At 50.9% G+C, this 57671-nt stretch carries 56 protein-coding genes and 4 pseudogenes (2 of these 60 running past the window's edge); 46 read left to right on the top strand and 14 right to left on the bottom strand.

From position 1 onward, the window contains the following. The 3 genes from ACRQV7_RS12960 to ACRQV7_RS12950 form a co-directional block, all read right to left on the bottom strand. A protein-coding gene (locus ACRQV7_RS12960; protein ID WP_444658457.1) for a recombinase family protein crosses the window boundary here: on the bottom strand, window positions 1–222 show its start. The gene continues 1683 nt to the left of window position 1, outside the view; 222 of the gene's 1905 nt are visible here — the first part of the coding sequence; its start codon is at window positions 220–222; its stop codon lies beyond the left edge, outside the window. Further along, window positions 215–823: a recombinase family protein gene (locus ACRQV7_RS12955; RefSeq protein ID WP_444658456.1), complete on the bottom strand. Its 609-nt coding sequence runs from the start codon at window positions 821–823 to the stop codon at window positions 215–217. Before ACRQV7_RS12955 ends, ACRQV7_RS12960 begins: the two co-directional genes overlap by 8 nt. 147 nt (window positions 824–970) lie before the next feature. Further along, window positions 971–1327, bottom strand: a complete 357-nt coding sequence (locus ACRQV7_RS12950) for a helix-turn-helix domain-containing protein (RefSeq protein ID WP_444658455.1) — start codon at window positions 1325–1327, stop codon at window positions 971–973. Window positions 1328–1472: 145 nt separating this feature from the next. On the opposite strand from ACRQV7_RS12950, the gene ACRQV7_RS12945 reads away from it, so the two are divergent. From ACRQV7_RS12945 to ACRQV7_RS12915, 7 genes are all read left to right on the top strand, one after another. Next, window positions 1473–1835: a helix-turn-helix domain-containing protein gene (locus ACRQV7_RS12945; RefSeq protein ID WP_444658454.1), complete on the top strand. Its 363-nt coding sequence runs from the start codon at window positions 1473–1475 to the stop codon at window positions 1833–1835. A 178-nt stretch (window positions 1836–2013) separates the two neighbouring features. Then, window positions 2014–2730, top strand: coding sequence for a metallophosphoesterase (locus ACRQV7_RS12940; RefSeq protein WP_444658453.1), 717 nt, complete (start codon window positions 2014–2016; stop codon window positions 2728–2730). Next, on the top strand, window positions 2727–3632 hold the full coding sequence (locus tag ACRQV7_RS12935; RefSeq protein ID WP_444658452.1) for a hypothetical protein: 906 nt from the start codon (window positions 2727–2729) through the stop codon (window positions 3630–3632). The genes ACRQV7_RS12940 and ACRQV7_RS12935 overlap by 4 nt, the downstream gene beginning before the upstream one ends. 58 nt (window positions 3633–3690) lie before the next feature. Then, window positions 3691–3903 (top strand): hypothetical protein, encoded by a 213-nt coding sequence (locus ACRQV7_RS12930; RefSeq protein ID WP_444658451.1) that lies wholly within the window; start codon window positions 3691–3693, stop codon window positions 3901–3903. Continuing rightward, the gene (locus ACRQV7_RS12925; protein ID WP_444660282.1) at window positions 3900–4703 is read left to right on the top strand and encodes a metallophosphoesterase; all 804 of its coding nucleotides are present in this window, start codon (window positions 3900–3902) and stop codon (window positions 4701–4703) included. Before ACRQV7_RS12930 ends, ACRQV7_RS12925 begins: the two co-directional genes overlap by 4 nt. Before the next feature lie 10 nt (window positions 4704–4713). Continuing rightward, window positions 4714–5025: a hypothetical protein gene (locus tag ACRQV7_RS12920; RefSeq protein WP_444658450.1), complete on the top strand. Its 312-nt coding sequence runs from the start codon at window positions 4714–4716 to the stop codon at window positions 5023–5025. 120 nt (window positions 5026–5145) lie between these two features. Continuing rightward, complete coding sequence (locus ACRQV7_RS12915; RefSeq protein WP_444658449.1) at window positions 5146–5781, top strand: hypothetical protein; 636 nt, start codon at window positions 5146–5148, stop codon at window positions 5779–5781. 357 nt (window positions 5782–6138) lie between these two features. On the opposite strand, the gene ACRQV7_RS12910 is transcribed toward ACRQV7_RS12915, so the two are convergent. Continuing rightward, window positions 6139–6507: a helix-turn-helix domain-containing protein gene (locus ACRQV7_RS12910; RefSeq protein WP_444658448.1), complete on the bottom strand. Its 369-nt coding sequence runs from the start codon at window positions 6505–6507 to the stop codon at window positions 6139–6141. A 113-nt stretch (window positions 6508–6620) separates the two neighbouring features. On the opposite strand from ACRQV7_RS12910, the gene ACRQV7_RS12905 reads away from it, so the two are divergent. From ACRQV7_RS12905 to ACRQV7_RS12890, 4 genes are all read left to right on the top strand, one after another. Then, entirely contained in the window at window positions 6621–6995 is a 375-nt protein-coding gene (locus ACRQV7_RS12905) for a hypothetical protein (RefSeq protein WP_444658447.1), read from the top strand. Window positions 6996–7413: 418 nt separating this feature from the next. Further along, a complete protein-coding gene (locus ACRQV7_RS12900; protein WP_444658446.1) occupies window positions 7414–8325 on the top strand; it encodes an ABC-three component system protein in 912 nt (303 codons plus the stop codon). Then, window positions 8322–8570: an ABC-three component system middle component 6 gene (locus ACRQV7_RS12895; protein ID WP_444658445.1), complete on the top strand. Its 249-nt coding sequence runs from the start codon at window positions 8322–8324 to the stop codon at window positions 8568–8570. The genes ACRQV7_RS12900 and ACRQV7_RS12895 overlap by 4 nt, the downstream gene beginning before the upstream one ends. Further along, on the top strand, window positions 8567–10327 hold the full coding sequence (locus ACRQV7_RS12890; RefSeq protein WP_444658444.1) for an ABC-three component system protein: 1761 nt from the start codon (window positions 8567–8569) through the stop codon (window positions 10325–10327). The genes ACRQV7_RS12895 and ACRQV7_RS12890 overlap by 4 nt, the downstream gene beginning before the upstream one ends. A gap of 243 nt (window positions 10328–10570) precedes the next feature. Here ACRQV7_RS12890 and ACRQV7_RS12885 read toward each other — a convergent pair whose 3' ends face one another. Both ACRQV7_RS12885 and ACRQV7_RS12880 read right to left on the bottom strand, forming a co-directional pair. Next, on the bottom strand, window positions 10571–12004 hold the full coding sequence (locus ACRQV7_RS12885; protein ID WP_444658443.1) for a recombinase family protein: 1434 nt from the start codon (window positions 12002–12004) through the stop codon (window positions 10571–10573). Between the two features lie 206 nt (window positions 12005–12210). Then, window positions 12211–12729, bottom strand: a complete 519-nt coding sequence (locus ACRQV7_RS12880; protein WP_444658442.1) for a helix-turn-helix domain-containing protein — start codon at window positions 12727–12729, stop codon at window positions 12211–12213. A gap of 142 nt (window positions 12730–12871) precedes the next feature. Here ACRQV7_RS12880 and ACRQV7_RS12875 point away from each other — a divergent pair, with 142 nt between their 5' ends. The 9 genes and pseudogenes from ACRQV7_RS12875 (at window position 12872) to ACRQV7_RS12835 (ending at window position 20545) form a co-directional block, all read left to right on the top strand. Next, on the top strand, window positions 12872–13072 hold the full coding sequence (locus ACRQV7_RS12875) for a helix-turn-helix transcriptional regulator (protein ID WP_444658441.1): 201 nt from the start codon (window positions 12872–12874) through the stop codon (window positions 13070–13072). Between the two features lie 118 nt (window positions 13073–13190). Next, a pseudogene (locus tag ACRQV7_RS12870) lies at window positions 13191–13990 on the top strand (sigma 54-interacting transcriptional regulator); the annotation flags it as partial. Then, on the top strand, window positions 13988–14212 hold the full coding sequence (locus ACRQV7_RS12865; protein ID WP_444660281.1) for a hypothetical protein: 225 nt from the start codon (window positions 13988–13990) through the stop codon (window positions 14210–14212). The pseudogene ACRQV7_RS12870 and the gene ACRQV7_RS12865, both read left to right, overlap by 3 nt. Then, window positions 14206–14454, top strand: coding sequence for a helix-turn-helix domain-containing protein (locus ACRQV7_RS12860; RefSeq protein WP_444658440.1), 249 nt, complete (start codon window positions 14206–14208; stop codon window positions 14452–14454). Before ACRQV7_RS12865 ends, ACRQV7_RS12860 begins: the two co-directional genes overlap by 7 nt. A 385-nt stretch (window positions 14455–14839) precedes the next feature. Then, on the top strand, window positions 14840–15976 hold the full coding sequence (locus ACRQV7_RS12855) for an ROK family transcriptional regulator (RefSeq protein ID WP_444658439.1): 1137 nt from the start codon (window positions 14840–14842) through the stop codon (window positions 15974–15976). 183 nt (window positions 15977–16159) lie between these two features. Then, window positions 16160–17341 (top strand): substrate-binding domain-containing protein, encoded by a 1182-nt coding sequence (locus tag ACRQV7_RS12850; protein ID WP_275713639.1) that lies wholly within the window; start codon window positions 16160–16162, stop codon window positions 17339–17341. Between the two features lie 92 nt (window positions 17342–17433). Beyond that, window positions 17434–18999 (top strand): sugar ABC transporter ATP-binding protein, encoded by a 1566-nt coding sequence (locus ACRQV7_RS12845; protein WP_275713640.1) that lies wholly within the window; start codon window positions 17434–17436, stop codon window positions 18997–18999. An 11-nt stretch (window positions 19000–19010) separates the two neighbouring features. Beyond that, window positions 19011–20183 carry a sugar ABC transporter permease gene (locus ACRQV7_RS12840; protein WP_444658438.1) on the top strand — a complete coding sequence of 391 codons (1173 nt, stop codon included), beginning with the start codon at window positions 19011–19013 and terminating at the stop codon, window positions 20181–20183. Between the two features lie 47 nt (window positions 20184–20230). Then, complete coding sequence (locus tag ACRQV7_RS12835; RefSeq protein WP_444658437.1) at window positions 20231–20545, top strand: hypothetical protein; 315 nt, start codon at window positions 20231–20233, stop codon at window positions 20543–20545. Between the two features lie 5 nt (window positions 20546–20550). On the opposite strand, the gene ACRQV7_RS12830 is transcribed toward ACRQV7_RS12835, so the two are convergent. Continuing rightward, on the bottom strand, window positions 20551–21660 hold the full coding sequence (locus ACRQV7_RS12830; protein ID WP_275713643.1) for an ROK family transcriptional regulator: 1110 nt from the start codon (window positions 21658–21660) through the stop codon (window positions 20551–20553). 371 nt (window positions 21661–22031) lie between these two features. On the opposite strand from ACRQV7_RS12830, the gene ACRQV7_RS12825 reads away from it, so the two are divergent. The 6 genes and pseudogenes from ACRQV7_RS12825 (at window position 22032) to ACRQV7_RS12800 (ending at window position 27705) form a co-directional block, all read left to right on the top strand. After that, window positions 22032–22658 carry a DUF4867 family protein gene (locus ACRQV7_RS12825; protein WP_444660279.1) on the top strand — a complete coding sequence of 209 codons (627 nt, stop codon included), beginning with the start codon at window positions 22032–22034 and terminating at the stop codon, window positions 22656–22658. A 21-nt stretch (window positions 22659–22679) separates the two neighbouring features. Further along, the gene (gene xylB, locus ACRQV7_RS12820) at window positions 22680–24185 is read left to right on the top strand and encodes a xylulokinase (protein WP_444658436.1); all 1506 of its coding nucleotides are present in this window, start codon (window positions 22680–22682) and stop codon (window positions 24183–24185) included. A 22-nt stretch (window positions 24186–24207) separates the two neighbouring features. After that, window positions 24208–25695 (top strand): L-fucose/L-arabinose isomerase family protein, encoded by a 1488-nt coding sequence (locus ACRQV7_RS12815; protein ID WP_444658435.1) that lies wholly within the window; start codon window positions 24208–24210, stop codon window positions 25693–25695. Between the two features lie 739 nt (window positions 25696–26434). Beyond that, window positions 26435–26890: pseudogene (nifH, locus tag ACRQV7_RS12810) on the top strand (nitrogenase reductase); the annotation flags it as partial. A 34-nt stretch (window positions 26891–26924) separates the two neighbouring features. Next, window positions 26925–27092: pseudogene (locus tag ACRQV7_RS12805) on the top strand (P-II family nitrogen regulator); the annotation flags it as partial. Further along, complete coding sequence (locus tag ACRQV7_RS12800) at window positions 27070–27705, top strand: sulfate/molybdate ABC transporter ATP-binding protein (protein ID WP_444658434.1); 636 nt, start codon at window positions 27070–27072, stop codon at window positions 27703–27705. The pseudogene ACRQV7_RS12805 and the gene ACRQV7_RS12800, both read left to right, overlap by 23 nt. Before the next feature lie 102 nt (window positions 27706–27807). Here ACRQV7_RS12800 and ACRQV7_RS12795 read toward each other — a convergent pair whose 3' ends face one another. After that, a complete protein-coding gene (locus ACRQV7_RS12795; protein WP_444658433.1) occupies window positions 27808–28683 on the bottom strand; it encodes a LysR family transcriptional regulator in 876 nt (291 codons plus the stop codon). A 318-nt stretch (window positions 28684–29001) separates the two neighbouring features. On the opposite strand from ACRQV7_RS12795, the gene prdC reads away from it, so the two are divergent. Then, entirely contained in the window at window positions 29002–30342 is a 1341-nt protein-coding gene (gene prdC, locus ACRQV7_RS12790) for a proline reductase-associated electron transfer protein PrdC (protein ID WP_329493582.1), read from the top strand. After that, window positions 30333–30641: a hypothetical protein gene (locus ACRQV7_RS12785; RefSeq protein ID WP_444658432.1), complete on the top strand. Its 309-nt coding sequence runs from the start codon at window positions 30333–30335 to the stop codon at window positions 30639–30641. Before prdC ends, ACRQV7_RS12785 begins: the two co-directional genes overlap by 10 nt. Before the next feature lie 13 nt (window positions 30642–30654). Here ACRQV7_RS12785 and ACRQV7_RS12780 read toward each other — a convergent pair whose 3' ends face one another. Both ACRQV7_RS12780 and ACRQV7_RS12775 read right to left on the bottom strand, forming a co-directional pair. Continuing rightward, window positions 30655–31497: an IS3 family transposase gene (locus ACRQV7_RS12780; RefSeq protein WP_444658431.1), complete on the bottom strand. Its 843-nt coding sequence runs from the start codon at window positions 31495–31497 to the stop codon at window positions 30655–30657. Continuing rightward, entirely contained in the window at window positions 31494–31862 is a 369-nt protein-coding gene (locus ACRQV7_RS12775) for a helix-turn-helix domain-containing protein (protein ID WP_444657875.1), read from the bottom strand. Before ACRQV7_RS12775 ends, ACRQV7_RS12780 begins: the two co-directional genes overlap by 4 nt. A gap of 32 nt (window positions 31863–31894) precedes the next feature. Here ACRQV7_RS12775 and prdA point away from each other — a divergent pair, with 32 nt between their 5' ends. The 12 genes and pseudogenes from prdA (at window position 31895) to ACRQV7_RS12715 (ending at window position 49042) form a co-directional block, all read left to right on the top strand. Further along, window positions 31895–33397 (top strand): D-proline reductase (dithiol) proprotein PrdA, encoded by a 1503-nt coding sequence (gene prdA / locus ACRQV7_RS12770; protein ID WP_444660278.1) that lies wholly within the window; start codon window positions 31895–31897, stop codon window positions 33395–33397. 30 nt (window positions 33398–33427) lie between these two features. Then, on the top strand, window positions 33428–33655 hold the full coding sequence (locus tag ACRQV7_RS12765) for a CBO2463/CBO2479 domain-containing protein (RefSeq protein ID WP_444658430.1): 228 nt from the start codon (window positions 33428–33430) through the stop codon (window positions 33653–33655). A 13-nt stretch (window positions 33656–33668) separates the two neighbouring features. Beyond that, a complete protein-coding gene (gene prdB, locus ACRQV7_RS12760) occupies window positions 33669–34397 on the top strand; it encodes a D-proline reductase (dithiol) protein PrdB (RefSeq protein ID WP_444658429.1) in 729 nt (242 codons plus the stop codon). Window positions 34398–34415: 18 nt separating this feature from the next. Beyond that, on the top strand, window positions 34416–35297 hold the full coding sequence (locus tag ACRQV7_RS12755) for a DMT family transporter (protein WP_275713651.1): 882 nt from the start codon (window positions 34416–34418) through the stop codon (window positions 35295–35297). Window positions 35298–35435: 138 nt separating this feature from the next. Beyond that, window positions 35436–36317, top strand: coding sequence for an ABC transporter substrate-binding protein (locus ACRQV7_RS12750; RefSeq protein ID WP_275713652.1), 882 nt, complete (start codon window positions 35436–35438; stop codon window positions 36315–36317). Window positions 36318–36463: 146 nt separating this feature from the next. Next, a complete protein-coding gene (locus ACRQV7_RS12745; protein ID WP_275713653.1) occupies window positions 36464–37132 on the top strand; it encodes an amino acid ABC transporter permease in 669 nt (222 codons plus the stop codon). A 13-nt stretch (window positions 37133–37145) separates the two neighbouring features. Continuing rightward, complete coding sequence (locus ACRQV7_RS12740) at window positions 37146–37886, top strand: amino acid ABC transporter ATP-binding protein (RefSeq protein WP_444658428.1); 741 nt, start codon at window positions 37146–37148, stop codon at window positions 37884–37886. Window positions 37887–37954: 68 nt separating this feature from the next. Further along, the gene (locus tag ACRQV7_RS12735; protein WP_444658427.1) at window positions 37955–38548 is read left to right on the top strand and encodes a cytidylate kinase-like family protein; all 594 of its coding nucleotides are present in this window, start codon (window positions 37955–37957) and stop codon (window positions 38546–38548) included. A 36-nt stretch (window positions 38549–38584) separates the two neighbouring features. Then, a pseudogene (locus ACRQV7_RS12730) lies at window positions 38585–39604 on the top strand (proline racemase family protein); the annotation flags it as partial. A gap of 6 nt (window positions 39605–39610) precedes the next feature. After that, window positions 39611–40192, top strand: coding sequence for a TetR/AcrR family transcriptional regulator (locus ACRQV7_RS12725; protein WP_275713667.1), 582 nt, complete (start codon window positions 39611–39613; stop codon window positions 40190–40192). 259 nt (window positions 40193–40451) lie between these two features. Beyond that, window positions 40452–46574, top strand: a complete 6123-nt coding sequence (locus ACRQV7_RS12720; protein WP_444658426.1) for a glucoamylase family protein — start codon at window positions 40452–40454, stop codon at window positions 46572–46574. A 35-nt stretch (window positions 46575–46609) separates the two neighbouring features. After that, window positions 46610–49042, top strand: a complete 2433-nt coding sequence (locus ACRQV7_RS12715; protein ID WP_444658425.1) for a GH36-type glycosyl hydrolase domain-containing protein — start codon at window positions 46610–46612, stop codon at window positions 49040–49042. Window positions 49043–49173: 131 nt separating this feature from the next. On the opposite strand, the gene ACRQV7_RS12710 is transcribed toward ACRQV7_RS12715, so the two are convergent. From ACRQV7_RS12710 to ACRQV7_RS12700, 3 genes are all read right to left on the bottom strand, one after another. Beyond that, window positions 49174–49620: a Fur family transcriptional regulator gene (locus tag ACRQV7_RS12710; RefSeq protein WP_444658424.1), complete on the bottom strand. Its 447-nt coding sequence runs from the start codon at window positions 49618–49620 to the stop codon at window positions 49174–49176. A 243-nt stretch (window positions 49621–49863) separates the two neighbouring features. Continuing rightward, complete coding sequence (gene rpmG, locus ACRQV7_RS12705; protein ID WP_444660276.1) at window positions 49864–49920, bottom strand: 50S ribosomal protein L33; 57 nt, start codon at window positions 49918–49920, stop codon at window positions 49864–49866. Continuing rightward, window positions 49917–50891, bottom strand: coding sequence for a metal ABC transporter solute-binding protein, Zn/Mn family (locus ACRQV7_RS12700; RefSeq protein ID WP_444658423.1), 975 nt, complete (start codon window positions 50889–50891; stop codon window positions 49917–49919). Before ACRQV7_RS12700 ends, rpmG begins: the two co-directional genes overlap by 4 nt. Before the next feature lie 148 nt (window positions 50892–51039). Here ACRQV7_RS12700 and ACRQV7_RS12695 point away from each other — a divergent pair, with 148 nt between their 5' ends. From ACRQV7_RS12695 to pflB, 5 genes are all read left to right on the top strand, one after another. Continuing rightward, the gene (locus tag ACRQV7_RS12695; RefSeq protein ID WP_444658422.1) at window positions 51040–51723 is read left to right on the top strand and encodes a metal ABC transporter ATP-binding protein; all 684 of its coding nucleotides are present in this window, start codon (window positions 51040–51042) and stop codon (window positions 51721–51723) included. After that, window positions 51710–52519, top strand: coding sequence for a metal ABC transporter permease (locus ACRQV7_RS12690; RefSeq protein WP_275717970.1), 810 nt, complete (start codon window positions 51710–51712; stop codon window positions 52517–52519). The genes ACRQV7_RS12695 and ACRQV7_RS12690 overlap by 14 nt, the downstream gene beginning before the upstream one ends. 74 nt (window positions 52520–52593) lie before the next feature. Further along, complete coding sequence (locus tag ACRQV7_RS12685; protein WP_444658421.1) at window positions 52594–53340, top strand: Crp/Fnr family transcriptional regulator; 747 nt, start codon at window positions 52594–52596, stop codon at window positions 53338–53340. A gap of 290 nt (window positions 53341–53630) precedes the next feature. Next, a complete protein-coding gene (pflA, locus tag ACRQV7_RS12680; protein ID WP_275717972.1) occupies window positions 53631–54410 on the top strand; it encodes a pyruvate formate-lyase-activating protein in 780 nt (259 codons plus the stop codon). A gap of 108 nt (window positions 54411–54518) precedes the next feature. Beyond that, on the top strand, window positions 54519–56765 hold the full coding sequence (gene pflB, locus ACRQV7_RS12675) for a formate C-acetyltransferase (protein ID WP_444658420.1): 2247 nt from the start codon (window positions 54519–54521) through the stop codon (window positions 56763–56765). 3 nt (window positions 56766–56768) lie between these two features. On the opposite strand, the gene ACRQV7_RS12670 is transcribed toward pflB, so the two are convergent. Then, window positions 56769–57215, bottom strand: coding sequence for a hypothetical protein (locus ACRQV7_RS12670; protein WP_444658419.1), 447 nt, complete (start codon window positions 57213–57215; stop codon window positions 56769–56771). A 131-nt stretch (window positions 57216–57346) separates the two neighbouring features. Here ACRQV7_RS12670 and ACRQV7_RS12665 point away from each other — a divergent pair, with 131 nt between their 5' ends. Then, a protein-coding gene (locus ACRQV7_RS12665; protein ID WP_444658418.1) for a hypothetical protein crosses the window boundary here: on the top strand, window positions 57347–57671 show its 5' portion. The gene runs 905 nt beyond the window's last position; only the first 325 of its 1230 coding nucleotides appear in the window; it begins with the start codon at window positions 57347–57349; its stop codon lies off the right edge, out of view.

Below are 57671 nucleotides of genomic sequence, written 5' to 3'. Positions count from 1 at the left end.
ATAATACTTCTTTTGCAGTTCGTAGGACGAGGTCTGCTGGATGTTATCTGTCGAAACACGGGCATACACGGCGACACGCTGCGGAACATCATTGTCATAGTAATCGATCTGCTTCTTAGCCGGTATGAACTCGTAGTTGTTCGGATCAACCTCGGCATAAACCCTTCTGTGGACACGCGCCTTTTGCTCCGCTAATTTCTGTTTTTTGCTCTGATCAATCATGGAGTAAACCTCTCATATCGAGAGCATCGTCGGGCAGCAGTTGCCAATCAGGGACAGGGAGAAAAAACGGGTCTTTCAAATCCTCCTGATAGTATGAAGCCAGAGTGTAGATGTCCTCAGAAATAAAGTAGATGCCAACTGGTTTCTCGAGCGAGGCAAGTATCCTCGCGCAGAAGCTGAGTTCCGTTTGCTTCTTGGAAACATTGCTCGCCTTTTGGGTAATAATGAGGTCGAGCTTTCCCTCGTAACAGTCCTGAAGGAGCCTCGACCATTCCTCGGCTGTTTCCATGTTCGGCGCGGTTCCACCCTCATCCACATAGAAACCGACAAACTCCCAGTTAGGGCAGAGACCGATGGTATCCAGAAACTGCTGTTTGTGAAACGCGAGGTAGTCCTCGTGTTTTGTCTGGTTAAAATAGCGGATATAGACCGCAACCTTGAAGTGATGCTTCGGTAGGGGGCGTTCATGCTTAATGCTCTTAAGCCATGCACGATGCTCTGCGATTTGCGTCTGCTGCTCGGCCTCTTTTTCGAATACGAAGTCAAAAGACGGCATGACTTCGAGATCAGCGTCATCGGCTCGTTTTATCAGATCAGACATAGAATCCCTCCGGAACATAGTGTTTTCTTGAAAATTATATAAACTGGAGGCTAAGAAAGAAATAAACCAGAAGTCAAGATGTTGACCTCTGGTTTAGATTTGAAATAAAAAAACGGATTGGATCACTCCAACCCGCTTTGATAGATGTTATTCTTCTTCTTTTTTACACATGGTCTGCTTCAGTTCCCGAACGATTTTCAAGATGGAATCCATCTGCGATGGAGTACAGTCATTAAGGATCTCCGAAAACTCGCTCTCATAGAGGCTCGTTACGCCCGGCACATTCGGTCGGAGCAATGAATCGGCGGACACCTGCAAGGCTTCAGCAATCCGAATGAACGAGGTGAGCATCATATTGCTTTTCCCAAGCTCTATGTCGCTGATATGCGGCAAGGAAATGTTGGACTTCACCGCCAGCTCCGCTTGGCTCATACCGTTCTTAATCCGAGCCTCTCTGATCCGTGAGCCGATCACCTGACTCTCTGTTGTATCGCGCCCTGCCATCGCCTCACCCCTCTCGACTTAATCCACAGACTATTTTATAATCTGAATTATATCAACTGCGGGCTAAATTGATATAAAGAGAGGATTATCATATAGCCTTGACATTATAATGGAACCGACATTTTTTATTTTGGAGGTTCTTATTATGAGTCTAAACTATCGCGCCATCGGGCACAGGATCATGATTATCAGAAAGCGACACCACATATCCCAGCTGGACTTTTCGGAGCTGATAGACAAATCTCCCACTTATGTCAGCTACATAGAAAACGGGAAAAAGAGCATGAGCCTCGACACCTTCGTACAAATTGCAAACGCGCTGGACATCCCGGCGGACATTCTCCTTGCTGAGCAGCTCACCGGCTCCGTCATGGCTGCCAGTCAAGAGATCACGATGCTCCTGACAGATTGCAGCGATTATGAAAGGATGGTCATCACCGACACGGTAAAAGCAATGAAAACATCGCTGCGCGACCACAAATCCATCCTGACACGCACGGATCGATAAGAATTTTAGCGCACCTCGCGGAGAAAACAATCGACCGGGAGTCATGGTTTTGACTGCTGGTTTATTTTTGCGCAGTTTCATAGTGAATATGTTTTTGGAAAAGTGATTATGTTTTCTGTGTGTCCAAGATTTCGGGCAGATAGGCTGATATAATAGTCGCGGAAAGGTTGCGATCCAAATGGTTTACTTTACTGGGGACACTCACGGTTCGGCATTCGAGGTTGTGCGGTTCTGCAAGCGGTTCAATCTGACGGCTGCCGATACCGTCGTGATCCTCGGCGATGTAGGAGCGAACTTCTGCCTTGATGAGCGTGACATAGCGATGAAAACGGTGCTCCACCGCCTCAAGCCGACGATCCTCTGCATCCACGGAAATCATGAAATAAGACCGGCCAACATCCCGTCCTATATCACGAAGGACTGGAACGGCGGCACGGTCTGGTTTGAGGAGACATTTCCCAATATCCTGTTTGCACGGGACGGCGATATCTATACGCTGGAAGGGCTTGAATACCTCGTCATCGGCGGAGCATACAGCGTGGACAAGTTCTACCGGCTTTCACGCGGGTACGGTTGGTGGGAGGATGAACAGCCCTCCGACGAGATCAAAGCATATGTTGAGCAGCAAATTGCGGAGAAGCACTTTGATGTGATCCTCTCACATACCTGTCCTTTCAAGTATGAGCCGACAGAGGTATTCCTGCCCATGATCGACCAGAGCACCGTTGACGACAGTACCGAACACTGGCTTGACAATATTGAGGAAGCGGTCGAGTACAAGGCATGGTTCTGCGGACACTGGCACATTGATAAGCGCGTCGACAAAATGCACTTTCTGTATCACGGGTTTGAATCCGCTGAACAGTTCGATGCGGGAGGTGGATGCGGTTCATGAGGGACGGGTTCAAGAATCCTCTCTATACAGTAGAAATCCGAGTGTTCAAAGATCATCACCTCCGTTACATCGAAAGCAATGACGGGACTCTGTTCTCCGGACATCGCAGAACGAAAATACTGGCGCAGGATCTGCCTGAATGGTACATCTACGGACGGTACTACAAATGCTGGGGTTATATGTCCACCAAGGGCATTACCGATTTGCTGTATGTCCCGAATAAGTTCGTGAATCATTTTTTGAAGGACGACTGGCTGTACATCTCATATGGGGGCAAAATCACAGAAACTGTGCCGCCGGAAGACGGCTCCTACTACGACAGATACACAGGATACGACGAAACGGTATGGGGCCCGGAGATCATCGATATCTTGCAGGGGGCTCGGCTCTATTCGGACTACGACATATCAGGCATCATCCGGCAGATCAAGGAAAAGAAGGACTGGCTGATCCATGAATACCCGGATGAGTTTGGCCCGGAGCGATGGAGCTTCGATGTTGACAGGCGCTTTGCCGCGGCGTTAGAGAACGGCCACCTGCCAAAGTTCTACGCGCTGACGCTGAATGACTATTTCAGTCCGAGCTTCGTCTCCGGCACAAAGCGCTACTACGGCACGATGGATGAGATCAAAGCGTTTATCGATGCTCTGGACTATGAGAAGCACAAGTCCACCGTTGACACTTTCAGAGAGTTCACCGATGGCAACGCGATGGCAGTTCATAATGTGGCGTATATTGAACGCCCCCTGCTCGAGTCCGTGACAGTGATCACAAGCGCATTCCTGTATCTTATAGATGAGGAATGGGAGTTCAAAAACATATGGGGCTGCATATACAAGATGCGCGTAAAGAGCGCTTATAGTCCTATGCCCGATACGCTGGATCGAGTGTACCTACGATGACGATTTCGGCTGTATTATCAACAGCGCACTCCGCTACGCCATCGGGCGACACACCTATATGCCCTCTGTGGTCATGGATTTTGTCCGAAAGTACATCGGAGTGCTGGACACCAAGACCATCTCCGTCATGATCAAGGACATTGAGCGAGAAGCGGAATATGAAACTCTCGACAAGCGAATCGGTTGGCTTGCGCTGCGAGATGATCTGAAAGCTCACTATGAGACGATGCTCCGGAAAAGCATTGGCGGAAATGAGAACGAAAACGGATAAAGGAGGCATCTGTTCTGCAAAAAGTATTCTTTACAAGCGACCTGCACTTTGGGCATGAAAATGTGCTTCGCTTCGATAACCGACCATTTGCCTCCGTTGAGGAGATGGACGCAGAGCTTGTGCGCCGCTGGAATGCAAAGGTGGGCAAGGGCGATCTCGTATATGTCCTCGGAGACCTGATCTGGAAATCCAGAAACGGCGACGCACACAACCTGATAAAGAGCCTGAACGGTCAGATCATTCTCCTCAAAGGAAACCACGACCGCTTCCTTCATAACGCCCAGGCGAAAGCGGCTCTCGCGGGTATAAAGGACTATGACGATATCTGCGTGACCTTGGAGGACGGTTCCGCTCGCCGGTGCATTCTGAGTCACTACTTCATTCCATTGTACAACGGACACCGACATCAGGCGATCCACCTTCACGGCCACTCTCACTTCACCGATGAAGCAGATCTGGAGCGAAAGATGGCGAAGGAACTGAACGAGAGCGGCTTCAAGAATGAGATTTACAATGTCGGCTGTATGTACTGGAACTATGAGCCTGTGACGCTGGACGAGATCCTGCGCCAGAAAGCGCAAAGCGCGGAACCAGCGTATGAAACGGTTGAGTTCACGATTGACTCCGACTTGTACGAGCAAGCCGGGGAAATCCTCAAACGTTATGGTTTGACTCATGAGGAAGCGACCCTGCTCTTCTTCAAGGAAACCGTCCGGCTGGGCAGAATCCCCTTTGATTACACGCAGGAAGATCTGCTGGAGGCCAAGTGTCTCAGCGGTGAGGTGGATGATGGAGAATGAAGTGGCTTTATTGACCAAGAGAACCTTCTGTCAAGCGCTGCGGATGATCAGAGAACAGGACGCTATCAATGAAGAAGTCGCGGCAGCGCTGGACAAAGTCTCGGGCGGCGTTGACACATTCGGCTGTGATAATAAGTGGTTTGAAGCGCTGTTGATGGTTCTCAAAGAAGCGGTCAACGATCAATACGATTATATCGGTTGGTGGCTTTACGAGGCAACTGACGATTACAAGGTATGGGAAAACTATGATGACGGCAGAGAATGGTGCCTGAAAGAGCCGGAGGCACTCTATGACTACATCGTTACGGAGTGCCAAGACTGAACAATCGGCTCTGTACCGTACATTGTGGGTGGATAAAGAGTAAACTGGCGGTTCAATGACAACAGGCGCCCCCCGCGCTACAATACGATCAAAAAATATCAAACGATAGGAGTGAAAGATATGAACCTGAAAGAAGCGTTCCGATACCAGAACAAGCTGCAGGCTCTCATGGATGAGGCACAGAGTCTGCTCGGCAGGGACTCCAATGTGACCAAGGTGCAGAACACCTATCTTCGCAAGAAGGTCATGGCAGAGGCTGAGAATGAAACCACGATCGATGTTCCCCCCACTGAATACTGCGAGCAGATCACTGATGTGGTCGGATTTCTGCTGTATCTCCTTGATAAGCATGAGGCGCTTGCCAAGGGCATCCGCGCCGCCAAGAACGGTCTTCCCATCGATATGGACAGCGAGGTCAGCCTGAACAGCAGACGGCAGCACATCGCCGCCACTTTCCAGCATATGTCCGAGCTCAGAAGCTCCGAGGTGAACGTACCCAACGGCGGTGTGGGTTACCGCTTCAACACTGACGGCAATCAGGTCTCCTACAAATGCGATGTCAAGCGCGTGACCACGATCAACTTCGACCGGAATGTGATCCGGAAACATCTGGCGGAGATGAACCGTAAAGCCGACTCTGTCTCTGCGGAGCTGGATCGCTGCATGGTTAACGCTAAAGTGGACTTCGAGCCGCCTTTCGATGTCAACGACAGCTTCGCGGATGTGTTCGCCGCATACCTCGGGAAGCAGGAATAACCTGCTCCCGAGCGTCAGACCGACTGTTTTGGGTACGGCAGGATAAGGATGCGCCGAGATCGGTTCAGGTGCAGATGAACTATAACGCTGCATAATGCTTAAATCGCTCCATAACAGGAGCTTCAATAAAAGGATGAAAACTGATTCTTGTCAAATCAGATATACAATCAGGCATCCTACGTTTTGAGCTTCAACCGACGCTCCGTCACGCTTTCGCTTTCCGCGAATCCGTCTTCCCAACCTGCCAAACAAACATCTCCATAAATGGCATGAAAAGCCGATGAAATAACTTCTATTGCCTTCGGGCAACTCATTGTCGGGCAACTGCAGCCGCAGGTTGCGTCCTCGGACAACTCCTCAAGCCCAGGCGCTCGAATAAATGGTCGAAGCAATTTCGGACTTCTGCCGTATCCAAAACAGCCGGTCTACTATATAAATGGCTGAGCAGCAGGCATCAGCCTGCTGCTCAAGAACTATCATGTTCAGTTGTGGCCTTGCTGATACCAGGATCTCATCCATGGGCACATCCAGCAAAGCGCCAAGAGCGTACAGGTTATCAACGGACGGAAGGCTTTTGCCGCGCTGCCACTTGTAAATCGCTTGCGGCTCTTCAAAGCCAAAGAACGCTTGCAGATCCCGAACAGACAGACCGCGCTCCTGCCGGAGCCTGACGATGTTCTCGCCGGTCGCCACGGGATCAATGACGGGGTATTGATTCTGCTGCATAGCTTTCGCCTCCAAAATTGTAGTTTTCCGAAGGAAGTATTTCAGAATAGCGGAAACTCGTCGAAAAAGCAAGCCTTTTTTGGATTTGTAACATAATTGTTGAAGGAGCCGCCATGCAGGAAGAACTGAAAAACTATTTGAGCCTTGAACGCTTTTCTCTCAGGCATAAGTATTATGTATTTCTCGACGCTGGTGACTATCTTGCGGACGGCCTGTTCATCAAGCATCAGGTGACTGTTAAATTCATGCAGGAATATGGTCGGGATGACTCGCCGTACCGCACGATCTTCTGCCGCATCAATAAAAAGGACGAGAACGCATTCCATGAAGCCCTGAGAGAACTGCCGAACAAGATGCTCCTGTGCGGTTACCCCGACTACCCGGCACGGTGCCGAGACTTTATTGAGCAGGTCGTAAACCAGAAATCAAAGGAAAGGATGTGCTCACATGATTCGGATGACGCCTCTGCAAAAGCAGAGCAAGCGTGAGCAGAAGGAATACCATGCCAAGCAGCGCGGCAGTTGGAACGGTCTCTGCCCTGTGACGCGCACTGTTCCGAACGGAAAGGGATATGACAGAAACAGAGATAAACGATGCCTTATAGAGCGCGAGCTGATTGACAAGAAGCTTTATCAAAAAAAAGCTGGTAAAGCTTCGGAATGATTTAAAAGTGCATTATTCCGAAATGCTTTTGGAGAGGGCGATGCCTGACAGTGGGCACGACTCACAGGTTAAGTAAAGGAAAACCCAAATTCAAGTGGTCTTTTAAATAAACAATATGCATCGTGCACCATTTGGCTATCACGGAAACCAGTTATTTGCAGTTTTTTATTGAGAAACTTTACTCAATGATTTATAATCAAGTTGGGTTTTCGTATCCATTTTGAAAGTGTGGTGCAGATGTCTATGGATAGCATGGAACGTGCCTTTTATGATATGAAGTTTGACTTGTTGTTTCAATCTAAAACCGCAAATGAGTTCCAGTCATTCTTTAGTAAAATCATGAGTGCACGATATCCTGGGGATTTTGTTGCTACACGGCCCTGGGGTCAGTTGGGTGACCAAAAATGCGATGGCTATATTCTAAGTACAGGCACTTTCTATCAAGTTTATGCGCCAGAGGAATTGGATTATAAATCTACTACTGAGAAGATGAAAACGGACTTTGCTGGTGCACTTGATAAATGGGGTAAAAAAATTCAAACGTGGGTGTTCGTGCACAATGCCAAGGTTGGGGTGCCTCCGCATGTTTTGCAGCAGTTAACGACATTTCAAGCCGAGCACAAAGAAATTAAGTTTGCTCATTTAGGAAAAGACGAGTTGAAAGCGGCACTTTTTGAGACCGCCGAACAATATGTCCGTGATGTTCTTGGCGCTGTCCCTACATATTCAGATGTAAACAATCTGTCGATGGAATCAATAAAGAGAACACTTTTGGGCGTATCAATGACATCGGCGCCGTTGCCAGGTGAGGTTAAACCGGTTTCTCAAAAGAAGCTTGAAGCAAATGGACTTTCCAGCGCGACAAAACAGTTGTTTGAAGCGGGAATGATAAAGAGTAATCTGATTGAATTATTCTTTAAACAATGGCACGACCCAAGTCTCGAAGAAAAAACGGCATCTGAAATGAACAGAATTTATAAAGCTGCAGTTAACGATTGTGTCTCGCCTGATGATGTCTTTCAACGAATATTTACTACTATATGCGGCACAGATTATGGAAATCCAACAGCGATGATTTCTGCGCTTACCATTATGGCTTATTTTTTCCAGACATGTGATATCTTCGAGCAACCAAGAGAGGGGGACGCAATATGATATTGCCTACTAAGCATTTACGGAGCGAGTCCTCTCTTATTTATGTTGGAGGAATAATCCAAAATATACTTTCCTCAGGTTCCATGTCTGTAGATCAATTATGGCGTAGCACTAAAGCTTTATATGGTGAGTATACACAGGACTGCGATATTACATATGATTGGTTCGTATTAGCCCTGTCTATGCTGTATGAGATTGGAAACATCGCACTGGTTAATGACAGGATTGTTGGAGGTGCGTCATGATAAAGAGAGTCTTTTCGACGCATTCAAAATTTAAGGCACCTTCCTTTGACCCCGGAATGAATTTGCTGATAGTGGATAAAACTGAACAGTCTACTGTTAAACAGACACGAAATTCCGCTGGAAAATCCAGCTTAATTGAGATTATTAATTTTGTTTTTGGGGCTGACAATGATAAGGGGGCTTTCTATAATAAAGAGGCATTTGAAAGTGATTTGTTTAGTGTAGAGATGGAATATAGCGGGGTTACCTTCGTCGCATCAAGAGGTGCGGCAAAAAAGAATCGGATCTATTTTAACAAGAGAATCGATATCGACCTAAAGCTTGATATTGACTTAGAAGAAGACGCGGAAATAAAGCTCTTTTTCTCGAGCGTTAATGACTGGAAAAAGGTATTGGGCAGATATTTCTTTTCAATATCAACAGTGGACACAACTTCGAAGTACAACCCCTCATTTCGTTCTCTTTTTTCATATTTTGTCCGTAGAGAGCCGGCCGGGGGGATGTTGGAACCCAAGAAAAATGCTCGCCAGCAGCAGTCATATGATGAACAGATAAATTTATCTTTTCTGTTCGGGTTAGACTGGACACTATCCAGCGAGTTTCAAGTTATTAGGGATAAAGAAAAGGCATTAAAAGAACTGAAAAAATCGTTAAAACAAGGTTATTTAGATGCTGTTGTTGATGCGCCCGCAAATTTGAGATCGCAAATTGCTATCCTTGAAGGAAAGGTTTCTGAAATGCAGGCGAATCTTCGGACTTTCAACTTGCTGCCCGAGTATCGACAATATGAAAATGAACTTACAAAAATCGGAATAGAGCTCAGGACATGTATTGATAAAAACACAATTGAAAATGAGTTGTTAGATTCATTGGCGACTTCAATTGAAGAGGCATCCAGCCCAGACTACGATTCACTTCAACAACTATATCAAGAGTCCCTACAGGTTTTCCCTGATATAGTAAAAAAGCGGTTTGATGAAGTTCAGGCCTTTCATGATTCAGTTGTCAGAAACCGCAAGTTGTATCTGCAGTCTGAAATTGAGAGAGTAAAAGCAAATATATCTGCTCGCAATAGCAAAATAACTGATTTGACTCAACGCCAGACCTTTATAATGGACTTACTTCAAACACACGGAGCATTGGAACAATATAATAAACTTAACTCCGACTTGCTTAAAAAGCAGGCTGAGCTTGAAGATTTAAAAAAGCGGTTGAAAACTGCGACGGATATTGAAGATGCACAGCCGCGACTGGATATGGAGCGTGCAGCACTAACCTTAAAAATTGGGCAGAATATTCAAGAAAACTCTGTTTTTATAAATAAAGCAATACAGCGCTTCGAAAGTATATCTTCAACTTTATTTGAGCAGACAGGGCTGTTGACCGTAGAAAACACAGCTAATGGTATTGCAATTGACGTATCGAAACAAGGAGACAAAAGCAAGGGCATTAAGTCTATGCAAATCTATTGTTTCGATATGACACTGATCTCTTTACTCAGAGAACAAGGCTCAAATATTGATTTCCTTGTACACGATAGCCATTTGTTCGATCCAGTAGATTCAAGACAAGTCGCTCACGCACTGGTAACAGGTGCAGAATTTGCACGTAAATATAATTTCCAATATATTATTACAATGAACTCCGACCAGATACCATACGACTATTTGCCAAAGGATTTTGATATTGGTTCGATGATCGTTTCGCCACGTTTAACTGATAAAGACGACGGTGGCTTATTTGGGTTCCGCTTTTAACTTACAGCATTATATTTTTCTTATGGCCACGCGGTAAGAAAGATGGCCACTGTCTATTGGACCAACATTATGTAATTCTCCGCCAACGCCATTGTAAGTGAAGAGATTATCAAATCGATATCTTTTTCGCATGCACTAAAAATCAGCTATATTAAGAGAAGAGTTAAGGCCCGGACGGGATAAAGCAGCGAGTAGAAAATCCGCAAACCATTGAAAACAAAGATCTTTTGCCTATTATCTCAATTACCGCGACCCGCCATGATTACCTAAGACCGTTTTTAACGTACTTGTTACGCTGAAAACGGTCTTTTCTTTTATGTCTATGCGCTCAATCAGCAAGTGAACCGCTTTATCATCCGGGCTGGCTTTCAATGCGTTCAGCCATGCGGTGATCTGTTCCACAGTGAAGTCTTTCGGCGGCTCCGTGGTCTGCAGGGCGGCGATTTCCTCTTTCAGGCTCTGCATCTGTTTGCCAATATCTGCAATGATGTCAGCGGGCAGCGTGGCACCGGACAGGTTTTTCATGAGGGTATCATACTGCTTCTGCTTTTTCGCTATCCGTTTAGAAAGAACGGCCTTGAATTCGTCCATGCGGCCCTGTTCACCGTTCTGGTACTGACGCAGGGCGAGCATAATTTTTTGTTGATTCTCAGGGGAAAGCAGATCATGCAGATAGTCAGTAGCAGCCTTGTCCACTTCGTCCATGTGAATTACCGGCGCACCGCATTTCTTAGAGCAATAGAAATAGTGGTATTCGTGGCCTTTACGCCTTGACTTCATGCCGTGCATCTTTGCACCGCATTCGCAATATACAAGCCCGCTGCACAGGTACCCTGCTTTCGCGCCTGTCTGCTTCCGTTCTGACATAATCTTTTGCACCTCCATAAATTTCGCCTTGCTGATAATTATCGGCAAGGCGCTTTCTATTCTTATCGCGTTCGGTTTATCCCGCCGATCTGCGCGCCGTGCTTCCTCCTGCGGGCTATAAACATACACCCCGGTATATTTTTCATTCCGCAGCATTTCGTAAACCTGAGGGTATCTGATGGCCTTGCCGCGTTTCCCTTTAATACCCCGCGCTTCCATCTCCTGAAGAATTTCGGTGAATCCCTGGCGATTCATAGCGGCATCAAACAGCTTGCGTACATAGACCGCTTCCAACTCATTTATGACATATTGCTGATTTACCACGTCATAGCCAAACGGGGCCACACCGCCGTTGTGGAGCCCTTTTAGAGCCGTTTCCTTGTGGCCTTTCTTTACCTCTGAGGATAGATTATCCAGGTAGTATTCCGAAAGGCTCCACATGAGCGCGCGCATGATCTTCGCTTCGTTGCTGGTGCCAAAGTCTTGCGCTGCAGCGATCAACGAAACGCCTAAGCTGCTGAGCTTCTTTTCAAGGTTGACGTGTTCGCCAAGATTACGCGCTATGCGGTCGTATTTATGAATCAGAATGGTGTCAAAGGTTCCCTTCTCAGCGTCCCGGAGCATCTTCTGATACTGCTTCCGGCTGGCCGTTGCGGCGCCCTTACCGCTGATCGCTTCATCCGCATAGATATTCACGATCTGGAACCCCTTTGCGGCCGCGTAATCCCGACAGGCGCGCACCTGAGCCTCTATGCTATCTTCTGTTTGCTTGTCCGATGAGTATCGAGCATAAATTACCGCATTGCGCATAGGTCGCGCCTCCTTTCTGAGGGAACAGGTTCGATTTCAAATCGCACCTGTTAAACTTCTGGGCCGAAGTCTAATATTTTAGAAACCGACGGATTGGGGGAAAAATTCCCCTCAGTGAGGACGGGGAACTTTTGACCAGTCCAAAATTAGATTGGTTACAACGTGCTCAAATTTGAGCGGCTATTTCACTTTTTTGTGAAAAACCTTTATTTGCCCTCTGACGGCTTCTTTCCCTTCTGATAGTCTGGTATCTTAGCCAAGTCTTCTACTTGCTCCACAGCCTTCTTCTGACCTTTATCGTTGAGGCTGCTGAAATGTATTAAAAGGTCTTGTTGACGCTTGTCCTCATCAAGAGCGGAACTGCTGACGGGTCCTTTTAGATTCCACTGCGGCTTCCCATCCTTACCCAAGACCACATCGCCGCTTTTTATCAAGGCGGTTATTTCTGCCGGTTGCATTTCGCCAAGATGCCCTTTTTTACTTTCTAATATCATTTGCCTTGCGACTGCATTCTGAAGATCTTCTTGTGATTTAAAGCCCAGGAGTTCCAGTACAGAGACATTAAGTGCGGCAGATATTTTTTCTAAGATAGCCATTTTAGGCTCGCGCTGTCCTAATTCGTATCTACTTATAGCCGCCGCTGTTGTGTTCGTGGCTTTAGCAAGCTGGGCCATTGTAATTCCTTTATCGGTTCTAATCTTTCGTATCCGATCACCAAGATTCATCCGATCACACCTTCCTTTGTCAATATTATAAACACAAATTCACCGATTTGTCAAAATATTTTTAAAAATCTATTGACATTGTTCACCAATTCGGTTAATATGTGTATAGATTAACCGTAACGGTGAAAGGATGGTGAAAAACGTGCAGATCAACAATTCAAGGCTACAGCTTGCTATGGCAAAGCAAGGCTATAATGTTTCCACGCTTGCCGAGGCGTCAAAAATATCTCGGCAATCCCTTTCTTATATTTTGCATGGGAAGGATTGCCGGCCTGACACTGCGGCAAAAATCGCAGACGGGCTCAGAATCCCTATTGAAGACCTTATTGAAAGCAAGGTGTAAAGCATGGCAAATGACACACTACATATCCCCGTCAAGGCCGTAATGCTTCGGCACCCGGATGGAAGCTATAGCATAGACCCAATACATAGCGAATACCATCCTGATTGTCAATCGTGTAATGGAGGAACTGCTGGGGAAATCGGAATCGGAAATTGTCGGCAAGCAGTTGGACGATGAGCTTGCTGACATCGACATCAATGCCATAGAAAGCATATTGAAGGGAGAAAGGGATAATTATTCCACTTCGATTAGGATCCGAAGAAATCCTTTACTTCTTTGTGTTGCGCCGATCCGGTGCGACCAGGTAATTACCGGCGCGATCCTTTCCTGCAGCAAAATCAAAAATGTTTCGCAATTCATGGATAAAAATATACACAATATGTATCTGTCCGGACGGATCGCACAGCTTGATTTTGGCGCTTTAAGGACGCTGGAGCCCCAATTGAGGCAAAGCATTGAACTGGGAAAAAAATATGCGCTGTCAAAGAACCCTGTCCTCCTTCATGGGGAAGAAGGAACGGAAAAGGAGCTTTTTGCCCAGTGCATCCACAATCACAGCGCAAGAAGAATTTCCCGTTTTTGATGGTGAATTGCAGTTCCATGGGCAACAGAGAGCAATACGGTTATCTTTTTGGGAGTACTGCCAGTTCTGACGGCGGGGAGGGGGGCGCAAGCGGCATCCTTCAGAAATGCAATTTTGGCACGGTCTATATCGGCGAGATTGAACGGCTGGATTTTGCCAGTCAGTATGGGCTTTACAGGACAATATGTTATCAGGGACTCATGCCGGGCAATCTGAACGGTGAAAAGAGTTATGATGTCCGCATCATCGCGGGGACACATCGGGATCTTAGCCTGCTTGTAAAAAACGGGACGTTTAGAAAGGACCTGTATTACAGTCTCAATGCGCTTACGTTGAATATTCCACCGATCCGCGAAAGAAAAGAGGATATTGAAAAAATGGTAAAACAGTATCTGAAGCAATTCACGGAGAAATATCCCACACATCTCACACTGACGGACGAAGCGATGGCCGTCATTCTGGAATACGGATGGGAAGGAAACCTGATTCAGCTGGAAAATTTTTGTGAAAGACTTTTTATTACGACTTACAAAAAAATATCGATCAGGTTATGGTGACAGGTTTACTGGAGGAATTATATCCTGAAATAAAAGTTTCCAACGGAGAAAAGCACGTTATCGTGTACAAATATCCGGAAGTGTCCGACATTGTAGAGCTTTTGAAAAAATGCGGCGGAAACCACAAAGCGGTTGCCAGGGAGATGGGCATCAGTACCACAACACTGTGGAGAAAGATGAAAAAATACGGAATCGCCAACAATTACGAATACGAGCCACCAAATACGGAGGGAAGGCCTTAAGACCAATAATTTATAATTGCGCTTCATAGTAATCTATGGTAACTTGAACTTCGGATTGGCACTATATAAGCATAGGCATGCACCAGCAGCTGGTGATGTTTGTGCTTATTTTTTTATAATAAGAGGAATCATGGTCTGGTGTGCTTTTCATTGCATTTCGCATCCGTAACATAATCCACCGGTCACCCCCTTATTATGAGCATTCGGTTTAGCCGGTTGAAACCATACGGTTTAAAGGAAGTCTATCGTATGTCTTTTTCACCTCTCATTTTGTTCGTGTCCCTAAAGCGGCGGGATTTTACCGCGTTCAAATAATGATTGACAAATCAGGAAATAGATAGTGTAATATATAAAACACTTTTGCAAAAGATGGAGAGTAAATAGTATGAAAGATTTAAAAATGCCTGCTACCGAAAGACGCAGGCTGACGCGCAACAGTATTTACAATTTTATTTATGAATCCGAAACGCCGCCCTCCAAACAGGAAATCGCACAGCAGCTGAAGCTGAGCCTTCCGACCGTCCACCAGAATATCACAGAACTGCTGAACGCCGGATTAATTCGGGTGGGACAGATACAGAAATCCACGGGAGGCCGCCGCCCGGTTGGGTATTCCGTCGTCAGCAATCTCAAGTTTGCGGTGGGAATTTCAATCACTGCGGATAAACTGCGCTTTCTCGCGTCAGATTTAAAGCAGGAAGAACTGGCCTATCAGAAAATCGAGATGGGGTCGTTAAAAGGAGACGATATCGGCAGGCTGATCAGGGATGAACTGGAGATCTTTTTTGACAAGAATCGGCTGGACCGCAGCCAGCTGCTGGGTGTCGGAATCACGCTGCCGGCGGTTCTGGATGAAGAAAAGGACGAAGTGAAACTGTCGCCGACCCTGCGAATGCGTGATATCAGTCTTGGTACGATCCGGGAGCCGATCCCCTATCCGACCTACATTGAAAACGACGGGACCAGCGGCGGATTTGCCGAATGGTTTGAATCGCGAAATGCTGTGAGCAGCGATATTGCCTATCTTTATTTGGAAAACGGCGTCGGCGGGGCGGTTTTCATCAATGGGGCGCCGTATTTTGGGAAGAACAAAAGAAGCGGGGAGTTCGGCCATATGTGCGTGGAACCGGGCGGGCTTCCCTGCAACTGCGGAAAAAAAGGCTGTCTGGAGGCTTATTGTTCGGCGCTGCGGATTAGTGCGAAGCTTGGAATCACGGTTGAGGAATTTTTTGAAGATCTTGAAAAGGGAAATCCGGAATATCAGGCGCTTTGGCAGGACCTTCTGGAGCATCTGTCCGTCGGGATCAACAATATTCGCATGGCGCTGGACTGTGACGTGATTCTGGGGGGATTTCTTGCCCAATATCTGGAACCATATATGCCGGAACTAAGAAGAATGGTCTCGGAAAGAAATACGTTTGAGGACAATGCGGAATACGTCAGATTGTGCCGTTATCCGCGCAGAGCCGATATGATGGGCGTAGCCTGGCACTATATCAAAGAGTATATTGAGAACATCTGATTCGTGCTTAATGTATAAAAACAACAAAATAATATTGGACAGTATTTCTAAAAAGTAGAAAATAGACAAAATAGTATTGACTTCATTTGAAAAAAGCTTTATGATTTAAGCACTTAAGTAAATATCATTTATAAAAGATATTTACTTAACAAGTAATAGGTTATTTGTAAGGAGGAACGTATTATGAAAAAGTTTTTGGCAGCTGTATTGGCCTGTGCAATGGTTCTGACGATGGCGGCCTGCAGCAATGGTTCGGAAGGTGCAAGCACGCCTGCCGCGGCAAGCACCGAGGAAACTTCCGGCGGGGGAACAACGGGCGGCGGCAAGCTGATCGGCATTTCCATGCCCACGAAGTCTCTGGAGCGCTGGAACCGGGACGGTTCTTATCTGGAGCAGCAGTTTAAGGGTAAGGGCTGCGATGTAAAGCTTACTTATTCGGACAACAAAATTGACCAGCAGGTCAAGGATATTGAAAATCTGATTGCCGACAAAGTCAACCTTCTGGTTGTGGCGGCGATCGACGGCGAGTCACTTTCCAACGTTTTGAGCAGCGCAAAGAGCGCAAATATTCCTGTTATCTCCTATGACCGGCTGATTATGAACACAGACGCAATCGCCTACTACGTGTCGTTCGATAACTACAAGGTAGGCCAGCTGCAGGGCCAGTTCGTAATCGATCAGCTCGGTTTGAAGCAGGGCGACAAATCCAAGACCTATAACATCGAGTTCACCGCGGGTGATCCGGCCGACAACAACGCGACTTTCTTCTTTAACGGCGCGATGGACGCCTTGAAACCCTACATAGACGACGGCATTCTGAAGATCCCGTCCGGCCAGACGACGTTCCAGCAGGTTGCAACCGCGGCCTGGGATACCAAAAACGCGATGAACCGTATGCAGAACATTTTGGCTTCGTACTATTCGGACGGCAAAACGCAGCTGGATGTCGCCCTTTGCTCCAACGACTCCACGGCTCTCGGCGTTACCCAGGCGATCGAATCCGACTATAAGGGTAACAATACTCCGGTTATCACGGGGCAGGACGGCGATGAAGCAAACCTCGCGAACATTCTGGACGGCAAGCAGTCCATGACCGTTTATAAGGCGGTTGCAAACGAAGCGGTCGTTACGCTTGATCTCGGCATGGCAATCCTGAACGGGGATAAGCCGGACGGTCAGCTGATTCAGTCGGCGGGCTGGAAGTTCGACTGCTCTTACGACACGAAGTCTTATGATAATAAGAAGGGAATTGTTCCTTCCTTCCTGCTTGTGCCGACCGTCGTTACGAAAGACAATCTCCAGAAAGAACTGGTTGACACGGGATACTACACGATGGACGGTAAATATCCCAAAGCAAAGAAGTAATTGACGGCTGCTGCTTCGGACGGGGCCGATTTGGCCCCGTCCATCCTTTCATTGATCAAACATAAAAAATACTCGTTTCAGGGGGCATCAGCATGCCGGACAATATTCTATGGATGAAAAACATCACAAAACTGTATCCCGGTGTCAGAGCGCTTGACAATGTAAATCTGGAAGTACAGCGCGGGGAAATCCACGCGCTGGTCGGGGAAAACGGCGCCGGAAAATCAACCCTGATGAATGTTTTAAGCGGGACCATTCCCTACGGAGAGTATGAGGGTACGATTCTTTTCAATGAGGAAGAATGCCAGTTTAAACGCATTCACGACAGCGAAAAGCTGGGGATCGTCATTATTCATCAGGAGCTGGCTCTGATTCCGGAGCTTTCCATTGGCGAAAACATGTTTCTTGGAAATGAACGTAAGGGGAGTCTTGGCATCGATTGGCACGAAACCTATAACCAGGCGGAAAAACACTTAAAAGAAGTGGGGCTGCAGGAGAGGGCAACGACACTAATCAAGGACATTGGAACAGGGAAGCAGCAACTGGTCGAAATTGCAAAAGCGCTTTCGAAAAACGTAAAACTGTTGATTTTGGACGAACCGACCTCTTCTCTGAATGAAGAAGAATCGAAGATGCTTTTAGATATGCTGCTGCAATTTAAAAAGCAGGGTATGACTTCTATCCTTATTTCGCATAAATTGTCGGAGGTGGCCTACGTGGCCGACAGGATCACGGTTCTGCGGGACGGAGCGACGATCGAGACAATCGAAAATGAAAGTCATAACATTGACGAGAGCCGTATCATCAGGGGGATGGTTGGCCGCGAACTGACCAGCCGTTTTCCCTCCAGAGAACATAAGGTCAGTCCGGAAATCGGTATGGAAGTAAAAAACTGGAGCGTCTGCCACCCGGTTTACACAGAAAAATGCGTGGTAAACAATGTCAGTTTTCATGTACATAAGGGGGAAATTGTCGGCTTTTCCGGTCTGCAGGGCGCGGGGCGCACCGAACTGGCAAAGTCCCTGTTCGGGAAAAACTACGGCAGCAGTATTTCCGGACAGGAGTTTTTGAACGGGCAGGAGGTCCACCTGAAAACCGAAAAAGAAGCCATTGAGCACGGCCTCGCCTATGTGACCGAAGACCGTAAGACGAACGGACTGGTTCTGATCGACACGATCGCAAAGAACACTACGATGGCCCGGCTGCAGAAGATCTGTGACAACCGAGGGGTCATCGACGTCGGCATGGAAAACCATGTCGCTGAAAAATACAGAACAGCTCTGGACATCAAGACGCCGACCGTGCAGCAGCTTGTAGGGAATCTTTCGGGCGGCAATCAGCAGAAGGTCTTGCTTTCAAAGTGGATGTTTGCGGATCCGGATGTCCTGATTCTGGATGAGCCGACCCGTGGGATCGATGTGGGAGCGAAGTATGAAATTTATTGCATTATGAACGATATGGCCGTACAAGGGAAATCGGTCGTCATGATTTCATCCGAGCTGCCGGAACTTCTGGGAATGTGCGACAGAATCTACGTCATGAACGAAGGCTCCCTGGTAGCCGAGATGGAAAGCGCTGAAGCAACGCAGGAAAAGATCATGGCCGCGATTCTCCGCTCCGGCAAAAAAAGCGTCCCCGATGAACAAAAGGACGCATAGGAGGCAGAAGTATGAAAGCATCTACGAAAGCATCTACCCTGATTAAAAAATATACAATGGCCATCGCGTTGGTCGTAGTCTTTATTTTCTTCTCGGTCCTGACGAACGGCAGGCTGATGTATGCCCAAAATATCTCGAATCTGCTGCTGCAGAACGCCTATGTTCTGGTGATGGCATGCGGTATGCTGCTGTGTATCTTGACCGGCGGCAACGTTGACCTGTCGGTTGGCGCTACGCTCTGCCTGGTCGGCGCCGTTGCGGCGCAGCTGATGGGCCAGAATTCCATGGGTGCGCTGCCTACCATTCTTATTGCGCTGCTGATTGCCGCCGTGATCGGTATCTGGCAGGGATTCTGGATCGGCTATATTCACGTCCCGCCGTTTATCGCGACTCTGGCGGGCATGTTCCTGTTCCGGGGGCTTGGGCGCGTCGTCCTGGCATCCAAAACTGTCAATATTCAGAACACCGCGTTCCTCAACACGTTTATTTCTTATATTGACGTTCCTGGGCTGGACACCAAGTCCTTCCACCCGTCGGCGCTGATTACCGGGATAGCGGTTTCCGTTCTTCTGACCGTCCTGATGCTTGCCAACCGGGCCAAGAGGGCGAAAAAGAACTATGAAGTGGAGTCCACCGCGACGACTTTTATCAAGATCGGCGTGATAGACGCCCTGATTATTGCGTACTGCTGGAAGCTTGCAAACTATAAAGGCATCCCGGTTATGCTGCTCTGGATTCTGCTGGTGGTATTGATTTTCGCGTTTATTACGATCAAGACTGCCTTCGGCCGGTATTTTTACGCCGTGGGCGGGAATGAGAAAGCCGCGAAGCTGTCCGGCATTGATCCGAGGCGCGTATATTTCTGGGCGTACTTTCTCATGAGCGTGCTGGCCGGGTTCTCCGGACTGCTGGTAGCGGCCCGTATCGGCTCCGTAGACGGCAACATGGGGAATTCCTACGAAATGGACGCGATCGCTGCCTGTTTTATCGGCGGCGCGTCGGCCTACGGCGGCTCCGGCACCATTTCCGGCATTATGATCGGCGCCATTCTGCTCGGGGTTATGAATCAGGGCATGTCGATTTACGGACTGCCGGACGAGTGGCAGTATGTGGTCAAAGGAGCCGTGCTTCTGGCGGCCGTTATCTTTGACGTCGTTTCAAACCATAAGGTAGGAAAGCAGTAGACTGTACAGACCGATTGAATACATAAAAAAGAATGCGGGGCTGACCTATGCAGAATCAATCCGAAGAAATTCAGGGCAAGCGGAAGCATGCCAGAGTCAGGCTGACCCTGCGCGCGCTGGTTGTGCTTTATCTGCTGTATCTGACGAAAGGCATCGTCGAAGCGGCTGTCCAAAAAACAAGCACTCTCCCACTTTGGGTCACAGGACTTGTCAGCGCTGTTTTTCTTCTGGCTTCCGCGGCGTTCGGAGCCTACGCGTGGAGGGAATACAAACAATCGCTTGCCGATACGGCAAGCGATTGTAAAACAGAGTGTTCTGAAAAAGGGGGAACAGAAAATCCCGGCAATACGGACCGGAAATAAGCGGTTCAGTCGTTCAGAAACGAATCGATTTGCAGCAGTGCGGCGCCGATCGCGCTTGCCTTGTCGTTAAAGCGGCTGAAATGCAGATAATCCGGGGAAGTCCCGAAGGAATTAAGCGGAAGCAGCTTTTTAAACAGCAGGTCCGAGTGTTTTTCGAGGTACCGGTCAATTTCACCACCGATAATAATATCGGAGTCGAAGATCGTCCGGATATTATTGATTCCCGTAGCGAGGTAATCCAGATAGATTTCCCATTTCTGCCTGCAATATTGGTTGCCCATCTCAAGCGCCGCGAAGAAATCGTCGACATCTTCAAAATTCGGCTCCGTTAAAACCTTTGTGGAACAGTATGCTTCCAGACATCCCTTTTTTCCGCAGGAACAAACGAGGCCGTCCTGAACGATCGTCATGTGGCCGAATTCTCCGGAATGCCCGTTTACGCCGCCGTAAAGCTTGTTGTCAATGATAATTGCTCCGCCGACCCCTTTGTTGACGGAAAGAAAGACGGCGCTTTCCGTTCCATCCATTTTCCAGATTTCTGCAAGGCCGGCCAGACTTGCTTCATTGTTGACCATAACGGGGTATGGGATATACTTTTTCAGGCGGTCGATCGGAAGGTCTTTTACACGCAGCGTCGGGCTGTATTCCAAAATGTCGGATTTCGGGTTCATCAGTCCGGGGACCGCAATGCCGATTCCCAGAAGCTTGCCGCAGTCCACATGGTCTTCCTGCAGGAAAAGCTCTAAATTATCGGCCAGAGTTTTAAAATAAGCATCGTCGTTTTGAAACGTTTCGCGGATTTTTTTATAGAAAAGGACATTTTCCCCAAGATCGATCATTACAAAGCGGATATGGTTCTGGGTTACCTCTATTCCGCAGGAAAGTCTGGCGCCATACGCCAATGAGTTGACGAACGGCTTTCTTCCCCCGGAAGATTCCAGCGTTCCGGACTTCGTTACCAGACCGCGCCTTTCGAGGTCTTTTAAAATAAGGGAAACCGTGGGCATACTCAGCCCCAGAGTTTCCGCAATATTTTGTTTGGTTGCTCCGTTGTTGGAGTAAAGAAAGTTGATGATTCTGTTTTTATTTGCATCTCTTACCTGAAGATTATTCAATCCAATACACCCTTTAAGATTTCTATTTTTATGAAAATCATAACACGAATCAATTCCGGATTCCATATCCGGACCGATATTTTTACAAGTTTTCTTTAAGTTTTTAATTTTAGTTCTCATATGGGCGTTTCGGGCCGCTGTTCGGGCGTTAACCCGTGAAAGCCACCCGGCGGCAGCCTGCCGGTCAAAATCATGGCCGCGGTATCCGTTATTTTGCACATAGGAAAGCTGTTCTCAACATAAATTTACCTGCTCTTCATTTTTTATTTGCAAAAACATTCCGAGTATACCATGACTCTTTTTAAAAAGATATTTACGTAAGAAGCACCTTTAAAATTTTTCTAAGGATAGTGAAGACGATGAGTGAGACAATTGCGGTTCAATCGGTCCGGGAAAAAGCATTTCAGAAATACGGAAGAATTGTGACTGGATTCGATTGCGCCCAGCTTCTGAAAAAGTTGGCGGAAACGCCGAAACCGCCCGATTCCACGATTTACGCGGCTTCCGATCCGGAGCTTGAAAAGCTGGAAATATTCCGGGCGCTGCGGGACCGGGAATTCGGCGGTATGGAAATCGAGCTCGGCTATTGCAACGGCAGCAATGACCGGCTCAATGCCCTGGAATACCACCGCAGCTCCGAAATCAACATTGCGGGAACAGATCTGATTTTGCTGCTGGGTTTATTGCAGGATGTCGACGCCCTGACCTTTGAATACGATACCGCTCTTGTCGAAGCGTTTAAGGTTCCCGCCGGGACGGTGGTGGAGCTGTATGCCACTACCCTGCATTTCGCTCCCTGCAATGCGTCGGCGGAGGGGTTCCGCGACGCGATCGTCCTGCCGCGGGGGACCAATCTTCCGCTTCAGGCAAAACCGGAAACGGCGGGCGAAGATAGACTGCTGTTCGCGCGGAATAAGTGGCTGATCGCGCATCCGGAATCCGGTCTGCAGGCGGACGAAGCCTTCCCCGGTCTAAAGGGCCGGAATATTACGCTGTGACGGCGGAACGGAGGGAATCAGATGGATGGAAAATGTATGCTCGGGATAGACGTTGGGACTTCCGGGTGCAAAATTCTCGCGCTGGACGAATGCGGAACCATTCTGGGCTCCGTCGTGGAGGAATATCCCTGTTATGCACCGCAGGAAGGGTGGTCCGAACAGGACCCCGAGGACTGGTGGAAAGGCGTGGTGTCCGGACTCCGGAAAGCCGCGCCGCTTCTGAAAGGAAAAACAGTCGCTGCTGTGGGCCTGTCGGGTCAGATGCACGGGATGGTGGCGCTGGATCATAAAAACCGCGTAGTACGGCGGGCAATTCTCTGGAATGACCAGAGGACCGGCGCACAGTGCGAAGAAATCACCAAACTGGCCGGGGGGCCGGACGCGCTTCTGGCGGCGACCAATAACCAAATGCTGACGGGATACACGGGTGGAAAAATCCTCTGGATGAAGGAAAAGGAACCTGAAAATTACGGGAAGACCGTTCGCGCGATCAACCCGAAAGACTATATTCGCTTGAAGCTGACGGGGGAAATCAAGACGGACGTTTCCGACGCTTCCGGTACGGGCTTCTTCTGCGTACGCGAACGCGGATGGGCGGTCTCTTTGATCCGGAAAGTCGGCCTTGATCCCGATTTATTCCCGGAAGCGGTGGAATCCACCGCCGTTTCGGGATATGTGACAAAAGAAGCGGCGGAACTCACGGGGCTGCCGGAGGGGACCCCCATCGGGGGCGGCGGCGGAGACGCAGTCATTTCCACTACGGGTCTCGGGCTGGCGAAATCGGGCCGGATCGGCGTGACGGTCGGAACCTCCGGCGTTGTTGCCATGAGCCTTGGGTCCTTTCTGGAGAACCCGAGGGGGGTGCTTCAGGTGTTCTGCGGAAATGAACCGGGTTCGTTCAGCGCGATGGGCGTAACGCTCGCTGCGGCCGGTTCCTATCAGTGGTTCCGGAATGCGCTTGGGCAGTATGAAATGCAGAAAGCGGCGGCGGAAGGTAAAAGCGCGTTCGCGCTGCTTGACGCGGAAGCGGCTTGCGTTTCCCCGTGCTGTGAAGGAATGTTTTTCCTGCCGTATTTGTCCGGCGAGAGGGCGCCGCTGAATGACCCCGCCGCAAAAGGGGCGTTCCTCGGCGTGACTTCCCGCCACGGGAAAGGGCATTTTGCCAGAAGTGTTCTGGAAGGCGTTGCCTTTTCCCTGCGTCAGGTGTACGGGATGATCGGCGCTGAGGGTTCCAGTGAAATCGTCATTGCGGGCGGCGGAGCAGTCAGCCCGCTCTGGCGGCAGATTTTTGCGGACGTCTTTGGCCTTCCCGTGCGGACCGTATACGGCAGTGCGGAAGGCGGTTCGTTCGGGGCGGCTCTGGCGGCGGGCGTGACGGCAGGCGTCTGGGGCAGTCTGGAGGAAACCGTACCCTTGATCCGTCCGGAAAGCGTGACGATGCCGATTGCTGAAAATGTTCCTCTTTACGCGGAGCACTACGCAAAATATACAAAATTCTATGAAGCACTGAAATGGAGCTTCCATTAAATAGCAGAGAGGAGACATCAAAATGAATAATATTCCCGAGGTAAATCTGGGGATTATCGCCGTCAGCCGCGATTGCTTTATCATTTCTCTTTCCCAAAAGAGAAGAAAAGCGGTTGTCGACTCCTTCACGGAAAAATACGGCCCTGTTTACGAAGCGCAGACAACAGTGGAAAATGAACAGGATATGCTGAAAGCCGTCGCCGAAGTAAAAGCGGCCGGCTGCAACGCGCTGGTGGTGTTTTTGGGCAACTTCGGTCCGGAAACGCCCGAAACGCTGATTGCCAAATATTTTGACGGGCCGGTCATGTTTGTGGCGGCCGCGGAGGAGACGGGCAAAGATCTGATCAACGGCAGGGGCGACGCTTACTGCGGGATGCTCAACTGTTCTTACAACCTCGCGCTGCGCCATATTCCAGCCGTCATCCCCGAATATCCGGTCGGTACGGCGGAAGAGATAAGCGATATGATGGCCCGTTTTGTGCCGGTGGCCCGGGCGCTGATAGGAATCAATTCACTGAAGATCATCACTTTCGGCCCCCGTCCGCAGGACTTCTTCGCCTGCAACGCGCCGATTCAGCCTCTGTACGACCTCGGCGTCGAGGTTCAGGAAAATTCGGAACTGGACCTTCTGGTAGCCTATCGGGCACACAGGGAAGATCCCCGTATCCACGATGTTGCGGAAGATATGGCCAAAGAGCTGGGGGTCGATGGAAACCATTATCCTGATCTTCTGCCCCGCATGGCGCAGTTTGAGCTTACCCTGCTCGATTGGGCGAAAGACAACAGGGGGGCCAAAAAATATGTGGCCTTCGCAGACAAATGCTGGCCTGCCTTCCCGAAAGAATTCGGATTTGAGCCATGTTATGTCAACAGCCGCCTGACCTCCCGGGGAATCCCGGTGGCCTGTGAGGTGGATATTTACGGCGCTTTGAGCGAATACATCGGCGCTTGTGTGACAGGTGACGCCGTCACCTTGCTGGATATCAACAACAGCGTGCCGCGCGACCTTTACGAAGATGAGATCGCCGGAAAGTACCCCTATACGTTGAAAGATACCTTTATGGGCTTCCACTGCGGGAATACGCCGTTCTGCAAGCTGTCAAAGGGCGCGGCGGTGAAATACCAGCTGATCCAGAACCGTCTGCTGGAAAACGGCGGGAAGCCCGATTTTACCCGCGGAACACTGGAGGGCGACATCGCACCCGGAAAGATCACTTTCTTCCGGCTGCAGGGTTCTGCACAGGGAAACCTGTCCGCATATATCGCGCAGGGAGAGGTGCTTGAGGTCGCGACCCGTTCCTTTGGCGGGATAGGAATCATTGCAATTCCGGAAATGGGCCGTTTCTACCGTCACGTCCTGATTGAAAAGCATTATCCCCATCATGGCGCTGTGGCGTTTGCCCATGCGGGAAGCCGCCTGTTCACGATATTTCGTACGCTGGGCATCACGGATATTTCCTTTAATCAGCCTAAAGCCATGCTGTACGGGACGGAAAATCCGTTTGTGTAAAGTAAAAGAGCTTTTTTGTTAAATCTCCTCCCATATTCCATTTTTATCAGAAGCCCCCACGCACGGCGCGGGGGCTTCTGATTTGCGACAAGCAAAGAATCTCGTTGCGGATATTCAAAACGACATTAATATCTCAAAATGCTTGCGATATGTTTCAATTTCATTCTTGATTTTTAGATGATCATCCAAATTAGTGTATAAAGTCGCGCAACCGCAAGATTATGAAATAATTTTACTTACTGCGTGGCTGCGCTTGCAAATTTCAGTCACATACAGCAAACCTGTTCCCTCATTTGCGACTTGACGCCTCGTCTTGCACGATTTTTCGACGACTGACAGTTTTTGATATTCTTATGGCAGCTCCAAAATATGGAGTTGCCGTTTTTCTTAGTCTACCAGTTCTAACTTTGTTTCCAGAACCTGACACCCCTGGATTTCATACCAGGTTTGCGGCCTTAGCAATAATGTACCAAGGCATGGGAGCTAAACTTATTAACATTGACCAACAAATACCGAAGCAAGCTATAACGACAGAGAGACCAGAACACATAGGTCCTGGTCTCTCTGTCTTGTACCCGTCTATTATAGCTTAAAGATAGCGACTTTGTTAAAATCATTCATTCAAACGACCCCCAAAGCCAATAGCAGAGCCAGCAGCTGATGAATAAAAAAACCTTGCTGACTCACCTTGGGACTTATCAAAGATTTAGCGCAGTGTGTCCCGCGCTGCAGACGGGGAGTGCTGGGCGACGTTGTATGCGGCGGATTCGCAATGCCGATCCGCGAAGGGAAAGCACAGGAAATCTATATTGTGGCCAGCGGTGAGATGATGGCTTTGTACGCAACGAACAATATCTCAAAGGGCATCAAAAAATACGCCAGCACGGGCGGAGTCCGTCTGGGAGGTATCATCTGCAACAGCCGCAAGGTGGATGGAGAAGCCGATCTGGTGGAAGCCTTTGCCAAAGAACTCGGTTCCCAAATGATTTATTTTGTTCCCCGTGACAACATGGTACAGAGGGCCGAGATCCATAAAAAAACAGTTATTGAATTTGATCCCGCCTGCAATCAGGCGGACGAATACCGTAATCTCGCCAAAAAAATTGATGGGAACGATATGTTTGTTATTCCAAAACCGCTGTCTCAGGAAAGATTGGAAAGCATCCTGATGGATCACGGAATTATGGATCTGTAACAGATTACTTTATACATCAAGGGGGACTTGTACCATGTTGTTAGTAAGAGCGATTATCAGACCCGAAAAAACCGGGATTGTCTTATCCGAACTGCTGTCGGCCGGTTTCCCCGCAGTGACCAAAATGGACGTTTACGGGCGCGGCAAACAAAAGGGAATTACCGTCGGAGAAATTCATTATGATGAAATCCCCAAAGAAATGCATCGCCGGAGTGGAAGCACCCGACAGCGGCAGAATTGTTTTAGACGGCCGCGTGCTGTTCGATTCAAAAGAAAAAATCAACCTGTCGCCGCAAAAACGCGGGACAGGTTACCTGTTTCAGCACTATGCACTGTTTCCCAACATGACGATCGAAGAAAATATCGCCGCCGGAATCCAACTTCCGCACAGGGAAAAAGGCCGGATTGTAAAGGATAAAATAAAAGCGTTTTATTTGGAAGGGCTTGAAAAGCGGTATCCTTCACAAATCTCCGGCGGTCAGCAGCAGCGCGTCGCGCTTGCGCGAATTCTTGCTTCACAGCCGAACATTCTGATGCTTGACGAACCGCTTTCGGCTCTGGACAGCTATTTGCGCTGGCAGATGGAACAGAAAATCAGCAGCGTTTTGGAAAAGTTTGAAGGGACCACTCTGTTTGTTTCCCACAGCCGCGACGAAGTTTACCGGATATGCAACAAAATAGCAGTAATGTCCGACGGCCGTCTGGAAAAATGGGATCTTTTCAATCATTCCCGATCCCTCGCCGCAGCGCTTCTGACCGGATGCAAAAAATCAAGAAAGGAGATCGTATTATCAGCTGTATACAGGTGCGTTTGAGCTCGAATAAATAGCGGGGAATATGGGGACAGCAGAATCGGAAATTAACTGTGGGTTTGCCGGACACGCTCTTCGTTGATAGTAAGATGTCGGGTTCTCCTTTCATCCGCCCGTTCTTAGCTGTTGCTTCGCAAAATCGGCGAACTTTCGGGCGGCCGGCGGCAGTTCCGCGTAGGAACGCATGGCGATGCCGAGTTCACGGCAGAAAAAGGGTTTCAGCGGCAGCGCCGTGATCCGCTCCGTATAATCCGTCAGGATCAGTTCGGACAGGATGCTGATTCCGAGATGATGAATGACCATAGAGATGATCGCACGGTCGTCCATAGAGGAGTATTTCATGTCCGGATGTACCTTGCGGGTTTCCAGGGCACGGTGTATATCGTAGTCCGTCCCCACAGCCGAAATGATAAACGATTTTCCCTCAAATTCCTCCATGGGAAAGGCACCGCGCGATGCGAGAGGATAATCTTTTGGCAAAACCGCCATAAGCGGGTCGCTGGCGAGCGGGATCCAGTCCAGCCCACAGGGGCGCGGCAGGCTCAAAAACCCGAGATCGACAATATTTTCCTGGATCCACTGCAGAATGTCATCGGCTCCGCCCTCCTTTAATATGATATCAATATGCGGATACCGCTCTTTGAACTGATGCAGAAGGGGCGGAAGCCAGTGGACGGATATGCTGGCATACGTCGCGATGGTCAGCTCTCCCGCTTCCAGCCCCTGGATCGCATGGATGGTCTGCTCCAGCTTTTCGGTTTCGGAAAGAACATTGCGGATCAGCGGGAGCAAAAGCTCCGCGTTGGGCGTGGGGGTCACTCCCCGCTTGGAACGCACAAACAGGGGGAAACCGAGCTCCGCCTCCAGCCCTTTCAGGATATGGCTGACGCCGGACTGCGAATAGCCGAGACGCTCCGCGCTTTTCGTAAAACTCCTCGTCTCCGCCACATCCTCAAACAGCTTGTATTTACTGATAACCATCCCGCACGGCAATCTCATAAAAACAGAGATTCTGCCCCGGCGGTTCTCCGAAATGTCCGCGATGCCTTTGCCGGCGCAGGCCCATTCTTATGCCGGATTGCCAAATCCCCCCTTTTTTCCCCAGTATAGGGGGAAATGACGCCTGTGTCAATGCAATACATGAAAATAACTAATGGATGACATTCAAAATGTGAGCTTTACTAATCGATAAAGCACATGTATAATACAGACATAATCTGTTCAGGATTTTTTATCATACGTGTCAAGGGCGACAGAACGCGAAAGCGTCTGCCGCCCTTTTTGATTTTTTAACAGGGAATGAGTGCAGTGACTGCGGAATATCGTTTTTATCTGAAACAGAATATCGGCGCCCGGTCGGAGCCGGTCGTCCGGCAGGGCGGCCATGTGGAGCGCGGCGAACGGATCGCCGCAAAACCGGAGGGCCTCGGCGCTGCCCTTCACAGCAGCGTGACCGGGACCGTCGTGCTCGTGACGGAGGATGAGATCGTCATCCGGGATACGGGCACCGACTTTTCTTCCTACAGAAGGCTTACGGGAAAAAACCCGTGGGAAAGGGTGGAGGAAGCCGGGATCGTCGGGCTGGGCGGGGCCGGGTTCCCGACCGCCGAAAAGCTGCGGAGCCGGCTCGGCGTGAACGCGACGGTCATTATAAACGCGGCGGAATGTGAGCCGATCCTGTGCCACAATATCGCGCGGATCGAAGAAGAGGCGGGCAGCCTGCTGGACGCGCTGCAGATCGTCATGGACCTGGTGAAGGCTTCTGACGGGATCGTAGCGATCAAGCGCAGGCATACGAAGGCGGTCGCCGCGCTGCGCGCCGCGGACCGCGGCGGCAGATACCGTATCGCGCCGCTGGAGGATCTGTATCCGATGGGAGAAGAAAGAGCCGTGGTCCGCGAAACCATGGGAATCCTGCTCCCCCCCGACTCGCTTCCTTCTGAAGCGAACGCCGTGGTAATCAACGCGGAAACGGCGCTGCGTATCCGCGAGGCGGTCGTCCTGCAAAAGCCGATGATCGACAAGGACATGACCGTGGCCGGAAAACTCAGGGAAAACGCCGGAGTGAAGGTTTTGAGGGACGTTCCCGTCGGCAGGAGGATTTCCGGCGTGTTTGAGCTGGCAGGCGGCCTTGGGAACGAATACGGCGAGCTGATCATGGGCGGTCCGTTTACCGGAAGCCGCACGGCGCCGGCGGAGGCGGTCCGCAAGACGACCGGGGGCCTGATCGCGACGGAATGTTTTCCCAAAGGGCCGGAAAAAATCGGGCTTCTCGTGTGCGCCTGCGGCGCGGACGAGAGCAGGATGCGTGAAATTGCGCGCGGCCTGGAAAGCGGCGTCTGCGGCGTGGCCTACTGCAAACAGGCGGTCAAGGTCAAAAACGCGTATAAATGCGAGAATCCGGGACATTGCCCCGGTCAGATACAAAAGGTGATGGAGCTGAAAAAGAAGGGGGCACAGGCGCTGCTGATCGGCAACTGCACGGATTGTTCCAATACCGTGATGGCCTGCGCGCCGAAGCTGAACCTGAAAGTATACCATACCACCGATCAGGCGCTGCGTGCGGTCAATCATCCGCTGGTACGCAGAATGCATCCGGATGAAAAATGGAAAGAAGAGGAGCGAAGCCAATGTCTATGACGACTGAAACGCTGAAAGCCAATTTGAAGGAACCGGCCATTTTCTGCTGCAGACGCCGCAAGGGGACTGTAATCAGTGCTGCGGATCTGGAAGATCCCAGCCTGTTTGACGACATGGCCGAAGCGGGGCTGCTGACGCTGAGCGGCGATGCGCTGACCGTAGAGGAGGCCCTGGGTGCCACGCTGCTTGCGGACTGCGAAGCCCTGACCCCGATCCTGCCGTCCATGGTGGAGGGCGCGCGCAAAACCGAAAAGGAAAAAGCGGAGCGGCCCGCCCCTGAATTGACCCCAAAAAGTTAGACAAATATTTTAATTAGGCAGCCGAGAGGGCTTGTTGTCTGTGAAGAGCAGGCGGCAGGCCCCTTAGCTTTGCCTTGGAGCGGCGGTAGTTATAATAGTCAATATAATCGACGAGTTCAGTTTTAAAATGCTCCATGGACTCAAAAGTCTGTAAATATAGCAGTTCGCTCTTGAGCAGACCGAAAAAGTTCTCAATCACGGCATTGTCCAGGCAGTTGCCTTTTCGGCTCATACTCTGCCGGACGCCTTTCTTTTTGAGCATACGTTGGTATTGCTTGTGCTGGTATTGCCAGCCCTGGTCGGAATGCAGGATCAGGTTTGTCCCGTCTGGAATTCTTGCAAAAGCCTTGTCCAGCATTTCTGTCACCATGGAGAGCGCTGGTTTGTCCGAGATTGAGTAACCTACAACATCACGGCTACACAGGTCAAGAATTGGTGACAAATAGAGCTTCTGCCCAAACAGACTAAATTCTGTGACATCGGTCACCCACTTCTGGTTTGGCTTTTCCGCCTCGAAGTTTCGTTCCAGCAGATTTGACGCAACCTTGCCAACCGCGCCCTTGTAAGAGTGGTACTTCTTCATCCGTACACGGCAGACAAGGCCAAGCTGCTTCATCAGCCGCTGCACCGTCTTGTGGTTTAGTGGGAAACCGCGGCGGCGCAGCTCTGCGGTAATACGCCGGTAGCCATAGCGCCCTTTGTTCTCGTGGTAAATTGCGGCAATGCCCTCTTTGGCGTTGCCGTATTTATCTGCCTTTGCCAGCCGTTTCTCATGGTAGTAGTAAGTCGAGCGCGCAAGCTGAGCCACTTCCAACAGAATTTCCAATGAATAACTTTGCCTCAGTCCTCGAATCACCAGCGTTTTTTGCGCGCTTTTCGCTCGTCTTCCAAAACCAAGGCTTGCAAGTTTTTTAGGTACGCCACCTCTGCACGCAGTCGCTGATTCTCTGCGATCAGATCTTCTTCCATCTGCTTGTCCAGTTTTGGTGGTCGGCCTTTCTGGGTTCCGCTGGCGGCACTGGCTCGGCCTCGACGCTCGACATACAACCCTGCCGGTCCCTCTTCAAGATAAATTCGTTCCCATTTCTTGATTCGTTCTGCTCCGCCAATTTCAAATATGCGCATTGCTTCACGATAGCTTAATCCGTCCTTTCGGACTGTTTCTACTACCAGCTGCTTAAATTTACCAGTATACTTCTTGAGTGGTATTCCTTTGGGCATAAAAACTGCACCCCTTCCGTTAGTTTCAGTATATCATACTGTCTAACTTTTGGGGTGCAGTTCACCCCGCGGAAGCCGGAGAGCCGGGAGGAGCACCATCTGCGAAAGGAGCGTCGGGTATGATGCATATCGAAATCAAAAGTCTGGAAGGGTTGTCCCTTGACCTGCCGTGGCCCGGCCTTTTTCCGCCGGCTGCCGTGCCGGTCAATGCGCCCGCCGCGGTTCCGGCTGTTGCGCCGGCTGCCGTGCAGGGGGAAGACAAAACGCTGCGGACGCTGACAAAAAAATACTTTCAGGCGACCGACGTGGTCATCGGGGAAAAGACCTCGTTTGAAAACAGCGTCCTGACGCTGGACCGGGGACTGCTGGAAAAGGCGGTCCAAGCGGATCCTCTCGTAAAAGAGATCAAAATGGACGTGATCAAGCCCGCCGGCCGCCATATTTACACCGACACGATCATGGACGTATGCCCGATCGCCGCCAAGGTGAGCGGTACGCTCGGCGAAGGAGTCACCCATGTGATGGAGGGCGCCGTTTTCATGCTGACCGGCGTGGACGAGGACGGCACTCAGGTGCACGAATTCGGCTCTTCGGAAGGGTATCTGGATGAAAAGATGGCGTTCGGTAACCCCGGCTGCGCGGACGGGAACGATATCATCATCCGCGTGGAAACTATCATTCAGCGCCATACCGGGATGGAACGCCGCGGGCCGCTGGCGGCGCATAAATGTGAGGACGTTATTATTCAGGCGGCGCGCGACGTGTTAAAAACGGCAAATCAGGCCCCGCTGCGCGACGAAATCTGCCGCGACGTAAAAAAATACGGCAGACCGCGCGTGGTTCTGGTAAAGGAAATCATGGGCCAGGGCGCAATGCACGATAATATCCTCTGCCCGAACGAGCCGTGCGGCGTGACGGGCGGACAGAAAAACGTGGATCTCGGGAACGTCCCGGTCATGCTTTCTCCCAACGAGGTGCTGGACGGCGGCATTCACGCGCTGACTTGCATCGGCCCGTCCACCAAGGAAATGACGCGCCACTATTTCCGTGAGCCGCTGGTCAGTGCGCTGGCGGCGGATGAGGAACTGAATCTTCTCGGCGTCGTCTTTGTGGGAAGCCCTCAGGTGAATGACGAAAAAACCTTTGTGTCCGAACGGCTGGGCGCGTGGATGGAAGCGCTCGGAGCCGAAGGCGCCATCGTTACAACCGAAGGCTTCGGCAACAACCACATCGATTTTATTTCCCATATCGGGCAGATCGGCAAACGCGGCATCCCCGTCGTCGGCGTTTCCTTCTGTGCCTACCAGGGCCAGCTGGTGGTCGGCAACCAATACGCGGACGCGATGATCGAGCTCAACAAGGATCAAAAGGGATTTGAGAACGAGGTCGCCGGCTGTTCGGAAATCTGCCCGAAGGACGCGCTGCGCGCCGTCCAGATGCTGAAAAACAAGATGATGGGCGTCGAAATCAAGCCGGCTCCCAAAAAATGGTCACAGCAGGTCGTCGACGGCAACAATCTTCTTCTGGGCCTGTAAAACAGTCTGCGAAGAAATAGGAGGCCGCCGATGCAATACGAACTGAACCCGATCCTGATGGAGGGAAAAGTGGTGGAGGTCAACGATACGGCCGTCAAGGTCGATATTCAGGGAAGGCTGGGAGTCATCACGGTCTCGAAGCGCTGGGTCCTGACGGATTTTCCGCTGCGGCCCGGCCTGAAGGTGGAATTTTATTTCAGCTATCTGCAGGTGACCGAACCAAAGCAGGCGCCGAACGCGCCTGAAACGAAATTTTGAACGGAGGTAAGCCATGAAACTGACGGTAGTAGAAGGGATGCAGTCTGAAATCTTTGTGCCGGTCACGCCGAGTCCGGTCTGGTCGGAACTGAAGAAGCCGCTGAACGAATGCAGGGTGGCGTTTATCACGGCGGGCGGCATCCACCAGAAAACCCAGACGCCCTATGACACTTCCGGGGATTACACCTATCGCGTGATTCCGTCCGATATCCCCACTTCCGAGCTGATGGTCACCCACGGGGGATTCGACAACTCGGATATCAACAAGGACGTGAACGCCATGTTTCCGCTGGACCGCCTGCGGGAGCTGGTCGCGGAAGGCTTTATCGGAAGCCTTGCCGGTGAAATGTACGGCTTCATGGGCGGCGGCGGAAACGTCGATAAATTCCGCACGGAAACCGGCCCGGAAATCGCGGCCAAACTGAAAGCGCAGGGGGTCGATATCGTGCTTTGCACCGGCGGATGCGGCACGTGTCACCGTTCGGCGACGATCGTCACCAGATGCTGCGAGGCGGCGGGCATGTCCTGCTGCGTGATCGCGGCGCTGCCGCCCATTGCCAAGCAGCAGGGGGCTCCGCGGATCACCGCGCCGCACGTGCCGATCGGTTCCAACGCGGGCGAGCCGAACAATCCGGGAATGCAGACGGCGATCCTGAAGGACACGCTGAATTTTATCGCCCGCGAGGCGGACCACTACGGCATGTGCAAGGTGCTGCCGTACGAATACAGGCATAATGTCTGACGGCCCCGGGGACGGAGCATGAAAAAGCTGATTGTGGTTTTGGGTGTGGCCGGATCGTCCCTGTCCGCTGTTTTCGTCAGGGTCGCGAACGCTCCGCCGATGGTGCTGGTCCTGTACCGGGTCGGGTTTGCGGCGGCGTTTCTTCTGCCGGTTCTGGTCCTCCGCTGCAGGGCTGAAATCAGGGGCGTACCCCCGAAATATTTTATATGCGCCGCCATCAGCGGCATGTTTTTAAGCTTCCATTTCACCGCTTACTTCCAGTCGCTGAGCTATACGAGCATTGCCTCTTCGGTCGCGCTGGTCGACACGGAAGTGTTCTTTATCGCTCTGGCAACGTTTCTGCTGTTCCGGGAAAAGCTGGGGACCAAGCACTGGGCCGCGATTCTGGTCACCTTTTCAGGTACCGTCGTCATCGCCCTGGCGGACGCGGGCAGCGGAAACAACGTTTTGCTGGGGGATTTCCTCGCGCTGGCCGGCGCCTGCTTTCTGTCCGTGTATACGATGCTCGGCGTGTTCTGCAGAAAGAAAATGTCCACCACGGTCTACACCTTCACGGTATATTCCTCCGCGGCGCTGACTTTGCTCTTGATTTTATGCGTGCAGCATGTTAAAATAACTCAATATCATACAGTCAACGTCCTGTCCGGCATCGGCCTTGCGGTGTTCTGCACGCTTCTGGGGCACAGCCTGTTCAGCTGGGTCCTGAAGTATGAAAAGCCGGCGTATGTGTCGGCCTCAAAGATGCTGGAGCCGGTTTTCGCCACGGGACTGGGGATCGCTTTTTTCCGGGAATTCCCTTCCGTCTATGTGGCCGCGGGCGGCGCCCTCGTCGTTTTGGGCATCGTCTGCTATACCCTTCTCAACTCCGAGGCCCGGCCGGCGGATTTCCCGGACGGTTAACAGGTCAGTTTTTACATTTTCATATAGGATCAGAGCAAAATGAATGGACAATGGTGTTTATTTTATAACATCCTTGTCTTTTTTTTATTCATTTTTTCTGTTCATATAAATTCAAAGTATCATAAAGGAGGATTCAACATGAAGAAAAAACTTTTATCCTTGATTTCCGCAGCGCTGACGTTCGCAATGACGGCGGTTATGCTGACGGGCTGCACAGGCGGCACCGAATCTGCTTCCCAGCCGGAGAGCAGCACAGCCCCGGCAGCGTCCTCGCAGGCGGCCGGTGAAAGCACACCGTCCTTTCAGGGCGCGCTGAAAGGAGTCACGCTGGCTGTCGGCACCTCCGGCACCTACGCGCCGTTCTCCTATTTTAAAGAGGATGGAACGACCCTGCAGGGCTTCGATGTGGAATTCCTGAATGAACTGCAGAAGCTCCTCGGATTCTCCATTAAATCCGATAAACTGCAGGATATGGACTACGGTCCGCTGACCACCTCCGTGTCCCAGGGCCAGCTGGATGTTGTGGCGGCCGCCCTCTGCGCCACGGATGAGCGCAAAAAGACCATGAACTTCACCGATACCTATTATGACGCGGGCATCGTAGTCGTCGTGGGCGAGGACAACAACGAAATCAAAAGCGTGGATGATCTGAAGGACGGCAAATATACCGTGGCCGTACAGGCCGGCACCATCGCCTATGAATACGCCGCGGCCAACCTGCCGGAAAAATGCCTGAAAACCTTCGACTCCCAGTCTCTCGCCTATAAAGCCGTGGAGGGCGGGCAGGCGGACGCCACCATTTACGACGCGCCCGGCACGGCCTATTCCATCAAGACCGGCGAGATCAAGCTGAAAATCGTCGGGGATGAATTCTACAACGGGCAGGCGCCTTACGCCATCGCTCTTTCCTTCAACGTCTGCAAGGCGAATCCCGATATCGTCCAGAATTTTAACGAAGCCATCGCTTACCTCCAGTCGAACGGGACCATCGATCAGCTGAAGGAAAAGTGGTGTGAATAAGCAATGAACCGGCGCGGCCGGCCGCAGATCCGCTTTTTTAACGTCTTTTTCCGGCGGATTTCCTCCCGCTTCGCGTACAAACGGGCTTTTCGCCCCCTTGTACGCGGGCTGCGGCGGAGAGGCCCACATTGAAAGGAGGTGTTCCAATGGATTTGGAATCCGTCAAGAATATTGCTCCCATGCTGCTGCGCGGGCTGAGGCTGACAATGGAAATTTCCGTGGTCGGTATCCTGATAGGCTTTTTGATCGGATCGGTTTCCGGGTATGCCCTGCACGGACATTTCAGGGCGGGCAGACGCATCGCCGGCGTCTATATCTGGCTGATCCGCGGCACGCCGCTGGTGGTGCAGGCGCTGTATGTCTATTTTGTGGTCCCTCTGCTGATTTCCGCGGCCACGGGAACGAATTTTACGCTGGAAAGCACGGCGGCGGGCATCATCGTCATCTCCCTGAACTCCGGAGCGTTTATCTCCACCATCGTAAAGGGCGCCCTGGACGGCGTGGAGATCGGCCAGACCGAGGCGGGGAAATCCCTTGGGCTGACAAACAGGCAGGTCATGTGGCATCTGATCGTCCCACCGGCGTTTCAGTCCATGCTGCCCGCTTTGTTCAATCAGTTTATCATTTCCGTGAAGGATACGGCCCTGCTGTCCATCATATCGGTCAATGAAATGACCAGGCAGACGCAGAACTATATCGCGCGGACCTTCCAGACAGTTCCGGCCTACACGGTCTGCGCCCTGTTTTACTTAGTGCTGCTGTCCATACTCATGGTACTGCAAAAATTTATCGAAAAGAAATTCAGTTTGAAATAGGCGGGTGACGACAATGAGCAGCCCACTTTTGCAGATCAGCCATCTATCCAAAATTTTTGGCGATCTGGTGGTTCTGAAAGATATCAACATCGAAGTTTCCGAGGGAGAGGTGGTATGCATCATCGGCCCCTCCGGCTCGGGGAAAAGCACGCTGTTAAGATGCATCAATCAACTGGAGATTCCTACCTCCGGCGATGTTTTTTACAGAGACCAGAACATGTGCGATAAAAAGGCCGATATCCGGAAATTCCGGGAGGAGGTCGGCATGGTGTTCCAGCGCTTCAATCTGTTCCCGATGAAAACCGTTCTGGGAAACGTCATGCTGGCGCCGGTGCTGACAAAGCGCAGAAACAAGCAGGAGGCCCGCGGAAAAGCCGTGGAGCTGCTGGACCGGGTGGGCCTGGAAAGCAAAAAGGACGCGCTGCCGTCCACCCTCTCGGGCGGGCAGCAGCAGCGGGTAGCCATTGCGCGGGCACTGGCCATGGACCCCGTCGCGCTGCTTTTTGACAAACCGACGTCGGCGCTGGACCCGGAGCTTGTGGGCGAGGTCCTGAGCGTGATGCGTCAGCTTGCCGCGGACGGCATGACAATGGTCGTGGTCACTCACGAGATGGCGTTTGCGAAAGACGTCGCGGACCGCGTCATTTTTATGGATAACGGCTATGTTGTGGAGGAAGGGACTCCGCAGGAGGTACTGGAAAGCCCGCGGGAAGAACGGACGAAGGCTTTTCTGTCCAGATTCCTGGCGTCTTAGCGGCCCGCGGCAGCGGACCGCCCGCGGCAGCGGACCGCCCGCGGCAAAGAAAGACAGGGGTGAAAGGTTTGGAAAAATATGTGGTCACCATAACAAGGGACTTTGGAAGCCTTGGGCGTCCGATCGCCAGACGATTATCCGAACTGCTGAACATCGAATATTACGACCGTGACATTGTGGAAGCGACTGCGGAAAAAATGGGAATGCCGGTTTCGGTGATCAGCGACGAGGAGGAGAAGGGCTCCACCTTTTTCCGGATGCTGTTTCCGCTTGGAACGGAGTCGGTCGAGCGGCAGGCGCGGATCTTCCAGACGCAAAAGGATATCATCACCGGCCTGGCGGAGAAGGGCTCCTGCATTATCGTCGGCCGCTGCGCCGACTATATTCTCGCGGAGGAAAAAAACGCGATGCACGTTTATATCTATGCGCCGTATAAGATCCGGTACGATAACTGCCTGGACACGCTGGAAATGAAACCGTACGAGGCAAAACGGATGATCGAGGCGGTGGACAGAGCGCGCGGCAATTATCATAAGCAGTATGCCAAATATGCCTTGGGCGATCCGGCCCACAAGGACCTGATGGTAAACAGCGGGCTGCTGGGTGTTGAGGGAACCGCGAGGCTGCTGGCGGAGGCCGTCAGATTGAATTTCGGCGGATAGGGAACAGGGGAAATCCATATTTGCGGGAGGAACGGCATGGATATCAGGCCCAAAACAGGCAATTACGCGCGCTGCTTCAAAACCATCGATTCCCACACCGTGGGAGAAGCGACGCGGATCATTTACGAGGGGTTTCCGGAGCTGCCCGGAAGCACGATGATGGAAAAGAAAAAATATCTGGAGAAGAATTACGATCATTACCGCACGGCGCTGATGCTGGAGCCGAGAGGGCACCGTGATATGTTCGGGGCGCTGATTACCGAACCGGTGAACCCGGAAGCGGATCTGGGCGTGGTTTTCATGGACAGCGGAGGCTACCTGAATATGTGCGGCCACGGCAGCATCGGGACCGCCTCCATGGCGGTTGAAACCGGACTGGTGGCGGTGACCGAACCGTATACCGAGGTCGTGCTGGATACGCCTTCCGGCATTATCCGCGCGAAGGTGCGCGTGGAGGACGGCAGAGCGGTGGAGGTCAGTATCCTGAACGTACCCTCTTTCCTGTATCGGGAAAACCTGAAAACCGAGATTCCCGGGTACGGGATGATTCCCTACGATATCTCCTTTGGCGGATCCTTTTTTGCGCTGGTTGATGCCGAAGCCATCGGCTTGGAACTGAAGCCAAAATATATCGAGGAAATCACCGAGCTGGGAATGAAGCTCCGGAACCGAATTAATAAAGAAGTGAATATCCGGCATCCTTATCTGGATATCACCACCGTCGATCTGGTGGAATTCTATGCACGTGCCGATCATCCGCAGGCCGATCTGAAAAACTGCGTCATCTTCGGGCAGGCGCAGGCCGACCGTTCGCCGTGCGGAACCGGAACGAGCGCCAAAATAGCGGCCTTATACGCAAAGAGGAAACTAAAGCTGAACCAGGAATTTGTTTACGAGAGCATGATCGGTTCGATATTCAAAGGCGAGGCCGCTCAGGAGCTGGAAATCAGCGGCATGAAGGCGATTATTCCGCAGATCACCGGCAGCGCGTATATCACCGGCATGAACCAATGGATTCTGGACGCGGACGATCCGCTAAAAAACGGATTTTTGCTGGGCAGCGTGAAAAAGGCGGAGCCGGAAAGCATCCGGACCAGGATCGTCCGGGCGGCGTGGAAGCTGTTCCGGGAAAAGGGCTTCCCGGAGACCCGTACGGCCGATGTGATCGGGCTGGCCGGCGTATCCGCCGACGAATTCCACCGCGTTTTTGAAAAGAAGGAGGATCTGCTGGATACGCTTGGGGATTTTTTCGATCAGAAATACGCGGAGCTGATGCTGGAAATGAACCCCCGGCTAAACCATTACGAGCAGCTGCTTTATCTGAACAGGGAGCTGTTCCGGCTGATTGAAACACAGGTGCCCTTTAACCTGGTTGTGTTTCTTTACACGCAGGATGTTGAAAAAAAGAAAAAGAGCCTGTTTAATGAGGAACGGCTCTACTTTAAGCTGATTACGCGCATCCTTCGGGAAGGACGGAAGAGCGGGGAATTTAAAAATTCGGATTCCGTACAAAGCATGGCGGAAATATATGCCTCTCTGGAAAGAGGAATGATCTACAACTGGTGTGTGGCGGGCGGCGTTTACAGCCTGACAGACAACAGCCAGAGCCTTTTGCCCATCTATCTGAAGGAATTTTTAAGATAAAACTTTATAGGCATATCGCAGCTTTTTAAAAGAACCTCTGCATTACAGCGGAGACCATCGTACCGACAGCGAAAAGAGCATCCCTGCACAACGGGGATGCTCTTTTTTTTCAAAGCGCCGTCAGGGCCCCGCTTATGATTGGCGGATTTCGTATCCAAAATATGCAATGAATGGCTATTTTTTATGGAAAAACAGACAAACTATCCGTAAAGAGATCCTGTCCTATCCGAAGGGTCTCTTAAATAAGGAGGAGCTTCCATTGCAGATCGTATTGAAAAAAATTGACTTTTATATAGATTCCCCCTTTCTGCCGGTTGTTTTACCGATCCTGATTTCACTGGTCTGTTTGGTTCTGTTCCTGCTGTACCGCAGACTGAACCATTTTGGCAGGAAAGTGAATTTTTCGGTTTGTTCCCCGGGAGAAGGAGAGAAACCGGGTCCGGGCGAGTGGGAAAAGCAGATGCTTGATCTGGCGGAAAGCCACAGTCAGGTCAGACTGACCGGATATAGCTTTGTTCTGAATGATTATAATCAGGCCGCCTATAAGGAACTCAATAAAATCAGAGACAGCATCTCCGCCGTATCCGCCGATATGATTTCCCTGATTCCGGCGGCGCGCTGGCTCTTTGACAATTTCCAGATGCTGTACCGGGAAATCAAAAAAGTACGTACCTCGGGAACGGACTATGCCGTACTGCCGGTCCTGAAAGGGAAGGAATACCGTAACTTTCCCCGTGTTTATGTTGTGGCGAAAAAGATGGTGACTCTTTCCGGCGGACACCTGAGTGAAGAAAATATTTCCGTAATGCTGAAGGCATATCAGCGGAAAATATCGCTTACGGACAAGGAAATCTGGGTTTTACCGGAAGTGCTGGGCTTTTGCCTTCTGGAAGAGATCATCGCAGCCGCGGATGAAATTCTTCGGATGATTGACGTGAAGTCGAAGGCGGAAAAATTTCTGCGGGACAGGCTGGCGGATCGGCAGGGGCCGGCCGACCTGTCGGCACTGCTGTGCAAAATAGAAGAGGATTCCTTAAAGCGGAACTGCTCGTTCCATGCCCATGTCATCTATCTGCTGAAAAATATGTCCTTTGACGAGGCTTCCATCCAAAGCTATCTGGAGTATCATTTGTCTTCTCCGGGAAAACAGGTGAAGACCTCCGGCATCTTTCTGGAAGAAGGAAAGATCGAATCGTTTCTTGAGACCAATATCCGGACGCTGATTGTCAGCCTGAGGGATATCAATGAAGTGGACGAGGAGAAATTCTTTGAGGAATATTCCTGCCTGGATCGGATTTTATCACAGGACCCGGACGGCGTCTATCAAAGGATGGATTTGGAATCCAGGGGCATGTACCGTGGAGTCATTGTGAAATTATCGCTCCGCTATCGTCTGATGGAAGAAAAGATAGCCAGGGACTGCCTGGAACTGGCGGTTCAGGGGAGGGAGGACCTGCATTGCTCTCATCATGTGGGGGCCTATCTTTTGGGCAAAGGCTATCCGATTCTGAAAGCGAAGGTATTGGGAAAACCGATCCCCAAAAGAATCAGAAAAAGGATGAACGTAAAGGGCTTCCTTTATTTCCTTGCCCTGTCCCTGATCACTCTTGGGCTGAGCGCCTGCCTGTTCCGTGCTTTCGGGGCCCTTGGCGGGCTGCGGGGTACCGGCCGGTACCTGATCGCCCTTCTGGCGGCCTTTCCGTTGCTGGCGGGTATTTCCCTGGAGATTACCAATTTTATATTTACCAGAAGAATCATGGTCAAGAAGATTCCTTCTCTGAACTATCTGGAGGAAATACCGGAGGAAGCCAGGACCTTTGTGGTCATGCCGGTCATCGTTTCCTCGAAGGAACAGGGCCTGGAGTACATGGACCGTCTTCAAAAGCATTATCTGGCAAACCGGCAGCCGAACCTTTTCTTTGCGCTGCTGCTCGATTTTGAGGATTCTCAGGACCCGTTCCTGCCGAAGGACGAGGTGATTGAAAACGCTCTTGCCGCGCGCAGGAAGGAGCTGAACGAGCTCTATCCGTCGGAGTACCCGCGGTTTTCCCTGTTCTTCCGCTGCCGCAAATGGAATCAGGCGGAGAACTGTTATATGGGCTGGGAGCGTAAGCGGGGAAAGCTGGAAGAATTCAATAACCTTTTAAATGGAGTGGAAAAAGAAAACACCACCTTCTCCTCCGTTTACTGCGACCAGAAGCTGCTTACCACCTTCCGGTATGTGATTACACTGGATGCGGACACCAATCTGATCCGCGACAACGCCGCGAAACTGGTCGGACTGATCGATCATCCTTTAAATCAACCGATTCTGGATCTCGCCAATCAAAAGGTGGAGGAAGGCTATGTCATCATACAGCCCTCGGTAAGGAATCATATCGCGGACAAGAACGGCAGCAGGTTTACGAAAATCTTCGGGGGAGAATCGGGCCTCGCCCATTACGGAACCGTGATCTCGGATATCTACCAGGATATTTTCAACGAAGGAATCTATACCGGAAAGGGCATCTATGACATCAAAGCCTTCCACAAGGTGCTTCAAAATAAGGTGCCGGAAAACCGGATTCTGAGTCACGACCTTTTTGAGAGCTGCTACGCGCGGACAGCTTTTTCCAGCGCGGCCAAGATCATGGACAGCTTTCCAAACAGTGTTTTGTCCTTTACCAAAAGGGAACACCGGTGGCTGCGCGGAGACTGGCAGCTGCTGCCCTGGCTGTTTATGAAAAAGGCCGCGGACGGGGAAAGCTTATGCGCCCTGTCAAAATGGAAAATCTTTGACAACCTGAGAAGAAGTCTGGTTCCGCTGAGCAAGACTCTGCTTCTGCTCTTGAATCTGGCATGGATGCCGCAGGCATATTATCTTTGGCTGCCCCTGGTTTTCTTTAACGACCTGTTTTCCACGGTGATTCTGCTGCTTTCGGTGATCGCTCAGAAGCTGGTCCGGCCGAAGCTCGCCGTTATTTATAAAAGCTTTTTAAAGGAACTTGCCGTGATGCTGGAAAGGGCGTTGCTGGAATTCACGATCACGCCCTACCGGGCGTATATCGCATGCGACGCCATTGTCAGAACGCTGTATCGGCTCTTCATCAGCAAAAAGAATCTGCTTCGCTGGAATACGGCGGAAGCGGTGGACGCCTCCATTGTCAATACGAGAAAAGGGTATTTTCTTACCATGTGGAGTTCTTTTCTTCCGGCGTTTGCGCTTGCGCTTCTTTTATTTATGGGATCTTTGAGCCCCGCGGGAATGATCCTGACGGCGATCGTCATTGCCGACTGGAGCATTGCCTTTGAAATCGCGTACCGGATCAGTCAGCCGGAAAACAAGCTTCATCCGAGGGACAAGGCACGGGACAGAGGGCTGCTTCTGGATACCGCGCGCAGAACCTGGCTGTTTTTCAAGGAGTTTTCCACGAAGGAAAACAACTGGCTCTGTCCGGATAATTATCAGATTTCAACAGCCGAAAAAGTCAGCGATAAAACATCGCCGACCAATATCGGGCTTCAGTTTCTGGCGATCCTGTCGGCCAGGGACCTGGGATTTGAAACGCTGAGCTCCACGGTTGAGGCCGCGGAAAAGCTGATGGATACGGTTCAGAAAATGCCGAAATGGAAGGGGCATCTCTATAACTGGTATCATATCCGATCCCTCGAGGTGCTCAGCCCCGCCTATATTTCCACCGTAGACAGCGGCAATTTCCTGGGGCATCTGGTCGTGCTGAAAAACGGCCTTTTAGAGCAGATCGGCAAGCCGGTTTATCCGGACAACTTTCTGTCCGAGCTCAGGATCGCGGTCCGGAACAGCAATGAGGAAATTCTGCTGAGAACGGGCGACTCCGCCGGAAATAAGCTCAGGGCCGGGTACCAAAGCATAGGGGAACTGATCGAAGATATCGCGGATATCTGGGAGGACTTAAACGGGAGAGATCTCAGACCGGCCGCGGATTACCGCTGGACCAGACATCTGATGAACCTGATTGACAGTACCGTCAATGAAGCCGGGGCCTTAAAGCTGAAAAAAGAGAGCTTTTCTTCTTATCCCGCGCTTTGCCGTATCGCGGCGGAGGGGAATCCATTCGCGAATGGCGTGATCCGTCGGATCAAAGAACTCTGCAATCAGATAGACTGCATTTTGGCAAATGTTGATTTTCGCTTTTTATTTAACGAAAAGAGGATGCTGTTCCATATCGGGTATCATGTATCCTCGCACACGCTGGACGACGGCTGTTACGACCTGATGGCGTCGGAATCGGCGCTTACAAGTCTTCTTGCAATCTCCATGGGCCAGGTGCCGTTAAAGCATTGGTATAAACTGGGAAGGCCCCTGACCATGGTCGAGGGCATTCCGTGCTTCGTATCCTGGAGCGGCACGATGTTTGAATATCTGATGCCGAACCTGGTGTTCAGGGAATATGAGGGCTCGGTTTACGAACAGACTTCCAGGGCGGCGGTGCTTCAGCAGATCCAGTACGCGAGGGAGGCGGGGATACCCTGGGGAATATCGGAATCCCAGTATTACCGCTTTGACCTGAACTCAAATTACCAGTACAAAGCCTTCGGGGTCCCGAAGATCAGGCTCCAGCCGGTCCGCAGGAATTCCCTTGTGGTCGCTCCCTACGCAACGATGCTGGCGCTGGATATCGCGGAAGAGGAATGCGTGGAAAATTTGAAGCGGCTGAAGGAATTGGGCGCCTTCGGCGATTACGGCTTTTATGAGTCGGTTGATTTTAACCTGCCGAATTCTGTGGAGCTGACGCCTTACTGCATTGTAAAATCCTATATGGCGCATCATCAGGGGATGAATCTGGCCGCCATTAATAATTATCTGAATGAGGGCGTCCTCCGGGAGCGGTTCCATGCGGAGATGATGATCAAGGCCTCGGAAGTCCTTCTCGAGGAAAAACGCCAGTCCTATCTGATTTCGATTGCCCGGCAGGGATATACGGTCAGAATCGGGAAGTCCCTTTTCAAAGAAGACAGCTACAGCAACCGGTATGTCAACCGTACGGGCGTGAATTCGCCGGTCGTGGATTATCTGTCAAACGGCAAGTATTCCCTGATGATCACTTCGGACGGCGACGGCTTCAGCAAATATGAGGACCGGATGCTTTACCGCTGGCGATCGGATATTTACGGGAATACAGGCAATTATATCTATATTAAGGACATGGAACGGGGAAAGCTCTGGAGCGCCGCTTATCATCCCACCAGAACGGAGCCAGAGGATTACCAGGTGGTTTTCTGCCCGCACCAGGCGGAATTTAAACGCAGGGACGGGGATATCTCGTCGGACATGATCGTCAGCCTGGACGCGGACCATGACTTTGAGATACGCAAGGTTATCCTTACCAATCACGGAAACCGGGAAAAGCGGCTGGAAGTGACCAGTTATCTGGAGTTGGTGGACGACACCTATCCGGCGGAGCTGAGCCATCCCGCGTTCAATAAGCTCTTTCTGGAAAGCGAGTATCTGGAAGAGCAGGAAATCTTCCTTGCGAAAAGGCGGCGGAAGCAGGAGGAGGATCATCCTTATGTAATGCACATGCTGAGGACGGGAACGAAACTATGCAAGAAACTGGAATATGAAAACGACAGAAAACGCTTTATCGGAAGGAACAATACTCTGGAAAATCCGGATTCTGTGGTGAACAGCAGCGCTTTTTTCAATCATTCGGGCTTTTGCAATGATCCGATTATGAGCCTGAGGGCGCAATTCTGCATAGGAGCGGGGGAAACCGCCTGCGTTTCTTTCATTACCGGCGTGTGCGGCAGTAAGGAGGAAGCAATCAAAACAGCGGAGGAATTGAACGTCGGCTACCGGATCGACGATATCCTGGAAAAATTCAGGCTTCAAAAGAACCTGGAGCTAAAGTATCTGGAAATTACCAGAACCCAGCTGAACGCCTTTCAGGATCTGGTCAGCCCGGTCTACTATCCCGCGGATATTTACCGGGGGCCGCATGAAAATATAAGACGGAACTTTATGAACCAGAGCTTCTTGTGGAAATTCGGCGTATCCGGCGATCATCCCATCCTGCTTTTGACGGTTCGGTCCATCACGGAGGAAAGAACCGTGAAGGATGTGTTAAAGGCTTACGAATACCTGAAAATCAACCGTGTTGCGGTGGACCTGGTTATCCTGATCGATTCCAAGCACGGCTATCTTCAGGAGGTGGATGAATTAATCAACGATATGACAAGCTCTCTTCGGATTTATGATTCCGGGAACGAGAAGCCAAGCTTTTTTACCCTGCATACGTATGAGATGAAACCGGCGGAGATCGATCTGCTGTATACGGTGGCGCGGGTCGTATTTTCAGAGAAGGCGGGGATTTATTTTAACAATGTAAAAGAAAATCCGTATGAGTTACTTGAGAAATATTAGGCCTTCGAGGCCCTGCCCTTAAGGAGGAAGAGGCTTTGGACACAGCATATGCGCCAACAGCACAGGAGAAAGAAACAGAGAATTATGAATTTTTTAACGGCTTCGGGGCATTTGCCTGTGGGGGCAGAGAATATGAAATCCTGCTGGAGGGTGACAACAGGCCGCCGGCACCCTGGATCAATGTCATCTCAAACAAGAACTTCGGATTCCAGATATCGGAATCGGGCGCGGGCTTTACCTGGAGTATCAACAGCAGGGAAAATAAGCTTACGCCCTGGTCCAACGATCCCGTAAGCGACAGAGCCTCCGAGGCAATCTATATTTTGGATGAAATCACCGGCGAGGTCATGACTCCCATGTCCCTCGGAAGGTCCGATCGGGGCGTTTACCGGGTAAGGCATGGCTTCGGATACAGCAGGTTCCTGCATGAGGAAGCGCTCGTTGATCAGGAGCTGACCGTTTTTACCCCTTTGGAGGAGTCGCTGAAGCTGTGGAGCCTGAAGCTGACGAACCGCTCGGATAAAGTGAAGTATCTGAGCCTGACCTATTATGTGGAATGGGTCATGGGTACGGACAGGGAGCAGACCAATCCCTATCTTCTGACCTCTTATGACAACGAGCACGAATGTTTCTGCGCAAGGAACCTCTATACCATGAACTTTCCGAACCTCTATTCCTATCTGTTTTCCAGCGAGACGATCGTCGGCTATACCGGCGACAGACAGGAATTTCTGGGGCAGGGGGGCGGCATCCGGGAACCGCGGGGAGCACAGGTCAAGCTGTCCTGCCATACGGGCGTATGCTATGACCCCTGCGGAGCGATTCAGGTATCCGTCGCGATCCAGCCGCAGGAGAGCCGGACGGTGCTGTTCGGGCTCGGGCAGAGCGGCAGCCTGAACGGGATATACGAAATCAAAAACAAATACAGGGACACCGCCGCCGCCGAAAAAGAGCTTGACAGGGTGAAGGCCTATTGGGACGGATTGTTGGGGACCGTCCGGGTGAAGACGAAGGACAGGGCGGTCGATATCCTATTGAACGGCTGGCTGCTCTATCAGACGCTGTCCTGCCGCATTCACGCGAGAGCGGGTTTTTATCAGTGCGGGGGAGCCTATGGATTCCGGGACCAGCTGCAGGATTCCCTTTCGCTTCTCTTTGCCGATCCCGGTATCCTGCGCGGGCAGATCCTGATTTCCTGCAGCAGGCAGTTTGAAGAAGGGGACGTCCAGCACTGGTGGCATCCTCCGATGGGGATCGGGGTAAGAACGAGAATATCCGATGATCTGCTGTGGCTGCCTTACTGCACCGCCGCCTATGTCCGAAGTACCGGAGACGCCTCGATTTTAAAGGAGCAGGTACCTTACATCAGGGGTCCGGCGCTTCAGGAGGGCCAGCAGGACGCAATGTTTACTCCCGAAATATCCGGGCGTTCCGAAAGCGTTTATGAGCATTGCAAAAAAGCCATTGACCGGACCCGCTTCGGGGAACACGGGCTTCCCCTCATGGGGGGAGGCGACTGGAACGACGGCATGAATGAGGTGGGAGCGCAGGGGAAAGGGGAAAGCGTCTGGCTGGCGTGGTTTTTATATACCGTGCTGGGGGATTTCCTTCCTTTGTGCGGCCAGACAGGCGACGGAGCCTACGGCCGGGAATTGGAGCGGAAACGGGAAAGCCTGCTTCAGAGCATTGAAGAGCACGCCTGGGACGGGGAGTGGTATCTTCGGGCCTTTTACGACGACGGCTCGAAGCTCGGTTCCAAGGAAAACGACGAGTGCAGGATCGATTCCATCAGCCAGTCCTGGAGCGTGATATCCGGGGGAGCGGAAAAGGAACGCGCGAAAACGGCGATGCAGTCGGCATGGCGTTATCTGGTAAGGGAGGAGGAAGCTCTTTCCCTGCTTCTGGCGCCCCCCTTTCATAAGACGGTTAAAAACCCGGGTTATATCAAAAATTATATCCCCGGCATACGGGAAAACGGGGGCCAGTATACCCACGCGGCGGTTTGGCTGGCGATCGCCGCGTCGATGCTGCCCGACTGTAACATGGCGAAAACCCTGTTTACCATGCTCAACCCGATTTACGTTACGCAAAACAGAAAGGACGCGCTCAGGTACGAGAAGGAACCGTATGTCATGACGGCGGATATCTCCCTCAGCCCGCCCTATACCGGAAGAGGCGGGTGGAGCTGGTATACCGGTTCCGCAGGCTGGATGTATCAGGGGCTGTTAAACTGGTTCCTGGGCATCCGGAAAGAGGGGAACGAGCTGATCATTGATCCGGCGACACCCGCGGATTTCGGGGATTTTTCCGTTGAATACAAATATGGGAAATCTCTCTATGAAATCAGGGTGGAAAGCAGAAGCAGGGGAACGCTGAAAACGGAAGCAATCACCGTGGACGGCAGGTTGATCCGGGGGAACAGAGTCTTGCTGGAGGACGACGGAAAAAAGCATTGCATTGTCGTATAGCCGCCAGCCCGGCTGTTCCGGGGAAACAGAGTCCCGCGGCGGCAGGATCGGGAAAATAGAAACACCGCCTTTCCCCGTTGTGGTGGGATAAGGCGGTGCTTTTTATCGTTCCAATATCGGGAACAAAAAATTCAAGCTTTCCGGGGCAGCCCTTTCGCTTGGCATTCAGGGCAATAACCGTAGATATTCAGCTTGTGATCCGTAATGATAAAATGGGTCTGCTCCTGCAGCTTTTCCTCATAAGTCTTCAGGGGGCACATATCGAGAGAAATCATTTTTTTACAGCCCAGGCACACTAAATAATGCTTGTGTATCATCCTGTTATATTCATAAAGCGCCTTGTTGCTTTCATTTATCTTTATTTTGAGAGCTAAATTGTTGTTCACTAAACTGTCCAGTTCTCTGTAAACCGTCGACATGCTGGTCGAAAGGTCGTAACGGTTCAGTTCCATAAAGATTTGTTCCGCTGCCACAGGCTGGGTCTGTTTTTCCAATATTTCCAGGATAGCCATCCTGCGCTTCGTGTTTTTTAATCCTTTTTGCCTGAGATCCGCGCGGTGATCAGCTTTATTTTCCATAATATCACTCCTGATTCATGCGAATGATCATGATTCGCATAGGTTATATGACAGCAGATTGATCCGGCAAACACAAATGATCAACAATGCTAAGGAACCGCCGATGAGGGAGGAGAGGGTATGCCGACAACTTTATTATAGCACGATTTGTAAAGAAGAAAAGCGTTCGTTTTGCATGGAATAGACTTGCCCCCCGCCGCAGCTCAGTATCCTGCGGCAGGGGGCAAATTCAGCGTTACGCTTTTATTTCGTTTCCCTGTGCAGTGTATGCCTGCGCAGCCGGGGACAACCCTTCGTCAGGCTTTGCTTTCCAGACTCGCGTAGATTTTACTCAGATTGCTTTCGACCCGCTCCAGATACGTTTTGCTGTCTTCACCGCCCTCAATGGTATAAATGGTTTCGACATTCGCCCCGACTTCCTTGGCCAACGTTTTTGAAACGTCCGGGCTTGCCATTTCCTCGGCGAAAATGGTCGTTACCTTGTTATCTTTGCAGTATTTGACAAGCTCCGTCAGCTGCTGCGCGCTGGGTTCTCCCTCGGCGAAGACGTCTTCCACGCTGTTTTGCTCCAGCCCGAAATCGCGGCAGAGATAACCGAAAGCGGCATGTCCCGTAACAAAGCTCTTCTTTTCTGCGGATTGGAATTTTTTATTATATTCTGTATAAAGATTTTCCAATTTGGAAACAAAATCGTCACAATTTTTCTCATAATATTGTTGGTTGGCTCCGTCGGCTTTGACCAGCGCGTCTTTGATATTTTTCACTTCAATTTCAGCGCCCTTCAGGCTCAGCCAAATATGGGGATCGTACTGTCCGTGTTCCTCAATTTCTTCCGGATCCGTGTTTTTGATCGGATCCGCGCCCTTCGAGGCTTCCACGGTGATCAAATTCGGACTGTTCGCGGATTTGACCGCATCCTCCGCCCAGGCCTCCATGCCCAATCCGCTGTACACAAAAACCTGTGCCGTGCTGAGGGCGACAAGGTCCTGTGCTTTCGGTTCGAAATCGTGCGGCTCTGTTCCGTCCGGGATAATCGTGGCGACATCCACCTTGTCTTTGCCTACCGCTTCCGTAAACTCTTTCATAGCGTTAAAAGTTACCGAAACCTTTATCTTGCTGTCCGGGCCCTTGCTTTCTTCCGCTGCCGTACTGGAAGCCGGGGCCGCGCCGGACGCCTCCGCGCTCGCCGGATTGTTGCTTCCGCACGCCGAAAGGCCCACGCTCATAACGGCTGCTGCACTTAGCAGGAGCGCCGTATACCGTTTAAACATTTTTTTACCTCCAAAAAATAATTACTTGCAAATGCGACTCATTTGTATTTATAATATAATCCGGAAGGGAATCCTTGTCAAGCGATTCATTTAAAATATTTGATAGAAATTTCAGTTGATAAGCTGAATATGGAATAAGGGGATTTTTATGATCAAAGCAGAAAACTTATCTTTTTCGTATACGGGGACCGCGCCCTATGTCCTTAGGGGGATCGACCTGGATATACGGCGGGGGGAATATGTTTCCGTAGTAGGGGAAAACGGTTCCGGTAAAAGCACGCTGATGCGGCTGATTTTAAAATTCATAAAACCGACGGAAGGAACCATTGCCTCAGAAGCCAGGAGGATTGGATATGTGCCGCAGAAAAATGATTTTTCAAACTCCAATTTTCCTATTACCGTTTATGAGATGTTAAATTCCTATCGTAAGCTTTTGAAAATAAAAAATAAGGGCATCCTTGCGGAAAATCTTGAGAAAGTCGGGATGTCCGAGTTTTCCGGCGCTTTAATGGGGACGCTGTCCGGCGGACAAACCCAGAAAATCCTGATTGCCAGAGCTTTGACAGGCGATCCCGATTTACTGATTCTGGACGAGCCTTCCACCGGAGTCGACATTGGCAGCCAAAAAGAGATCTATGGCTTTCTGAGGAAGATGAACCGGGAAAATCAAATAACGATTGTTTCGGTAGAGCATAATCTGGACGCCGCGGTTTCCAATTCCACGCTGATTTACCATCTGGTCAACGGTCAGGGGCATCTTTGTTCCCCGAAACAGTATGCCGATGAATATTTAAAGAGAAATGATAAGGGTGATGCAGATGTTGAATTATAGTTTTATGCAAAACGCATTGTTTGTTTCGGTGTTTATTTCCGTTTTATGTCCCTGTATCGGAATTTTTCTGGTCCTTCGGCGATATTCCATGATCGGGGACACCTTGTCCCATGCTTCCCTGGCCGGGATTACGATCGGGCTGATGCTGAACCAGAATCCCGTTCTGGGAGCGTTTGTCTTTACTTCCATTTGCGGCGCCCTGATCGAATTTCTCAGAACCTATTTTAAAAAATACACGGATTTGATTCTGAGCATTGTGCTTGCGCTAAGCGTAGGTACCGCTATCACCATCATCAGTTCCGGAAAGCTCCATGCCAACGCGGATTCCTTCATGTTCGGCAGTATTCTTACCGTTACCCGGTTCGATATGATCATGGTGGTCGTGCTCAGCGTCATTTCTGTTCTGGCCCTTGTTTTTTTGTATCATCAGATGCTTTACATCGCATACGACGAGGAAGCCGCAAAAGTTGCGGGGGTAAGGGTGAAGCTGATCAACTATGTGTTTTCGATCCTTGTGGCCTCCGCAATCTCCGTTTCCATCCGGATTGTGGGCGTTTTAGTGCTCAGCTCCATGATCGCGCTTCCGGTCGCTACCGCTCTGCAGCTGGGAAAAGGGTTTAAAGCGACCCTGCTGTTTTCCATTCTTTTCAGTGTGATCGATATTATGCTGGGGCTGTTTGTCTCTTTTTACCTGAATGTGGCTCCGGGGGGCTTTACCGCGCTCGTTTCCGTTGCCGTCCTTGTTTTGGTTCTTCTGACAAAAAGGATACTGGCCGGCATCCGGGAGATTCGTTGACCATGCCCGACTTTTTTCTTTCCCTTATGATTGGGTTATGATAAAATATAGAAAAAGATACTTGAGAGATTGAAATGGATGGAGAGGGTATTGTGATGGAAAAAGGGGATAAAAAAATGTTTTCCGGATGCGCAAACTGTAAAAACGGTCTTTTGTGCACGATGGCGATTCCCTTGTTCAGTACGCTTCCGAAAGACCTGCAAAAAAACCTTACGGAACACTCCATACAGACGACCAAAGCAAAGGGCAGTTTTCTGTTCAGGGTAGGCGAGCAAGTGGACTCTGTCCTGATCATCCGGAAAGGAAGGATTAAGCTCTGTAAATATGACGCGGATGGAAACGAATACATCCTTGATATCATTCACGACGGAGACGCCGTATGGGAAAATCTTTTCCTCGAAAATGCCGTTTTTCCCTATTCGGCGGTGTGCCTGTCAAAGGTGGAGCTGTGCGAGATCAGAAAAAGTGAATTTATACAGCTTCTCGCCGATCGCCCGGGGATTGCGATGAACCTGATTTCCCTTCTCTCCCTCCGGTTAAAGGACGCCAATGAAAAGGCGCTGCTGCTTTCCATCCGTGACCCGAAAGTACGCCTGGCGGGATTTCTGCTGGACAGGGATATCCGGTGCGTCGGACCGGAGATCAAGCTGAAGCTGGAGGATATCGCCGCCAGCATTGGGCTGCGCCCGGAGACGGTCAGCAGGAACCTGAGCCGGTTTGAAAAGGATGGTTTCATTCAAAGGCTCGGCCAGGGGAAGATCCTGGTCACGGACCGCAGCGGACTGAAGAAAATTTATGAAGCCAGCCAGCCGGAGAAGTGACCCCCAAAAACTCAGGCGGATATTTTCATGAAGCGGCGGAGAGGGCTTGTTGCCTGTGAATTGCAGGCGGCAGGCCCTCCCTTTTTTGAGTATATCCTACTGCCTGATACGGATCTTCCGCAGAAAAACGCGGATATTTTTTGATACTCCCTCCCGCCTATGGCGGGAGGGAGTATCATGACGAAAGCCGGGTTCATAATTAAGAAATCCACTCGTTGAAAACTTGATTCTGATCAAAGAAAAAGAGCAGAAGCGGGAGTATACTGAAAGCACCAGAAAGGAAGAGGCATATGATCAGAGGAGCAATCCATTCCACAGAATCCTTCGGTTCCGTCGACGGTCCGGGAGTCCGCTTTCTTATCTTTTTAAAGGGATGCATGATGCGCTGCCGCTATTGCCACAACGTCGATACGTGGGACCCCCGTTCCAACGACCTGCGCACGGCGGACGAGCTGCTGGATCAGGCGGAGCGGTACCGCAGCTATTGGGGAAAGGAAGGCGGGATTACCGTCAGCGGGGGGGAACCCCTTTTGCAGATCGATTTTCTTCTCGAGCTGTTTCAGAAGGCCAAAGCGCGCGGAATCCATACCGCGATCGATACGGCGGGACAGCCTTTTACGAGGGAGGAACCGTTTTTTTCAAAATTCCGGGAGCTGATGCGTTACACGGATCTTCTTTTAATGGATATCAAGCATATCGACCCCATGGAGCATCGAAAGCTGACGGGACAGCCGAACGAAAATATTCTGGATATGTTCCGCTATCTGTCCGATATCGGCAAGCCTGTCTGGATCCGGTATGTGCTTGTTCCGGGGATTACGGACGACGACGGTTATCTGCACAGAACACGGGAGTTCATCGCCGCGCTTAAAAATGTGGAGAAGATCGAGGTGCTTCCTTACCATGCCATGGGTCAATACAAATGGAAAGAGCTTGGCATTCCATATTCTCTGGAAGGGGTAAAGTCGCCCGGCGCGGAGCGCGTGAAAAATGCCGAACGGATTCTTCGCGGGGAAAGCGGGCCGCGCAGGGAAACGCTGTGCTGCGAGCGGAGGAACCCGGCAACATGAAATGCTGTATTATTGATTACAATCAAGGAATCGGCAGAACAGATCAGCTAAACTATAGTCAGAACTGCAGAAGAAAGCTGCATGCTATCACAAGAAAGGAGTAGTGCTATGAAGCAGGAATGGAGAGGCTTCAAAGGTTCGCATTGGACGGACGACGTCAATGTGAGGGATTTCATTCAGGACAATTACACGCAATATGACGGGGACCAGAGTTTTCTGGCAGAACCGACGGATGCGACGAACAAGCTTTGGGGAAAGGTACAGGAGCTGCAGAAGCAGGAAAGAGCGAACAATGGGGTGCTGGATATGGAGACAAAGGTCGTCTCCGGCATCACCGCTTACGGGGCGGCCTACATCGACAGCGGGGATAAGAGCCTTGAGAGGGTCGTGGGACTGCAGACGGACAAACCCCTGAAAAGGGCGTTCATGCCCTACGGCGGCATCAAGATGGCGGAGGAAGCCTGCACCACCTACGGCTATACACCCGCTCCCGAGCTGCATAAGATTTTCACGGATTACCATAAGACGCACAATCAGGCGGTTTTCGACGCGTACACGCCTGAAATGAAAAAGGCCCGCCACAATAAAATCATCACAGGGCTTCCGGATACCTACGGACGCGGGCGCATCGTCGGCGACTACCGCCGCGTCGCCCTTTACGGCATCGATCACCTGATTGAAAAGAAGAAAGAGGATCTTTCTTACTGCGGGTCCGGTATCATGACGGACGACATCATCCGCCAGAGAGAGGAACTCTCCGACCAGATCAGGGCATTAAAGGACATGAAGGAAATGGCGGCGGCCTACGGCTTCGATATTTCAAAGCCGGCCGGTAACGCGAAAGAAGCCGTCCAGTGGCTGTACTTCGGGTATCTGGCGGCGATCAGGAGCCAGAACGGCGCGGCGATGAGCGTCGGCCGCGTGTCCACCTTCCTTGACATCTATATCCATCGCGATCTGGAGGAAGAAACGCTGACCGAGGCGGAGGCGCAGGAGCTGATCGACCATCTGGTGTTAAAGCTCAGAATGGTGAAGTTCGCCCGCATCCCCTCTTACAATCAGCTGTTCTCCGGGGACCCCGTCTGGGCTACGCTGGAAACGGCGGGGCTTGGAATGGACGGCCGCCACATGGTGACCAAAAACGATTACCGGTTCCTGCATACGCTGGAAAATATGGGGCCCGCGCCGGAACCGAACCTGACCGTTCTTTATTCCTCCAAGCTGCCGGAAAACTATAAGAAATACGCGGCTTACATTTCCGTAAAGACAAGCTCCATCCAATATGAAAACGACGATGTGATGCGCCCGATCTGGGGAGACGACTACAGCATCTGCTGCTGCGTATCCGCGACACAGACCGGTAAGGAAATGCAGTTCTTCGGCGCGCGCGCAAACCTTGCCAAGTGCCTGCTGTACGCCATTAACGGCGGCGTGGATGAAAAGAGCGGCATGCAGGTGGGACCCGCTTACAAGTCCGTCACCTCGGCGGTCCTCGATTATGAGGACGTGATGGCGAAGTACGACGTCATGATGGATTGGCTTGCGGGGCTTTATGTGAATGTCCTGAACCTGATTCAGTATATGCATGACAAGTATTACTACGAAGCGGCGGAGATGGCGCTGATCGATACCGACGTCAGAAGAACCTTCGCAACCGGCATTGCGGGTTTCTCCCATGTGGTCGATTCCCTGTCCGCCATCAAATACGCGAAGGTAACTCCCGTGCGCAACGAGAACAGCGTGGCTGTGGACTTTCAGATCGAAGGCGACTTCCCGCGTTACGGAAACGACGACGACCGCGCGGACGACATTGCCGTATGGCTTTTGAAGACCTTCATGAAGAAGCTGACCAAATACCACACCTATCGTGATTCGGAGCCTACGACATCGATTCTTACGATTACCTCCAATGTTGTGTACGGCAAGAACACCGGCACGCTTCCGGACGGAAGACAGGCGTGGACGCCGCTGGCGCCGGGCGCGAACCCGTCCTACGGCGCGGAAAAGAACGGGCTTCTCGCTTCCCTGAACTCCGTCGCAAAGCTGCCTTACGAGTATGCGCTCGACGGCATTTCCAATACGCAGACCATCAGCCCGGGCGCGCTTGGGCATACCGAGGGAGAACAGAGCGAAACCCTCGCGCATGTTCTTGACGGATATTTCGGCCGCGGCGCCCATCATTTGAACGTCAATGTCTTCGGCACCGAAAAGCTGAAAGACGCGATGGAGCATCCTGAGAAACCGGAGTACGCTAACTTTACGATCCGTGTATCGGGATATGCGGTAAAATTCATCGACCTGACGAGAGAGCAGCAGCTCGATGTCATTGCGAGAACCTGCCACGACAAAATGTAATTTTCACTCATCGTACAATTCAGCCGCCGCCACCTGTGTGCACAGATGGCGGCGGCTGTCGTTTCTGGGCTTTGCTTTCTGCAGGAGCAACGACAGCAATTCCATTTCAGCTTGCGAGACAAAACACGTTTCTCCCCCCGCCTTCGACGAGGGGAGAAACGTAACCTTGTTAAGCGGATCTTTCAATTCCGAGAATACGAAATAGATTTCTTCATCGTCCCAACCGTCGCCATAAGACTCTTTGCACAAAAGCAGGTCGTTTCTTGTGTAAAAGCAAACGTCCCCAATGAGAACGGAGCCCTGAGTATCCAGTAAATCGAGGAGTTCGGCAATGAAACTGACCTTGGCGTCATCCGTAAGGTGATGCGGGGCATATGTCCTTTCAATCGCATGTGACGGAATTGCTGAATTTATATTCCATTTCTTTCCTCTCTTCTGCCTGAGGTTCATATATCGTTGAAAAAATGTTAAATTAATACGGAGTTTTTCTTTGAAAGAAGGACTCTATGCGGAAAAGCATGCGGAGGAACGGTGGGACGGATTACTCTAAAGTTAGGAAAGGCAGTTGGAAAAAAGAAATAATGGAAAATAGAAAGCAATTGAAATGGGGCGGGTGGAGCGGAACGCTCGCCTTTGACCGGAGCCTGTCCGGTTTTGTTCGAGAACACATCTTCGGGATCGCATGGATCGCCCTGACGCTTTTATCCCTTGCCGTGCGCTGGCGGGGGTTCCCGACGGAAAGCAGCGACTATCAGCATTTTCTGCTCCCGTGGTTCCAGGAGCTGAAGAAGAGCGGAGGATTCGCGGCGCTGGGCAGGCCGGTCGGAAATTACAATTTTCCCTATCTGACGATTCTCGCCGCCTTAACGTACCTGCCGGTTCCGCCGCTGTTCTCTATCAAAGCGG

The organism is Caproiciproducens lactatisolvens (assembly GCF_052443335.1).
Taxonomy (GTDB): Bacteria; Bacillota; Clostridia; order Oscillospirales; family Acutalibacteraceae; genus Caproiciproducens.
Note: the sequence above shows the minus strand (reverse complement) of the source record. Positions and strands in the feature narration are given on the sequence as shown.

Excerpts from the sequence above, each read along its gene's own strand:
- ACRQV7_RS12955 (WP_444658456.1), bottom strand. The coding sequence starts at position 823 with ATGTCTGATCTGATAAAACGAGCCGATGACGCTGATCTCGAAGTCATG.
- ACRQV7_RS12950 (WP_444658455.1), bottom strand. The coding sequence starts at position 1,327 with ATGGCAGGGCGCGATACAACAGAGAGTCAGGTGATCGGCTCACGGATC.
- ACRQV7_RS12945 (WP_444658454.1), top strand. The coding sequence starts at position 1,473 with ATGAGTCTAAACTATCGCGCCATCGGGCACAGGATCATGATTATCAGA.
- ACRQV7_RS12940 (WP_444658453.1), top strand. The coding sequence starts at position 2,014 with ATGGTTTACTTTACTGGGGACACTCACGGTTCGGCATTCGAGGTTGTG.
- ACRQV7_RS12935 (WP_444658452.1), top strand. The coding sequence starts at position 2,727 with ATGAGGGACGGGTTCAAGAATCCTCTCTATACAGTAGAAATCCGAGTG.
- ACRQV7_RS12930 (WP_444658451.1), top strand. The coding sequence starts at position 3,691 with ATGCCCTCTGTGGTCATGGATTTTGTCCGAAAGTACATCGGAGTGCTG.
- ACRQV7_RS12915 (WP_444658449.1), top strand. The coding sequence starts at position 5,146 with ATGAACCTGAAAGAAGCGTTCCGATACCAGAACAAGCTGCAGGCTCTC.
- ACRQV7_RS12910 (WP_444658448.1), bottom strand. The coding sequence starts at position 6,507 with ATGCAGCAGAATCAATACCCCGTCATTGATCCCGTGGCGACCGGCGAG.
- ACRQV7_RS12905 (WP_444658447.1), top strand. The coding sequence starts at position 6,621 with ATGCAGGAAGAACTGAAAAACTATTTGAGCCTTGAACGCTTTTCTCTC.
- ACRQV7_RS12900 (WP_444658446.1), top strand. The coding sequence starts at position 7,414 with ATGGATAGCATGGAACGTGCCTTTTATGATATGAAGTTTGACTTGTTG.
- ACRQV7_RS12895 (WP_444658445.1), top strand. The coding sequence starts at position 8,322 with ATGATATTGCCTACTAAGCATTTACGGAGCGAGTCCTCTCTTATTTAT.
- ACRQV7_RS12890 (WP_444658444.1), top strand. The coding sequence starts at position 8,567 with ATGATAAAGAGAGTCTTTTCGACGCATTCAAAATTTAAGGCACCTTCC.
- ACRQV7_RS12885 (WP_444658443.1), bottom strand. The coding sequence starts at position 12,004 with ATGCGCAATGCGGTAATTTATGCTCGATACTCATCGGACAAGCAAACA.
- ACRQV7_RS12880 (WP_444658442.1), bottom strand. The coding sequence starts at position 12,729 with ATGAATCTTGGTGATCGGATACGAAAGATTAGAACCGATAAAGGAATT.
- ACRQV7_RS12860 (WP_444658440.1), top strand. The coding sequence starts at position 14,206 with ATGGTGACAGGTTTACTGGAGGAATTATATCCTGAAATAAAAGTTTCC.
- ACRQV7_RS12855 (WP_444658439.1), top strand. The coding sequence starts at position 14,840 with ATGAAAGATTTAAAAATGCCTGCTACCGAAAGACGCAGGCTGACGCGC.
- ACRQV7_RS12850 (WP_275713639.1), top strand. The coding sequence starts at position 16,160 with ATGAAAAAGTTTTTGGCAGCTGTATTGGCCTGTGCAATGGTTCTGACG.
- ACRQV7_RS12845 (WP_275713640.1), top strand. The coding sequence starts at position 17,434 with ATGCCGGACAATATTCTATGGATGAAAAACATCACAAAACTGTATCCC.
- ACRQV7_RS12840 (WP_444658438.1), top strand. The coding sequence starts at position 19,011 with ATGAAAGCATCTACGAAAGCATCTACCCTGATTAAAAAATATACAATG.
- ACRQV7_RS12835 (WP_444658437.1), top strand. The coding sequence starts at position 20,231 with ATGCAGAATCAATCCGAAGAAATTCAGGGCAAGCGGAAGCATGCCAGA.
- xylB (WP_444658436.1), top strand. The coding sequence starts at position 22,680 with ATGGATGGAAAATGTATGCTCGGGATAGACGTTGGGACTTCCGGGTGC.
- ACRQV7_RS12815 (WP_444658435.1), top strand. The coding sequence starts at position 24,208 with ATGAATAATATTCCCGAGGTAAATCTGGGGATTATCGCCGTCAGCCGC.
- ACRQV7_RS12800 (WP_444658434.1), top strand. The coding sequence starts at position 27,070 with ATGATGAAATCCCCAAAGAAATGCATCGCCGGAGTGGAAGCACCCGAC.
- ACRQV7_RS12795 (WP_444658433.1), bottom strand. The coding sequence starts at position 28,683 with ATGGTTATCAGTAAATACAAGCTGTTTGAGGATGTGGCGGAGACGAGG.
- prdC (WP_329493582.1), top strand. The coding sequence starts at position 29,002 with ATGAGTGCAGTGACTGCGGAATATCGTTTTTATCTGAAACAGAATATC.
- ACRQV7_RS12785 (WP_444658432.1), top strand. The coding sequence starts at position 30,333 with ATGTCTATGACGACTGAAACGCTGAAAGCCAATTTGAAGGAACCGGCC.
- ACRQV7_RS12775 (WP_444657875.1), bottom strand. The coding sequence starts at position 31,862 with ATGCCCAAAGGAATACCACTCAAGAAGTATACTGGTAAATTTAAGCAG.
- ACRQV7_RS12765 (WP_444658430.1), top strand. The coding sequence starts at position 33,428 with ATGCAATACGAACTGAACCCGATCCTGATGGAGGGAAAAGTGGTGGAG.
- prdB (WP_444658429.1), top strand. The coding sequence starts at position 33,669 with ATGAAACTGACGGTAGTAGAAGGGATGCAGTCTGAAATCTTTGTGCCG.
- ACRQV7_RS12755 (WP_275713651.1), top strand. The coding sequence starts at position 34,416 with ATGAAAAAGCTGATTGTGGTTTTGGGTGTGGCCGGATCGTCCCTGTCC.
- ACRQV7_RS12750 (WP_275713652.1), top strand. The coding sequence starts at position 35,436 with ATGAAGAAAAAACTTTTATCCTTGATTTCCGCAGCGCTGACGTTCGCA.
- ACRQV7_RS12745 (WP_275713653.1), top strand. The coding sequence starts at position 36,464 with ATGGATTTGGAATCCGTCAAGAATATTGCTCCCATGCTGCTGCGCGGG.
- ACRQV7_RS12740 (WP_444658428.1), top strand. The coding sequence starts at position 37,146 with ATGAGCAGCCCACTTTTGCAGATCAGCCATCTATCCAAAATTTTTGGC.
- ACRQV7_RS12710 (WP_444658424.1), bottom strand. The coding sequence starts at position 49,620 with ATGGAAAATAAAGCTGATCACCGCGCGGATCTCAGGCAAAAAGGATTA.
- ACRQV7_RS12700 (WP_444658423.1), bottom strand. The coding sequence starts at position 50,891 with ATGTTTAAACGGTATACGGCGCTCCTGCTAAGTGCAGCAGCCGTTATG.
- ACRQV7_RS12695 (WP_444658422.1), top strand. The coding sequence starts at position 51,040 with ATGATCAAAGCAGAAAACTTATCTTTTTCGTATACGGGGACCGCGCCC.
- ACRQV7_RS12690 (WP_275717970.1), top strand. The coding sequence starts at position 51,710 with ATGTTGAATTATAGTTTTATGCAAAACGCATTGTTTGTTTCGGTGTTT.
- ACRQV7_RS12685 (WP_444658421.1), top strand. The coding sequence starts at position 52,594 with ATGGATGGAGAGGGTATTGTGATGGAAAAAGGGGATAAAAAAATGTTT.
- pflA (WP_275717972.1), top strand. The coding sequence starts at position 53,631 with ATGATCAGAGGAGCAATCCATTCCACAGAATCCTTCGGTTCCGTCGAC.
- pflB (WP_444658420.1), top strand. The coding sequence starts at position 54,519 with ATGAAGCAGGAATGGAGAGGCTTCAAAGGTTCGCATTGGACGGACGAC.
- ACRQV7_RS12670 (WP_444658419.1), bottom strand. The coding sequence starts at position 57,215 with ATGAACCTCAGGCAGAAGAGAGGAAAGAAATGGAATATAAATTCAGCA.